48 protein-coding genes and 1 riboswitch (2 of these 49 running past the window's edge) are annotated in these 57,671 nt (G+C 48.5%); of the genes, 10 read left to right on the plus strand and 38 right to left on the minus strand.

From position 1 onward, the window contains the following. The 18 genes from ptsP to AB432_RS28995 all read right to left on the minus strand — a co-directional run. Window positions 1–929: the 5' portion of a phosphoenolpyruvate--protein phosphotransferase gene (gene ptsP, locus AB432_RS28910; RefSeq protein ID WP_048035234.1), read on the minus strand. The gene continues 793 nt to the left of window position 1, outside the view; 929 of the gene's 1,722 nt are visible here — the first part of the coding sequence; the start codon lies at window positions 927–929; its stop codon lies beyond the left edge, outside the window. Window positions 930–946: 17 nt separating this feature from the next. Then, window positions 947–2,107, minus strand: a complete 1,161-nt coding sequence (locus tag AB432_RS28915; protein WP_048035235.1) for a mannitol-1-phosphate 5-dehydrogenase — start codon at window positions 2,105–2,107, stop codon at window positions 947–949. A 6-nt stretch (window positions 2,108–2,113) separates the two neighbouring features. Further along, a complete protein-coding gene (locus tag AB432_RS28920; protein ID WP_048035236.1) occupies window positions 2,114–2,548 on the minus strand; it encodes a PTS mannitol transporter subunit IIA in 435 nt (144 codons plus the stop codon). Then, window positions 2,545–4,650 carry a BglG family transcription antiterminator gene (locus tag AB432_RS28925; protein ID WP_048035237.1) on the minus strand — a complete coding sequence of 702 codons (2,106 nt, stop codon included), beginning with the start codon at window positions 4,648–4,650 and terminating at the stop codon, window positions 2,545–2,547. The genes AB432_RS28920 and AB432_RS28925 overlap by 4 nt, the downstream gene beginning before the upstream one ends. 63 nt (window positions 4,651–4,713) lie before the next feature. Continuing rightward, the gene (locus AB432_RS28930) at window positions 4,714–6,144 is read right to left on the minus strand and encodes a PTS mannitol transporter subunit IIBC (protein ID WP_048035238.1); all 1,431 of its coding nucleotides are present in this window, start codon (window positions 6,142–6,144) and stop codon (window positions 4,714–4,716) included. Between the two features lie 333 nt (window positions 6,145–6,477). Further along, window positions 6,478–8,019 (minus strand): degradosome RNA helicase CshA, encoded by a 1,542-nt coding sequence (locus AB432_RS28935; protein ID WP_048035239.1) that lies wholly within the window; start codon window positions 8,017–8,019, stop codon window positions 6,478–6,480. A 253-nt stretch (window positions 8,020–8,272) separates the two neighbouring features. Then, window positions 8,273–9,130: a transporter substrate-binding domain-containing protein gene (locus tag AB432_RS28940; protein ID WP_048035240.1), complete on the minus strand. Its 858-nt coding sequence runs from the start codon at window positions 9,128–9,130 to the stop codon at window positions 8,273–8,275. A gap of 116 nt (window positions 9,131–9,246) precedes the next feature. Beyond that, window positions 9,247–11,220 (minus strand): methyl-accepting chemotaxis protein, encoded by a 1,974-nt coding sequence (locus tag AB432_RS28945; RefSeq protein ID WP_048035241.1) that lies wholly within the window; start codon window positions 11,218–11,220, stop codon window positions 9,247–9,249. Between the two features lie 71 nt (window positions 11,221–11,291). Next, a riboswitch (cyclic di-GMP riboswitch) is annotated at window positions 11,292–11,392 on the minus strand. A 139-nt stretch (window positions 11,393–11,531) separates the two neighbouring features. Next, window positions 11,532–13,160 carry a formate--tetrahydrofolate ligase gene (locus tag AB432_RS28950; protein ID WP_048035242.1) on the minus strand — a complete coding sequence of 543 codons (1,629 nt, stop codon included), beginning with the start codon at window positions 13,158–13,160 and terminating at the stop codon, window positions 11,532–11,534. 147 nt (window positions 13,161–13,307) lie between these two features. Then, window positions 13,308–14,672: an FAD-binding oxidoreductase gene (locus tag AB432_RS28955; protein ID WP_048035243.1), complete on the minus strand. Its 1,365-nt coding sequence runs from the start codon at window positions 14,670–14,672 to the stop codon at window positions 13,308–13,310. Between the two features lie 16 nt (window positions 14,673–14,688). Further along, entirely contained in the window at window positions 14,689–15,963 is a 1,275-nt protein-coding gene (locus AB432_RS28960) for a TRAP transporter large permease (RefSeq protein WP_048035244.1), read from the minus strand. A 7-nt stretch (window positions 15,964–15,970) separates the two neighbouring features. Continuing rightward, the gene (locus AB432_RS28965; protein WP_048035245.1) at window positions 15,971–16,438 is read right to left on the minus strand and encodes a TRAP transporter small permease; all 468 of its coding nucleotides are present in this window, start codon (window positions 16,436–16,438) and stop codon (window positions 15,971–15,973) included. Between the two features lie 64 nt (window positions 16,439–16,502). After that, window positions 16,503–17,552, minus strand: a complete 1,050-nt coding sequence (locus tag AB432_RS28970) for a TRAP transporter substrate-binding protein (protein ID WP_048035246.1) — start codon at window positions 17,550–17,552, stop codon at window positions 16,503–16,505. Between the two features lie 62 nt (window positions 17,553–17,614). Beyond that, window positions 17,615–18,385, minus strand: a complete 771-nt coding sequence (locus tag AB432_RS28975; RefSeq protein ID WP_048035247.1) for an SDR family oxidoreductase — start codon at window positions 18,383–18,385, stop codon at window positions 17,615–17,617. Continuing rightward, complete coding sequence (locus AB432_RS28980) at window positions 18,382–19,806, minus strand: aldehyde dehydrogenase family protein (protein WP_048035248.1); 1,425 nt, start codon at window positions 19,804–19,806, stop codon at window positions 18,382–18,384. The genes AB432_RS28975 and AB432_RS28980 overlap by 4 nt, the downstream gene beginning before the upstream one ends. Window positions 19,807–19,826: 20 nt before the next feature. Further along, window positions 19,827–20,903, minus strand: a complete 1,077-nt coding sequence (locus AB432_RS28985) for a tartrate dehydrogenase (RefSeq protein WP_048035249.1) — start codon at window positions 20,901–20,903, stop codon at window positions 19,827–19,829. A gap of 476 nt (window positions 20,904–21,379) precedes the next feature. Continuing rightward, a complete protein-coding gene (locus tag AB432_RS28990) occupies window positions 21,380–21,610 on the minus strand; it encodes a hypothetical protein (protein WP_048035250.1) in 231 nt (76 codons plus the stop codon). Between the two features lie 60 nt (window positions 21,611–21,670). After that, window positions 21,671–22,516 (minus strand): DUF6973 domain-containing protein, encoded by an 846-nt coding sequence (locus AB432_RS28995; protein WP_048035251.1) that lies wholly within the window; start codon window positions 22,514–22,516, stop codon window positions 21,671–21,673. A gap of 236 nt (window positions 22,517–22,752) precedes the next feature. On the opposite strand from AB432_RS28995, the gene AB432_RS29000 reads away from it, so the two are divergent. Then, on the plus strand, window positions 22,753–24,027 hold the full coding sequence (locus AB432_RS29000) for a helix-turn-helix domain-containing protein (protein WP_082196019.1): 1,275 nt from the start codon (window positions 22,753–22,755) through the stop codon (window positions 24,025–24,027). 503 nt (window positions 24,028–24,530) lie between these two features. Here AB432_RS29000 and AB432_RS29005 read toward each other — a convergent pair. The 3 genes from AB432_RS29005 to AB432_RS29015 form a co-directional block, all read right to left on the minus strand. Continuing rightward, on the minus strand, window positions 24,531–26,258 hold the full coding sequence (locus AB432_RS29005; RefSeq protein WP_048035995.1) for a sigma-54-dependent Fis family transcriptional regulator: 1,728 nt from the start codon (window positions 26,256–26,258) through the stop codon (window positions 24,531–24,533). A gap of 105 nt (window positions 26,259–26,363) precedes the next feature. Further along, window positions 26,364–26,753 (minus strand): hypothetical protein, encoded by a 390-nt coding sequence (locus AB432_RS29010; RefSeq protein WP_048035252.1) that lies wholly within the window; start codon window positions 26,751–26,753, stop codon window positions 26,364–26,366. Between the two features lie 8 nt (window positions 26,754–26,761). After that, window positions 26,762–26,962, minus strand: coding sequence for a helix-turn-helix transcriptional regulator (locus AB432_RS29015; RefSeq protein WP_048035253.1), 201 nt, complete (start codon window positions 26,960–26,962; stop codon window positions 26,762–26,764). Window positions 26,963–27,258: 296 nt separating this feature from the next. Between AB432_RS29015 and adh the strand changes: the two genes are divergently transcribed. Both adh and AB432_RS29025 read left to right on the plus strand, forming a co-directional pair. Next, window positions 27,259–28,779, plus strand: a complete 1,521-nt coding sequence (gene adh / locus AB432_RS29020; RefSeq protein ID WP_048035254.1) for an aldehyde dehydrogenase — start codon at window positions 27,259–27,261, stop codon at window positions 28,777–28,779. 3 nt (window positions 28,780–28,782) lie between these two features. Then, the gene (locus tag AB432_RS29025) at window positions 28,783–29,124 is read left to right on the plus strand and encodes a DUF779 domain-containing protein (RefSeq protein ID WP_048035255.1); all 342 of its coding nucleotides are present in this window, start codon (window positions 28,783–28,785) and stop codon (window positions 29,122–29,124) included. Between the two features lie 58 nt (window positions 29,125–29,182). Here the strand turns inward: AB432_RS29025 and AB432_RS29030 are convergent, their stop codons facing one another. Both AB432_RS29030 and AB432_RS29035 read right to left on the minus strand, forming a co-directional pair. Then, window positions 29,183–30,796, minus strand: coding sequence for a DEAD/DEAH box helicase (locus AB432_RS29030; protein WP_048035256.1), 1,614 nt, complete (start codon window positions 30,794–30,796; stop codon window positions 29,183–29,185). An 18-nt stretch (window positions 30,797–30,814) separates the two neighbouring features. Next, a complete protein-coding gene (locus AB432_RS29035) occupies window positions 30,815–31,435 on the minus strand; it encodes a class I SAM-dependent methyltransferase (protein WP_201265947.1) in 621 nt (206 codons plus the stop codon). A 174-nt stretch (window positions 31,436–31,609) separates the two neighbouring features. Here AB432_RS29035 and AB432_RS29040 point away from each other — a divergent pair, with 174 nt between their 5' ends. Together AB432_RS29040 and AB432_RS29045 are read left to right on the plus strand one after the other, a co-directional pair. Then, window positions 31,610–32,302, plus strand: coding sequence for a response regulator transcription factor (locus AB432_RS29040; protein WP_048035257.1), 693 nt, complete (start codon window positions 31,610–31,612; stop codon window positions 32,300–32,302). Then, the gene (locus AB432_RS29045; protein ID WP_048035258.1) at window positions 32,280–34,433 is read left to right on the plus strand and encodes a sensor histidine kinase; all 2,154 of its coding nucleotides are present in this window, start codon (window positions 32,280–32,282) and stop codon (window positions 34,431–34,433) included. Before AB432_RS29040 ends, AB432_RS29045 begins: the two co-directional genes overlap by 23 nt. 65 nt (window positions 34,434–34,498) lie before the next feature. On the opposite strand, the gene AB432_RS29050 is transcribed toward AB432_RS29045, so the two are convergent. The 8 genes from AB432_RS29050 to AB432_RS29085 form a co-directional block, all read right to left on the minus strand. Next, window positions 34,499–34,762, minus strand: coding sequence for an HPr family phosphocarrier protein (locus tag AB432_RS29050; protein WP_048035997.1), 264 nt, complete (start codon window positions 34,760–34,762; stop codon window positions 34,499–34,501). A 69-nt stretch (window positions 34,763–34,831) separates the two neighbouring features. Continuing rightward, window positions 34,832–35,671: a Cof-type HAD-IIB family hydrolase gene (locus AB432_RS29055; RefSeq protein ID WP_048035259.1), complete on the minus strand. Its 840-nt coding sequence runs from the start codon at window positions 35,669–35,671 to the stop codon at window positions 34,832–34,834. A gap of 13 nt (window positions 35,672–35,684) precedes the next feature. Beyond that, complete coding sequence (locus AB432_RS29060) at window positions 35,685–37,007, minus strand: 6-phospho-beta-glucosidase (RefSeq protein ID WP_048035260.1); 1,323 nt, start codon at window positions 37,005–37,007, stop codon at window positions 35,685–35,687. Next, window positions 37,004–37,330, minus strand: coding sequence for a PTS sugar transporter subunit IIA (locus tag AB432_RS29065; protein ID WP_048035261.1), 327 nt, complete (start codon window positions 37,328–37,330; stop codon window positions 37,004–37,006). The genes AB432_RS29060 and AB432_RS29065 overlap by 4 nt, the downstream gene beginning before the upstream one ends. 12 nt (window positions 37,331–37,342) lie before the next feature. After that, window positions 37,343–38,089 (minus strand): chitin disaccharide deacetylase, encoded by a 747-nt coding sequence (chbG, locus tag AB432_RS29070; RefSeq protein WP_048035262.1) that lies wholly within the window; start codon window positions 38,087–38,089, stop codon window positions 37,343–37,345. Between the two features lie 21 nt (window positions 38,090–38,110). After that, on the minus strand, window positions 38,111–39,460 hold the full coding sequence (gene celB, locus AB432_RS29075) for a PTS cellobiose transporter subunit IIC (protein WP_113732297.1): 1,350 nt from the start codon (window positions 39,458–39,460) through the stop codon (window positions 38,111–38,113). 7 nt (window positions 39,461–39,467) lie between these two features. Next, window positions 39,468–39,770 carry a PTS sugar transporter subunit IIB gene (locus tag AB432_RS29080; RefSeq protein ID WP_015893830.1) on the minus strand — a complete coding sequence of 101 codons (303 nt, stop codon included), beginning with the start codon at window positions 39,768–39,770 and terminating at the stop codon, window positions 39,468–39,470. 208 nt (window positions 39,771–39,978) lie between these two features. After that, window positions 39,979–42,657 (minus strand): sigma-54-dependent transcriptional regulator, encoded by a 2,679-nt coding sequence (locus AB432_RS29085; protein WP_048035264.1) that lies wholly within the window; start codon window positions 42,655–42,657, stop codon window positions 39,979–39,981. Between the two features lie 197 nt (window positions 42,658–42,854). Here AB432_RS29085 and AB432_RS29090 point away from each other — a divergent pair, with 197 nt between their 5' ends. The 4 genes from AB432_RS29090 to lplT all read left to right on the plus strand — a co-directional run bounded on the left by AB432_RS29090 (window position 42,855) and on the right by lplT (window position 48,304). Beyond that, window positions 42,855–44,234, plus strand: coding sequence for a sensor histidine kinase (locus AB432_RS29090; RefSeq protein ID WP_048035265.1), 1,380 nt, complete (start codon window positions 42,855–42,857; stop codon window positions 44,232–44,234). Between the two features lie 19 nt (window positions 44,235–44,253). Continuing rightward, entirely contained in the window at window positions 44,254–44,892 is a 639-nt protein-coding gene (locus AB432_RS29095; protein ID WP_007724579.1) for a response regulator, read from the plus strand. A gap of 111 nt (window positions 44,893–45,003) precedes the next feature. Beyond that, a complete protein-coding gene (locus AB432_RS29100; RefSeq protein ID WP_048035266.1) occupies window positions 45,004–47,112 on the plus strand; it encodes an AMP-binding protein in 2,109 nt (702 codons plus the stop codon). A gap of 1 nt (window position 47,113) precedes the next feature. Beyond that, entirely contained in the window at window positions 47,114–48,304 is a 1,191-nt protein-coding gene (lplT, locus tag AB432_RS29105) for a lysophospholipid transporter LplT (RefSeq protein WP_048035267.1), read from the plus strand. Between the two features lie 70 nt (window positions 48,305–48,374). Here lplT and AB432_RS29110 read toward each other — a convergent pair whose 3' ends face one another. From AB432_RS29110 to AB432_RS29135, 6 genes are all read right to left on the minus strand, one after another. Then, window positions 48,375–50,318: a bifunctional metallophosphatase/5'-nucleotidase gene (locus AB432_RS29110; RefSeq protein WP_419178490.1), complete on the minus strand. Its 1,944-nt coding sequence runs from the start codon at window positions 50,316–50,318 to the stop codon at window positions 48,375–48,377. A 199-nt stretch (window positions 50,319–50,517) separates the two neighbouring features. After that, window positions 50,518–52,293 (minus strand): DNA helicase RecQ, encoded by a 1,776-nt coding sequence (gene recQ, locus AB432_RS29115; RefSeq protein WP_048035269.1) that lies wholly within the window; start codon window positions 52,291–52,293, stop codon window positions 50,518–50,520. A 285-nt stretch (window positions 52,294–52,578) separates the two neighbouring features. Continuing rightward, a complete protein-coding gene (locus tag AB432_RS29120) occupies window positions 52,579–53,124 on the minus strand; it encodes a VanZ family protein (protein WP_048035270.1) in 546 nt (181 codons plus the stop codon). Then, the gene (locus AB432_RS29125) at window positions 53,117–54,010 is read right to left on the minus strand and encodes a D-alanyl-D-alanine carboxypeptidase family protein (RefSeq protein WP_048035271.1); all 894 of its coding nucleotides are present in this window, start codon (window positions 54,008–54,010) and stop codon (window positions 53,117–53,119) included. Before AB432_RS29125 ends, AB432_RS29120 begins: the two co-directional genes overlap by 8 nt. 114 nt (window positions 54,011–54,124) lie before the next feature. Beyond that, window positions 54,125–55,234 (minus strand): sensor histidine kinase, encoded by a 1,110-nt coding sequence (locus AB432_RS29130; RefSeq protein ID WP_048035272.1) that lies wholly within the window; start codon window positions 55,232–55,234, stop codon window positions 54,125–54,127. Further along, the gene (locus AB432_RS29135; protein ID WP_217366319.1) at window positions 55,224–55,913 is read right to left on the minus strand and encodes a response regulator transcription factor; all 690 of its coding nucleotides are present in this window, start codon (window positions 55,911–55,913) and stop codon (window positions 55,224–55,226) included. The genes AB432_RS29130 and AB432_RS29135 overlap by 11 nt, the downstream gene beginning before the upstream one ends. A 199-nt stretch (window positions 55,914–56,112) precedes the next feature. On the opposite strand from AB432_RS29135, the gene AB432_RS29140 reads away from it, so the two are divergent. Further along, complete coding sequence (locus AB432_RS29140) at window positions 56,113–56,880, plus strand: SDR family oxidoreductase (protein WP_048035274.1); 768 nt, start codon at window positions 56,113–56,115, stop codon at window positions 56,878–56,880. Between the two features lie 63 nt (window positions 56,881–56,943). Here AB432_RS29140 and fumC read toward each other — a convergent pair whose 3' ends face one another. Further along, window positions 56,944–57,671 carry the 3' portion of a class II fumarate hydratase gene (fumC, locus tag AB432_RS29145; protein ID WP_048035275.1) on the minus strand. Its footprint extends 661 nt past the window's final position, so the window shows 728 of its 1,389 coding nt (coding positions 662–1,389); the start codon falls outside the window, past its right edge; its stop codon occupies window positions 56,944–56,946.

Here is a 57,671-nt window from a genome sequence, read left to right on the forward strand (position 1 = left end):
GTCGGAAAATCATTGCGTCCCATGTATAGAAACTCCGTGCGGAACAGCCCGACACCTTCAGCACCATTGGCGATTGCCCCAGCAACATCTTCAGGACTTCCGATATTGGCGGCAAGCTCGACATGATGATTGTCCAACGTGACCGTTTTATCGTTCACAAGCTTCGCCAGTTCGGCTTTTTGCGCTTCGTAATCTGCCTGCTTGCGTTTGTAGACAGCGATTTCCTCTTCACTCGGGTCAATAATCGCGATCCCTTCATGCCCATCGAGAATGACGAGTGTCGCAGGCTGAACGGCACGAGTGATCCCTTGTGTTCCAACAACAGCAGGAATCTCCAGAGAACGTGCCATAATCGCAGAATGCGAGGTTCGTCCCCCAATGTCTGTAACGAAGCCTTTGACATAGCGGCGGTCTAATTGGGCCGTATCGGAAGGCGTCAAATCATCCGCTACAATGATCACTTCCTCTGTCAGCTCCCCGAGTCCTGCAAACGGTACCCCGAGCAAGTAAGAAAGTACACGTTTGGTAACGTCACGAATATCTGCTGCTCTCTCCCGCATGTATTCGTTGTCCATTTGCTCGAAAAGTCCGATGAATGCTTGTGCGACATCATTCAAGGCACTTTCAGCGTTTGTCTTTTCGTTTGAGATTTTATCTTTGACGGTATCGACCAGTTCCGGGTCTTCCAAGACGAGCAGGTGAGCTTTGAAAATGTCTGCATGATCCGTTCCCATCTCCCGCTCCACGCGCAGAACGATGTCCTCCAAATCATTTTTTGCTCGAGCCAACGCCTCTTGAAAGCGTTGGATTTCACTCGCCGGATCTTCAATCGCTACGGTATTGATCTGTAAGTCGGGCGTTGTCAGTAAAAACGCCTTGCCAATGGCTATACCTGTTGAAGCTTTTACACCTGTGATCTTTTGGGACATCGTAACACCAGCCTCTCTCAATGGCTACCTGACCATTCCTTCAATCTGCGTGCCTGTTCGCGCACGATCTCCTCAAGTGGATGACTTGCCGGAATGCCGGTACAATTGTGTAATGTATTTTCCCATCCAAACTCTTTCAGGCTTGCTTGTATCCGTGCGGACTCCGCATCCTCGGGATAGTCGAATGCCAGTGCCGCAGCAATTGCCAGACCTAAATGCTCTGGATTCATTCCTTTTTCCATGCATTGTAGTGCTGGTCCGACCAAACGATCTTGCTGCGATAGCTTGCGGATCGGCGAACGCGCCACCCTGACAATATCGTCAGACAACAATGGGTTGGTGTATCTGCCAAGGATTTTTTCTACATACTGCCCATGAACTTGCGGGTCAAATCCGTACTTGGCAGCAAGCAGTGCACCTGTCTCCTGAAGAGCCCCGCGTGTCGCCTGAACGATCCGGTCGTCTCGCATCGCTTCATCAATCGTTTTCATCCCCAGCTGATACCCCAGGTACGCGATGACCGCATGACCTGTGTTGACGGTAAACAGCTTTCTTTCGATGTACGGCGCGAGATCCTCCACATAGGTAACGCCCTCAATGGACGGGACTTCTCCAACCATCTGCGACGAATCTACCACCCATTCGAAAAACGGTTCCACCATAACCAGAAGCTTGTCATCATGCTGCTGCAAAGGAACAATCCGATCTACGGCTGCATTGGGGAATCCGATCCATTGTGCTGCCTCGGCTTGAACCGATTCCGTCAGATGCCCATACACATGCTCCTTCAGCTTCTCGCTGCCACCAATCATGTTTTCGCATGCAATCACATTGAGTGGCTTCGCATGAACAGAAAGTCTCCGGGTAATGCCGGCTGCGATGGCCCCTGCAATATGCGGAAGAATGTTGGGACCAACTGCCGTCGTAACCAAATCGGCAGTTGCGATCGCTTCAGCTACCGCCGCTACATCCTGACCATTTATCGCTCGAACTCCTTCCACGACCGACTCCGGTTTTCCTGTTGTTGCTAGTTGCACGCGATACATTTTTCGCTCATTCAGCTCATCGACCAAAGCCGCATTGACATCCACAAACGCAATTTCATAGCCAGCCTTTTGCAACAGTTGTCCAATAAAGCCTCGCCCAATATTACCTGCTCCAAAATGTACAGCTAGCATAGGGGATTACACCTCCTCGGAGAACATCGCAATGATTTCTTCCGCCGAAGCCGCGTTTACAATCCGTTTGACGTTTTCCTCCTCGGAGCAAAGAATCGCGATGTTCGAGAGCACCTCCAGATGTTCGTCTCCAACAGCAGCAATGCCCACCAGCAAATATGCTGTATTGCCTTCTCCGAAATCTACGCCCTCCGGAACCTGAATGATGGAGATCCCGGTGGATTGAATCTCTGCCTTGGATTCGTTCGTTCCATGAGGGATGGCTACGCCGCTTCCGATATATGTGGTCGCCAACTGCTCGCGCTCTTGCATTTTCTCTATATACGCCTCCGTTACGTGGCCTGCACGCACAAGCAATTGTCCAGCCAGTCTGATCGCCTCTTCTTTATTGGCTACCTTTACATTCAACATGATTTTTTCTGCTGTCAGTATGTTTTTCATTTCGTTCTCTCCATTCCTATCTTTTTGAGGCAAAACGCATACATTTTGCCCGCTATATAATCAGCCATTTGCTGTGTTTCTCCTGTTTTCAAAACCGCTTGCATTTCTTCTTCAATCAAAAGGGAGCTGATCTCGCTGAGTACTTCCAGCCCTTCCTTCGGCACTTCTTTTGGCCCTAACAAGAGCAGGAGCATATCAATGGATATCACTTCTTCATCCATCGAACGAAGAAGCACAGGCTCTCGTAATTGGTGAAACGTAAAAGACGCCCGATTCACTGCTTCATTTCTTCCGTGAAAAAGGGCCAAGGATGTTCCTGGAATCCCCAAACCACCGAGCTTTTCCCGCTCGATCAACTGCTTGACTACCGGTTCGACCTCCTCGATCGTTCCACGTTCTTTCAGCCTCTTGCTGATTTGTCTCAAAAGCTGGGCGATGTCTTGATCACGGTTATCCCATCTCATTCCCCACAGCCCGTCGTAAAGCTCATTGGCATACGCAGCGTAGTATTGCATGGCCCTTAGTTGTTCGATGGACTGCTGTCCTGCGGGAACTAACTGACTTTTCTCCTGATGGGATTGTTTCTGACTCGTCGTGTGTAATTGATATTTAATTTTTTGGATATCGTCTGGCGGAAGCAGCGGGCTGACCACGACATATTCCGCTGGATCGAGCGGCAATGGAAGGGTGGAAATGATTAAGTCATAATCCGTTGCCGGGACCTCTTCCAAATCAAACATGGACAGATTTTTCAGGCTGACGATCTCCGGTATTTCTTTTTTGATACGCGTTGCCAAAATCTTGGAGGAGCCGATCCCGCTGGAGCATACCACCAATGCCCGGTACCACTGCTGCTCATGGCGCGTTCTCTCCAATGCCGCACCAAGATGCATCACCAGGTACCCGATCTCTTCATCTGGAACCTGTAGCTCTGGCAAAACTATATGGACCGCTTCGCTTGTTACGGCAAACAGCTCTGGATAGTTTTGCTTGATCTGCTCGAGAATCGGATTGCGAATCTCCATCTTCCGCTGTAATCGGTACAACGCTGGCTCCAAATGCGTCAGCAGACCATGGAACAGCGAGGCGTCATTGCCAAGCGGAATGTCCAAGCGTTCTTCGCAGGCTTGAATGAAGCGTTTCGTAATAACTATGAGCTCCGTGTTTTCGGGCCATACCTGGTCATCCGGAGAATGCCGCAGCTTGGCTCCCCGCAAATGCATCGTAATATAGCCGATCTCATCCGCCGGGATTTCCATTTGGAAAATTTGCTTCAGCCGCTCCATGATATTGCTGGCTATTTCGTACTCGGGTGTTCCAATCAATTCATTGAGGGTATTCTCGTCAAAATGAATGCCTTCCCCTTTTTCAATCCGTTCCATGGCCAACGCCAAATGGGTGACTAATCCGAGATAGGCGCTGTCTGCCAAAGGATAGGGAAGCTCCTCGTCCAGATGGCTCAATGCATTCTCGACCTTGATCAGCTTTTCCCGGTCAATCAGGCCAAGCAGCCGTTCCGAAATCGAGTCGATGTCTCGCAATGCCTTGTTTTGAATATTTTCTTTGATAATCCCAATCAATTCATGATCATCCAGATGCTCGGCAATCAGTCTACTGATCGCCCGCCGCTTGGACGACTCTGTGCCTTGCAGCTCTACGCCGTACCCTCTTTTGCGCAAGAGTGACAGATCGTAACGAGCAAGCATCGTCTCCAAATCATCCAGATCATGACTGATGGTCGCCGTCGTCACTTTCAAATCGATCGCCAGCGAAATCAGCTTGACTGGCTCTGATGCCTCCAAGAGTGCGCACAGGATGATTGCCTTTCGTTCCTGCACGGTGTATTCCTTCGTCATGTGATGCAGGACAGACATTCTGAGTGCACGCTTTTGCTCGTCAGTCCCGACCACTTCAAGCCCTGAACCTGTTTTTCTGACTAACTCCAGATCAAATTCATCAAACAAGGAAGCCAGCGTATCCAATTCCCTGTGAACGGTACGACCGCTTACGCCAATCTGTTCGGCGATCGAACCAACGGTAACTCCTTTTTGTTCCTTCAATAAAATCTCGATAATAGATCGCTGTCGAGAGGATACATGCATGTCTTCGTTCCCTCCTCAACGCCAAAGAGGGAAGACGCTAGCTCTCACTAGCGTTGATTCCCCTTATCCCAGGCGTTTGACCAACTTGTCATACTCGGGACTATTCAAGAAATTTTCAATGGAGATATGCTCCGCAGAAGGCGCTTTGACCTGCGCTCTTTCTGTTAAAGACTTGTGCGTAATGACGATATCAGCGTCACCTGGAATGTCGTTGATCGCCGTATTGATGACTGTAATCTCGGTCAGGCCCGCATCCTTGAACTTTTTGCGCAAGGACGCCGCTCCCATCGCACTGGAGCCCATTCCCGCATCGCAAGAGAAGACGACTTTTTTCACGTCAGCAGCAGCTACCTCATGCTTCACTGGTGCTTCTACCGCTTCTTGTGCCTGTGCTTTTTTGCCTTTCATCTCTTGCATTTTTTCTGTCGCTTTTTCCAGTTCATCTTCGTCTGTCTTCGCGCTCATTTTCAAGAGAGCAGATGCGATGAGGAAGGACACGACAGTCGCTGCCAACACACCAGCCAATACCGGTAGCAATCCACCACGCGGAGCCATTGCAATCAAGGCGAAAATACTACCTGGAGACGGTGGCGCCACCAATCCTGCGCCAAGCAGCGTGAAGGTAAACACACCAGCCATCCCACCACCAATGGCCGCCAGAATCAGACGCGGATTCATCAGCACATACGGGAAGTAAATTTCGTGGATACCCCCGAAGAAGTGAATGATGACAGCACCCGGAGCCGATTGCTTGGCACTGCCTCTGCCAGCAAGCCAGTATGCCAACAAAATTCCCAGACCTGGTCCCGGATTGGATTCAAGCAGGAAGAAAATCGATTGCCCCATCTTCGCCGCTTCATCCAGACCGATCGGGCTCAAAATACCGTGGTTAATCGCATTGTTCAGGAACAGGATCTTCGCTGGCTCGATGAAAATGCTGGCAAGCGGCAGCAGTCCTGCACCTACAATGACTTCTACACCCGCTGCAAGCGCCTTGCTCAGGCCTACAACGACTGGCCCAATTGCTTGGAAAGCCAAAAGTGTCAGTAACCCGCCAACGATACCCGCGGAAAAGTTGTTCACCAGCATTTCAAAGCCGGAACGAATTTTTCCTTCGAACAACTGGTCCACTTTTTTGATGACCCAGCCGCCCAAAGGACCCATGATCATGGCTCCCAGGAACATCGGGATGTCTGCACCTACAACAACCCCCATCGTAGCAACGGCACCTACGACCCCGCCTCGAACATCATGGACCATTTTCCCGCCGGTATAACCGATCAGCAGTGGCAGTAAATACGTAATCATCGGTCCAACCAGTTTGGCCAAATTTTCGTTAGGCAGCCAACCTGTTGGGATAAATAAAGCGGTAATTAATCCCCAAGCGATGAAAGCACCGATGTTCGGCATGACCATCGCACTCAAGAACCGTCCAAACTTTTGTACCGAGACCCGTATTCCACCCGAAGCGTTTTTTGTTTCTACGCTCTCCATACTGAACCCTCCTTTACCCCTATTTATGAGATGTTGACATGATTGAAATGATAATGTGTACACCTCAAATATAAAGCGTTTTCATAGGGGGTAACAACAAAATCAAAGCGCGAATTTGTCTGACTCGTTGTTGCCAAAACTTAATTGCCCATAGAAAAAAGACCTCTGCTCAGTTGCAGAAGCCTTCTTACAAATTCTCCGATTCAACCTTGATCACTATGCACACTCCTAGTTTGTCACAGATCCCCCTAACTATTCGCAGGCAGGTCAACACAAAAAAAGACCGATGCGCACATGTGCACATCAGTCCTTGCTTGCATTACCGCTCGCTTCCTAGCTGCGTGGTGGACGAGATTCGCCACTGCGTGGACGGGAGTCACCGCTGCGTGGACGAGAGTCACCACTGCGCGGACGAGATTCGCCGCTACGTGGACGAGATTCACCGCCGCGAGGACGATATTCGCCATTGCGTGGGCGAGATGGACGCTTTCCACCAAAACCGGAACCAGAACCGAAGCCACCTTTTCCTTTTGGAGGCAGCTTTTTCTTCCCTACACGAAGAGGAGCCTCTTCTGTCAGGCGGACAGGTGTCGTATCCGGCTCTTTGGTCAACAGCTTGAGTGCTGCGGATACCAACGTTACGGAATCAACATCCTCCAGCAATTGTTCTGCCAATGTTTTGTAAGCAGACAGATCATCTCTTCCGGACGCTTCCAGGATTTTGTCTACCGTCATTTTTTGTTGACCTTCCAGAGCTTCTGCCATCGAAGGAACAGCATGACGCTCCATGCGACGCTTGGTCGTACGCTCAATCAGACGCAGATGGTCAATTTCACGGGAAGTAACAAATGTGATCGCGAGACCCGTTTTACCAGCACGTCCCGTTCTTCCGATACGGTGAACGTAGCTCTCGGAGTCTTGTGGAATGTCAAAGTTGAATACGTGCGTAACCCCGCTGATATCCAGACCGCGGGCTGCAACGTCAGTCGCTACCAATACTTCGATTGTACCTTCTTTGAACTTGCGCAGTACGCTGTCGCGTTTTGCCTGGTTCAGGTCTCCGTGGATACCTTCTGCTCCATAACCGCGCTTGGTCAGAGCTTCGGACAGCTCATCCACTCTGCGCTTGGTTCTACCGAATACGATAGCCAGCTCAGGCGAATGAATATCCAGCAAACGGCACAGAACATCGAATTTTTGTCTTTCTGCTACTTCCATATACTGCTGCTCGATGTTTGGTACGGTTACTTCTTTTGCTTTCACTTGAATAATGGTTGGTTCGCTCATGAACTGCTGAGCGATTTCCTGGATCGCTCTTGGCATCGTCGCCGAGAAGAGCAATGTTTGACGATTGGTAGGAACCTCTTTCAAGATTTCCTTGATATCGTCGATGAAGCCCATGTTCAGCATTTCATCCGCTTCGTCCAAGATCACCATCTCAATCGCATCGAGACGAATCGTTCTTCTTCTCATGTGATCCATGAAACGACCAGGTGTTGCTACGATGATTTGCGGGCGTTTTTTCAACGCCTTGATTTGACGCGTGATGTCTTGACCACCATAGATTGGCAGGGCAGAGATGTTTTTAAATTGGGCAATTTTATTAATCTCTTCCGCCACCTGAACAGCCAGCTCACGAGTAGGAGTCAGTACAACCCCTTGAATGTTGCCATTGGTTTCGTCCAAGCGCTCCACCAGTGGAATACCGAATGCAGCTGTTTTACCAGTACCTGTTTGTGCCTGACCGATCAGGTCACGACCTTGCAGTGCTACAGGAACTGTTTGATCCTGAATCGCTGTAGCCTCTTCGAAGCCCATGTTGCTCAACGCTCTAACAATGGAGTGGTGTAAGCCAAAATCATTAAAAGTCGCCAATGAATGTCAGTCTCCTTTATCAATACCTTCATCTATAAAATTCTCAAAAAAAAGGGCACTATTCCTTACGATCCGGAACATGCCCTTTTATCCCCGATTGTACGTAGCACCCTAAAGAACATAGCTGTAATCGTACCATGCAATGCCTGAAAAAGCAAACTGCTTATATACCTAAATTGCCTGATTTTGTGCTGCAACCGTTTGTAAAAAATAACAAAGCAGCCCAGAATCAGGCTGCTTGTCTGTTATTGAATTATTTTACCCATTTGTTGTACAGCTCATCAAACTTCCCTTGCAGTTTCATCTCGTCCATCCACAGATCCAGGTAGTTAGCGAAGATGCTGTCTCCACGGTGAATCATGTACGCTTTTTCACTCTTGGTGAACGGGTTGTCAGTCAGAGCGGCATACAGGCGGGAGTCTGCTTTGGAATATACAATCGCTTCCAGCGTATCCGTGATCATCACATCATACTTACCGCTTGCTACCAGACCAGGAATGTCGAGGTTGTTTTGTTCAACAGTCACAGTTGCTTTTGTCAGGTGCTCACGAACGAATTTTTCGTTGGTGCCTCCTGGATTCACACCAATGCGCACCTCTGGCTTGTTGATATCTGCTACACTCTTGTACTTGTCCTTGTCTTCTGCACGGATGAGCGGAGCTTTACCGAACATAATATAAGGATCGCTCATGTGTGCTTTTTTCTGGCGGTCTGTGTTGCGCGTTACGCCCCCGACAGCAATATCGAATTTATTTGCCAAAAGATCGTCCATCAACGTCGGCCATGATGTTTGGACAAAACGCGCCTCTACTCCCAAGCTTTTTGCGAATTCTTTCATCGCGTCGATATCGTAACCTTCGAATTGGTTCGTTTTTGGATTCAAATATGTAAACGGTTTGTAGTCACCTGGAGTACCTACGAGGATATAGCCTCTCGCAATGATTTCGTCCAATCGGGACTCAAACTTCTTCGCTTGCGGTTTTTTAGCAGCTTCAGCAGCTACAGTTTGGACAGGCTTAACCGCTGTTGCGGCAAAAGCACCTGTTCCTGATGTCATGAGCATAGTTGCAGCGAGTGTGCTCGCCAAGATTGTTTTTGTGAATTTTTTCATCTGGGTTCTCCTCCTGTTAAACGGTAATGAATTTAGTTATCAGACACAAACTCCATCATCCCCCAATGGCATCCCCCCTTTCAAAGAAGAGGACTTACAACCTGTTGAGCTGCCTCCTACACAGTAAACCTGCCGATTCCTTGCTGTAATTCTTCTGCCACTGCATTCAAACGCTCGACAGACTGGCCAATTTCCTGGATGGCTTGAAGCTGCTCTTCCGTTGCCTTTGCCACTGTTTGCGCGTCGAGTGAAGCATGTTTTGCAATGTTATGCATTTCATCTACAGAAGCACTCACCTGTTGGGAGCCTGCTGACATTTGTTCAGATGCTGCGGATACTTCCAAAATGTGCGCGGCAACGTTACGGGAAGACTCCAGAATATGCCCGAAGATTTCGCGAACCTCTTCGACCAGTTGAATACCATGCTGTGCGTTTTGGTTGCCCGCGGTCATGACCTCTACCGCGTGACGAGTATCCTGCTGGATTTCTCCGATCAGCATCGCGATTTTGGATGCGGATTCTTCGGATTGATTCGCCAGCTTTTTCACCTCTCCGGCAACGACAGCAAACCCACGTCCATGCTCGCCTGCACGGGCTGCCTCAATCGAAGCGTTCAAAGCAAGCAAATTGATTTGCGAGGTCAACTGACTGATCGTATCGAGAATACCTTCGATTTCTTTGGAGCGATTGTTGAGCTGCTCGATGGCTACTGTCGCCTTCGATGTTCCCTCGCCAATGCTTCCCATCTGGAGCACTGCTTGCTCTACCACAGCAGTACCTTGCTCTGCCTGCTCTGTTGCTACCTGGGCAGCCTCTGAAACATGTGCAGACGTCTCCGCGATTTTCACGATGCCTGCTGCCATGTCATTCATAGACAACGCGACATCCTGCGAGCTGGTGGCCTGCGCCTCTGCTCCCTCAGAAATCTGTGCGATAGACATGCCGATTTGGTTGATGTTTTCCGTCGCTTGTTTAATGCCTTCGGATACTTCCTGACTAAAACGCTGTACTTGATCAGACGACAGAGATACGTCTTCGATCAAATTTTTCAAGTGCGATACCGTCTGGTTAAAGTCACGTGACAGAATGGCAATCTCGTCTTTTCCGTCAACCGTTACGGTCTCTTTCAGGTTCCCCTGCGCCACTACATTTACTGCGTGATTCAGACGCTCAATTGGTTTCACCATGCGTACAGCCAAGAAATAAACGAGGACAACCCCAATTGCCAACACGATGAGGGAAATCACCAGCAATCGAACTGACAGTTGATCAACAGGCGCATGCAGCTCTGCTACAGGTGCAGTGATGTATATGCCCCAGTTCAAACTGGTAGGAGCATAGGAAGCAAATCGCTCTGTATTCTCGTCTATATATTGGGCGATTCCATGATTCCCTTGCTTGATTTCTTCAAAGGCAGTCTGAAGCTCAAGAATACCCGTGTCGAGAATCGATTCCTTCAGAATGTACTCGCTATTCGGATGATAAATAAATGTTCCTGTTTTGCTTACTAAAAAGGCGTAGCCAAATTCACCGAACTTCTCCTCGGACACCTTTTTCTGAATTTCATTGATAGGAATCGTAGAACCGATATAACCGTATTGACGATTGTCCTTCATCAATGGAACGACAAGGGTCACGATGTTATTCCCTGTCCGCTTCGAAATGACTGGCTCGGAGACAACAACCTTTCCTTCCCCTTTACTCGCTTCCTTAATATGCGGACGATCCGAGATGTCGGTCACTTCTCCCATGAAATTGATCACTTTCTTACCGCTTAAGTCATGCGAAAAGAAGAACGTCTCAAACTGGGGGTTTTTCTTTTGGGCTGCTTGAATGAGTTTCAGGTCGTATTCGACATTTTGATCTGCCGACATCAACCCTCCCACCGCTCTTACAATCTCAATTTTTTCTTGAAAGAAACCATCGATACGAATCGAGAGATTGCTAGCTGACAACTCAGCTTCTTTGTCCAGACTGTCTGCCAAAAGATTGGAAGCACTCCAATAACTGGCACCGCAAACCGTACCCAAACTAATAACCAACAGCAGGCACAAAACGATAATTAGCTTATTCTTCAAACTATTTTTCATACCGAATCCCTCTCCCTTCTCTTTTTTCAACAAAAAAAAGACTGCCCACCGACAGCCCATTATGACTACGGTATGGCAACCCGGCTGTCCTAGCTGCGAAAGTCATTTGACTTTCGTCCTTAGACCCGTGGCTTTGCGTCCCTGCCTTTCAGCAGGTTTGCCTTTGTCATTCCTTGTTGTTTTTTCAATTTAAGTCCACTTTTTTTTCAATCTCACCTTTCTTTTCCCATAACTTTCCGCCAATAAACCTCAAAAACACAAAAAAGCTGACAACCTTTTACAGTTGTCAGCTTTTTGTCAAACTTTTTTGATTAGCTTAATCCGATCACTTGCCCATCCTTGTCTACATATAACGATTCCGCGGCCGGCTTTTTCGGGAGGCCTGGCATCGTAACCAAGCTTCCGGTCAGTGCGACGATAAAACCAGCTCCTGCTGATATACGCACTTCACTCACTTGAATCGTGAAGTCAACAGGTGCTCCCAGCAGATCGGCGCGATCCGTAAAGGAGTAAGGTGTTTTCGCCATGCACACAGGCAGATGGGACATGCCCATTTCTTCTACCTTTTGCATCGTTTTCAATGCAAGGGGCGAAAAGACAACCCCTGATCCACGGTATACTTCTTTCACGACAGTCTCAATCTTGTCTTTAATGCTGAGGTCTTCTTCATACAAGAATCGGAAGGAGGAAGGCCGCTCTGCTGCACGGGTCACTTTTTCAGCCAGCTCGACACCGCCAGCTCCTCCTTCTGCCCACACTTTAGAAAGGGCTGCCTCAGCTCCAGCCGCTTGGCATAACGCAATTACGGCATCGACCTCTGCCTGGGTATCTGTCGCAAAATGATTGATCGCCACCACTGCTGGCACACCGAACTTTTGCAGGTTTTCCAGATGGCGCTTGACGTTTTCGAAGCCTTTTTCCAGAGCAGACAAGTTCTCCACTGCGAGGTCAGGTACTTTTACCCCGCCGTTGTATTTCAACGAACGGACCGTAATGACCACGACAGCAGCCGATGGAGTCAGGCCTGCTTTTCTGCACTTGATGTCAAAAAACTTCTCTGCTCCCAGATCCGCACCAAAGCCCGCCTCTGTTACGACGTAATCTGCCAGCTTCAAGGCCATCTTGGTTCCGATCACGCTGCTGCACCCATGCGCGATATTGGCAAAAGGTCCGCCGTGAATGATGACAGGAGTTCCTTCGATTGTCTGTACGAGATTAGGCTTGATAGCTTCCTTCAAGAGAACGCACATCGCATCGACCGCGTTGATTTCTTCTGCCCGTACAGGCTGATCATGGAAATCGTAGCCAATAATGATATGGTTCAACCGCTCGCGCAAGTCTGCCAGATTCTCACTCAAGCATAAAATCGCCATGATTTCCGACGCGGTCGTAATCATGAAGCCATCCTCACGCGTCATTCCATTGCCGTCACCCAGACCAACCACGATGTTACGCAGTGCGCGGTCGTTCATGTCCATAGCCCGTTTCCAGACGATTTTATTTGGATTGAGCCCGCGCGGATTGCCATGGAAAATATGATTGTCGATCATCGCCGCCAACAAGTTATGTGCAGCTGTAATCGCATGAATGTCCCCTGTAAAATGCAGGTTAATTTCATCAGCCGGGAGAATTTGTGCTTGGCCGCTTCCGGTTGCTCCTCCTTTGATCCCCATGCAAGGACCCAAGGACGGCTCGCGAAGCGCTGCAATTGTTTTCTTCCCGAGATAATTTAATGCTTGTGACAGACCAATTGTCGTGAGCGTCTTGCCTGCTCCCGCCGGGTTAGGGTTCATCGCTGTAACAAGAATCAGTTTGCCATCAGGGCGATTCTTCACTTGCTCCCATAGCTCATCTGATAGTTTGGCCTTATACTTTCCGTATAGCTCCAAATGCTGTTCTTCGATACCTGCACTCTTGGCAATTTCAACAATAGACTTCATACTTGCCTCCCTGCCACACCAGAATGTAATGCACCAGTTACCAATCTTCTACATTCTGCATCAGCATCCTTTCTCCTTTCCTCTTCGACACATTACGCAAAAGAAAAAGCCCACATTCCGACAAATGTTCAGAATGCAGGCTCTCTGTTACTTCCCGAAAATTTTTCCCGGATTCAAAATGCCATTCGGGTCCAGCACATGCTTCATGGCTTGCATGACGTCCAGTGCTTCTCCGTGCTCCTTGCGCTGATATTTGATTTTCCCTACACCCACACCGTGCTCTCCGGTGCAGGTTCCTCCCCGACACAATGCGTATTCCACCAGATGGGCATTTACTTCCTCGGCACGCGCCACTTCTTCGGGGTCATTCAGGTCGATCATCAGGATAGCGTGATAGTTCCCATCCCCGACATGCCCTGCAATCGCTCCATCCAGTCCAGCGCGGTCAATGGCTTGCCGCGCGTCCACAACAGCTCCTGCCAGCTCGGAAATTGGCAAGCAAACATCTGTCACCATCAGCTTTTTCCCGGGGGATTTGTGCAGGAAGGCATACGCCAGGTTATGACGAGCGTCCCAGAGCTGCGTCCGCGCCTTCGAATCGGTTTCAAAAAGGAACTGCGTGCAGCCATGTCCAGCGGCGATGTTCTGCGCAAAGTCGATATCATACGCAAGCCCTTGTTCACTGCCGTGGAACTCGATAAACAGCGTTGGTGCTTCCGGGTAGCTCGTTTCTTTGTACAGATTCACTTGTTGGATAGAGCGTTCATCAACCAGCTCGATTCGCGCTACTTGAATACCCGCTCCGAGAATATCCACGACGGTATCGACGGCATCCTGCACAGAAGGGAAGCTGGCACGTGCCGCCGTTGTCGCCTCAGGGATGCCGTAAACACGCAAGGTCAGCTCCGTGAATACACCAAGCGTTCCCTCCGACCCGACAAATAGCCCGGTAAGATGGTAGCCTGAGGAGGATTTGGCTGTCATACTCCCTGTACGGATGATACGTCCATCCGCCGTCACCACTTCCAGATCGCGAACCTGATCACGCATCACGCCATAGCGGACAGAGGTCGTTCCACTGGCATTTGTAGCGGCCATCCCACCCAAAGTCGCGTCCGATCCCGGATCGACGGAAAAAAACAATCCGTGCTTTTTCAATTCTTTATTGAGCTGGGTGCGCGTCACACCAGGCTGAACTCTCACGAGAAAATCCTTCGGTCGCACCTCCAGCACTTGGTTCATCTGGGAAAAATCCATGCTAATTCCGCCCGCATAAGGAATCGCGTGGCCTTCCAGACTGGTCCCCATGCCAAACGGCGTTACCGCAATGCGCTTTTCGTTGGCCAGCTTCATGATTTGACTGACTTCCTCTGCCGTCTGCGGAAACACCACCACATCCGGAAGATGCGGAGTATGATACGATTCATCATGACTGTGGTGCTCCAGTATAGTGGGGTTGGTCGATACTCGTTCTTCCCCCAGCAATCCCACTAACGCCTGCTTGTAATCCACGTTGGTTCCCCCTCCGTTACTTGCTCAAGTTGACAAGGAATAAGCTGATTTCAGGAATATAGGTGATGAGCAGCAAGTCGACGATCATGATGACCAAAAACGGGATCACCGCTCGCTCAATCTCCGTATTCTGGAGCTTCGCAATATTTCCTGCTACCAACAAATTGATCCCAACCGGTGGAGTCAGCATACCGATCGCGGAGTTGACGACCATGATCACCCCGAATAGCACCGGATCGATGCCCAGAGAATTCGTGATCGGCAACAGGATCGGCGTCAGGAGAATGATCGTAACCGCCGTTTCCATAAACGTCCCCAAAATGAGCAGCAAGATGTTAATAATGAGCAACGTAATGATCGTGCTGTCGGTAATCCCCAGCATGAATTGCGCGATTTCCTGCGGAATGTTTTCCCTCGTCATCAGGTAACCAAATGCATTGGCGGTCGCAATAATAAGCATAATGACTGCTGTCATGCTGGCAGAGCCCGCGAATATTTCCCCCAAGTCCTTCCACTTGATCTCCCGGTAGACGAAAAGCCCGACAACTAGGCCGTAAATTACGGCTACCACTGCCGCTTCTGTCGGAGTAAAGATGGCTCCGTATATACCACCAAGAATAATGATCGGCATGAGAATCGCCAAAATGGCGTCCTTGAATGCCTCCCATATCTCTTTGGGTGTATGCTTCTCTCCGCCACCCCAGCCGTTTTTCTTACTAATCCAATACGAGTACAGAATCAGTGAGATCGCTACGAGAATACCCGGTCCAATCCCGGCAATAAACAAGTCGCTAATCGAGGCACTCGCTGCTACCCCGTACAAAACCATCGGCACGCTCGGAGGAATCATGACACCGATCGTTCCCCCTGTTGCATGCAAGGCCGCTGAAAACCGGATATTATACCCTTTTTTGACCATGTGAGGGATCAAAATTCCCCCTACGGCTGCCGTTGTTGCAGCAGAAGAACCCGATATCGCTGCAAAAAAAGTACAACCCATAACCGCCACGATTGCCAATCCTCCAGGCAGGTTCCCGACAATCGTATTCGCAAAACGAATCAGCCTAGCCGAGATTCCGCCTGTTTCCATCAGCTTTCCTGCCAGAAGAAAGAACGGGATCGCCATCAACGGGAAGGAGTCTGTCCCGTTGAACATTTTCTGAATGACAACCAGTAGAGGGATGTTTCCCTCCAGCATAAACACGACAACGACAGATAACCCCAGTGCCACCCCAATCGGTACGTTTAAGATCAGGAGCACCAACAGTGTTACAAACAAAATCGTACCCACAATCTGGTCACTCCTTCCCGGTTATGTCTTTCCATGTCACATGGATCACGTTCATGATGAGTAAGGCACCGCTGATCGGAATCACCATGTATACATAGCCCATGGGAACGAGCAGAGTGGGTGAGGTTTGTGTCATACTTCTCGCAGATAACAAGTAGCCTTGCTGAACCATGACGAGAAAGAAAACCAGGCTACACAAAGCGGCAATAACCAGCACCACCTTGTTCATACGAGGGGACAAGTACTTTTGAATGTATTCCGTACCGATGTGTGCTTTGATCGACATCGCGTACGCTGATCCCAGAAATGTAATCCAGATTAGCAAATACCGAGCCAATTCCTCCGTCCATGCCAAGGGCTGGTCGAGCAAAAAACGGAAAAGCACCTGCAAGAAGACAGCGATCACCATAATAGCCAGAAGGGCAATGATGAAAAAACGAAGGATGCTGTTTATTTTGGAAACAAGGTTGCCCACACACAATCTCCTTTCGCAGGAAAAAGGGGAGAAAAGCCAGAGTGGCTCGTCTCCCTTCTGCCGTTTATTTTGTATTTACAATTTGATCCACCAGCTCTTTGCCAAACTGCCCGGAAAATTTGTCATAGACAGGCTTCATCGCATCCCGGAAAGCTTGCTTATCCACGTCCTCGGTAATGACTACACCTTTTGCTTTAATAGTGGAAATGGCCTCTTCTTCCATCTTGATCATCAACTCGCGCTCGTACTGACCCGCTTTCTTGGCTTCCTCGGCAAGAAGTTGCTGAACATCTGCCGGGAGCTTATCCCATACAGGTTTGCTGAACAAGATCATCGCCGCTGAATAAACATGCCCGGTCAAGGCCATTTGTGTTTGCTTGGATTCATACAGCTTGTAGGTCTGTGCGACAATCGCCGGATTTTCCTGGGCATCGACCACTCCTTGTTGCAGCGCCGTCAGGGCCTCAGTCCAAGCCATTGGGGTCGGCTTCGCTCCCAAAGCTTCGAATGCTGCCAGATGGATCGGGTTTTCCTGCGTGCGTATCTTCAACCCTGCCACATCCTCCGGCTTCTTGATTACCTTCGAGCCGTTCGTAATGTGGCGGAAGCCGTTTTCAGCCCAAGCCAGACCAACCAGATTGGCGTTTTCCAAATCCTTGAGGATGTCCTGCCCGACTTGTCCGTCGAGTACCTTGTATGCCTGCTCACGGCTGTCAAACAAGAACGGGAGATCCAGCACGCCCAGCTTTGGATGGAAGTTCATCACGGGCGCAGTCGAGGTAATCGACATATCCGCCGTTCCAAAGGTCAGCGCCTCTGTCAATTCACGTTCCGCTCCTAGCTGGCTCAGTGGATACACCTCGATTTTCACTTTTCCGTTCGAGCGCTTGTCGACATCCTCGGCCATTTTTTTCAATGCCAAATGGTATGGATGATCCTCCGTCAGTGAATGCCCTGCTTTGAATACATAGCTTTGTCCGTCACTTTTCGGTGCTTCAGTCCCCCCGGCTTGTCCCGCAGGCGGGGCAGTCTGTTGACCGCCTCCGCACCCAGCCAGAAATAAAGACACAGACATGATGCTCGCTAGCACGAAGCTCCCCTTCTTCCGAAACATGCGATAGTACCCCCTGTTGATTCTTTTGTTTTTTAAATAATATGAAAATTTAGTTCATTTTACTAGATCCCTCTTCCACCGTCTACATTCATGACCTCGCCCGTGACAATTTTGGATAGATCAGAAGCCAAATAAAGGGCCGCCTGCGCGATATCCTCCGGCTGAATCAACATGCCCAATGGTACACTGCTGATGAAAATATCTTTTTTCCCGGCCTCTACTTCCGCTTCATCTCCATTGATAAACTTACCCAGCATCGGTGTCTCTGCCGGCCCTGGATTGATGACATTGACCCTGATTTGAAAAGGAGCGAGCTCAATCGCCAGTGCCTTGCTCAACATGATAGCGGCCCCCTTGGACGCGCAGTACGCATTCAACCCCGGACGAGCGCGAATCCCGGCAATCGAAGCGATGTTGATGATGCTGCCTTTGCCCTTCTCCTTCATGTGAGGCACCGCATGCCTTGTCGTCAAAAAGATCGACTTCGTGTTCACAGACATGATCCGATCCCACTGCTCCAAGGTCAGCTCCTCAATAGGGGTAAACGCTTGGGGAACACCCGCGCAGTTGACCAGGACATCGATCGAGCCGTACACTTCGAGCGTTTCCTTTACGAGTGCAGCAACACTCGTATCGTCTGCCACATCTGTTTGTACTGCATGACCTTTTCCTTGTGGCAGCTCTTGAGCGACCGCTACTGCCGCCTCCTTGTTCAAATCAGCCAGGATGACGTTGGCTCCCTCGTCCGCAAAAAGCTTCGCAATAGCCTTGCCCATTCCTGACGCTGCCCCTGTTACCATCGCCGTTTTTCCTTGCAAAAGTTGCCCATTCATAGGTTGATCACCACCATTCGCTCTTCCGTCATCTCTTCGACTGCGTAACGCGGACCTTCCTTGCCCAGTCCGCTGTTTTTGATTCCGCCGTATGGCATGACGTCATTGCGATAGGTCGATACGTCGTTGATCACCACGCCACCGTACTCCAGCACGCGTGCTGCTTTCATCGCAACGTTCAAATCACGGGTAAAAATCCCCGCCTGCAAGCCGTACTCCGAATCGTTGGCTTGTGCAAACGCGTCATCAAGATCATTGTATGGAATAATCGTGACGACGGGCGCGAACACTTCCCGGCAAACCACCTTCATCTCTGGCCTTGTATCCACCAACACAGTGGGATAGAAGAGAGCTCCCTCCCGTTTGACAGGCAAGAGCGATCTGGCCCCTTGGCTAATTGCTTCCTGTACCCATTCCTCGGTACGACTCGCTTCTTTTTCACTGATCATCGGTCCGACATCCGTGTCCGGATCTTCCGGGTTCCCTACCTTCAACTGATTTACATGCCAGATATACAAGTCACTGAACGCTTGCATAACCGATTCATGCACGTAAATGCGCTGGACAGCAATGCACGCTTGACCTGCATTGTGAAAGCTGCGGGCGGCTGTTTGACGGGCTGCCAGCTCCAAATCTGCATCGAGGTGCACGATATTGGGAGAGTTGTTGCCCAGCTCCAGCGCAACAGGACGCATGCCACTTCGCTCCTTGATGCGGCGACCGACTTCTCCTGACCCGGTAAAGGTGTACATGGCGATGCGCTCTTCATCCAGCAGCCATTCCCCTACCTGACTGCCTGCCCCTGTCACGATATTTACATAGCCTTTTGGCAAGCCCGCTTCCTCCAGGATCTCCACCAGCAGAAAGGTTGCGATAGGCGTGACTGTAGCTGGTTTAACCACCAGCGTATTTCCTGCGGCTAGCGCTGGCGCGATCTTGTGCGTGCTGAGCAGCAAGGGATAGTTAAACGGCGTAATAGCACCGATTACTCCCTTTGGCACCCGAATGGTAAAGCCCAGACGGTTTTCCGAGCCTTCCGTTGCTTGCAGCGGAATCATTTCCCCGTGAATTTTCTTGGCTTCCTCTGCCGACAAGCGCAGTGTATTGATCGTCCGATCCAGCTCATTCATCGCGTCCTTGCGCGTTTTGCCCACTTCGCGAATCAAGGATCGCTCCATCTCGTCCCGGCGCTCCTCCATTAGCTCAGAGGCTTTTAGCAAGATTTTGTATCGTTGAAAAGGAGTTAATTTGTCCGCCTTAAACGTCTCCCACGAAGCTTCCACCGCTTCTGTTACATGCTGTTGCTCTGCCTTGGCAATACGCGCGATGCACGCGCCCGTATATTTGTGAAGGACGGGAATGTAGCTCTCGGTTTTCACCCATTCTCCACCGATGTACAAATCATACGCTCTCGCTTCCATGTCCTCTTCCTCCCTTATATTTATCTCGTTGTTTGATAGATGTGGCGAACGATTTCGTCTCCCAATTCTATTGTTGTCGCCGTCCCCCCAAGATCAGGAGTGAGCACCTTGCCATCTTGCAACACGTTTTCGATGGCGTTCATGATGACAGCACTGAGCTCTGGCAGATCGAGATGATCCATCATCATGGCGATGCTCCATACTTGTGCGATCGGATTGGCGATACCTTTCCCCGCGATATCTGGCGCAGAGCCGTGAATGGGCTCAAACATGGATGGATACTTGCGCTCCGGATTGATGTTCGCGGAAGGGGCCAAACCCAAACCACCGACGATCGCCGCTCCGAGATCGGTCAAAATGTCTCCAAACAGGTTGCTCGCGACAACGACGTCAAACGTTTCTGGTCGCGTGATGAAATAGGCAGCGAGTGCGTCGATATGATACAGATTGGTCTGGATACCTGGGTATTCCTGACTGACTTCCTTGACGATCTCATCCCAGAAAGGCATGGAATGGTTGATGCCGTTGGACTTCGTCGCTGCGGTCACGCTCTTTTTCGAACGCTTTTCCGCCAGTGCGTAAGCGTATTTGAGGATGCGCTCTGTGCCGTACCGGGTAAATACATTGTTTTGCACCGCCATTTCGTACGGTGTACCCTGGTGCATGCGCCCGCCCATATTGGAGTATTCACCCTCTGTATTCTCCCGCACCACGACGAAATCGAGATCGGCATGCCCCTTATAGCGAAGGGGACTTTCCAGACCTTTAAGCAGCTTGACCGGGCGAAGGTTCACATACTGCTGGAATGCACGGCGAATCGGCAAGATCAACTCCCACACAGAGACATGGTCCGGAACCTCGGGCGCACCAATTGCACCAAGCAGAATCAAATCATAGTTTTTTAAAATAGGGAGTCCATTCTCCGGCATCATTTTGCCGTGTTGGAGATAGTAGCTACAGTTCCAATCCATGACATCACGAGCAAACCGAATGCCGCCGTGACTCTCTTCTATGGCTCCCAACACTTTCAGGCCTTCTTCCATGACCTCGGGACCGATTCCGTCTCCTGGAATTACTGCAATGGAATAGTGAAGCAACAGTCTCCCTCCTAAAAATCTAAATTTTTCGACTTTATGAAACGTTATTCACTTGCATGATTAATGCCAAGCTCCGTATCATACCCCTGACCGGATAAAAGTCTGCCATCCGTTCCTCTCCATGCCTCACTCGTCTGGTGACATTGCAAAACAACGCAACAAAATGTTGCAACACGCATTGCAACATTTGTTCACGACAGCTATACCGTTTCATCCATTATCGGGTACAGCCGAGATACATGCAAAAATGGGTCATAGTCTTACTTTTATTTCCAAATGATGATTTTATCGAATTCTCCTGCCATGCCACAAACTGCATTCGAAAAATGACAATTGCTGTAAGCTTGCGACCCAAAATTACTCGTATCTCGGCTGTACCCCTAGATGTGCTACGGCTTTCCTTTGATGGAAAAGAAACAGCAACCATTCATAAATCCGGTTGCTGTTGTTTCTCTCATTTTGGTTACTCAACATAACTATGTACAACATTGTGCTACTTTCAATTCATCACTTCTTCTTATCCATAAAGATCCGTCTTCTTTGATCATATAATCTATTTTATTACTCTTTAAAGCTTCTATCTGTTCTGAGGATGCTCCATCAGAAAATCTGTAGTAATCATTTCCAGTCCCCACATATAAAAATCCAAATACTAGCACCACAACTATTGTTGTTACAGCCAAAGACACGATTAATTTATTCTTCATAAATATCACCTTCTTTCAAAAAGGAGAATCAGGAATGATTATTCCTGATTCTCTTTTTTCTTACGTAATAGGGGGAAGATCTTGATCTGCATAATCCTCTTCTTTACCTGTAAATCTCTCTAGTGTCCAGGTACTCTCTTTTTTGTTTGGTTTATTTATTTTTTTAAGCTTTCCGCTTTTGTATAACTCATCAATCGCAATTTTAACGTCTGAACGACTGCTATCACTGTCTATCCCCTCTTGTGCTGCTTTGTATCGTCCTTCTTCATTATTGTGCATATCCATTTTATATGTTAAAGATTTTTTGTTTTGATAGGAAGCACCATCTTCGTGTGCACTCGTCCACTTTTCTGCCCAACTATCATTCACTGCCCATACTATCCACATATTCCATAACGCATGTCGAAAAGCATCTGATTCTTCATCAGTACCATTTCTACCGAAAGCTAATTCTGTATAATTCCATGCCCCTTTCCCTGCCATAAGAGCTTTAAATCCTTTTGACGGCGATTGATCATACAATGCCTGCTCTTTTGGATTCAGTGTAACTACTCCATCAGCATAATCATAGAAATCATCCCAATCACCATCAGAGCTTGAAGCCAGGTTCTTTATATTTTTGTTATCCTTGTTGTATATTTCGCACAGTTCCAAAAAATGTTCATTAATTTCATCTTCAGTCGCTTTTGGGTGATCCTTTTCATATTGAGTCAACTCTTCTAAAATTATTTCTGAAAATCTAAAGTCAACTTTCTCATAAGATTTTTCGTATTTCTTTTTCTCCTCGGCAATACTTTCAGCGATTTTCTCTGTACTTTTAGCAGATGCTGGCGTCAAGACTGACACTGGAGCAACTAATAATGAGAACACGACAAAAGGCACTAATACTCTTTTAAATTTCTTCATAGCTTCTCTATCCCTCTTTTCATGTTTCTACATCTTTACGCTTCTGACTATAATGGGCATTGCCCGTTGTGAAAGCTCCTCCTTAATGGATTATCCAAATTGTAACATGATTTCTAGAAATTACCTTACTTCCTTTTTATAGAAAATATAGAAAAACTGGAAAAATTATTTTCTCGATAGAATTACGTGTTATATTAGTATCCATAAAAAGGAAATTGCATTGGGGGTTAATAGCTGTGGTTGTGGCGGAAATGAGATCGTCGTTTGGCTGCGTTTTGAAAAGGTATCGAGAAGAGGCGGGGCTGACTTTAGCGGAGTTATCTATAAAAACAGACATATCCTCTGGCACGATCAGTAAGATCGAAACAGACTCTCTCACTTTGCCAAATATGCGGAATGTAATTCGATTAGCTGAAACGCTAGATATATCTTTGTACGAGGCGGTTATGCCATATTTAGATAAGATTAAAAGGACTAAAACGTTTGAATTATTGCTGGAAACGGCGATCAATCAGGGGAATGCCGTTCTTACACAAAAAATCGCATCTAAGCTATTAGAATGCCCTAAGAGCAACACGTTTCTTTCGTTAGATTATCTTTATCAATTGGCGGGAAACATGGAAAATATAGAATTTCGATTTTTAATATATGGTGTGATTTCTCAGTATTCGCGCGAACATGGTATTCCTGTATTTTTAGCCAGGTCGTTATATCAGAAATATCTTATTCAACGTGATAGCTTTAAAAAATTGGACGAGTCGTATATAGAAGGTATGGAGTTATTGCACTATATTTCGTATCTACACGTGGATGAAAGGGTTATGACTTACTATAAGTTGGGTTCGCATGCGTTATTTCGGGGATGTCATGAAGAGTGCATTCATCTATGTAAGAAAGGTATTAATGAAGATCATAAGCGAGATGAGCTGACAGCAAAAGCGTACCTAGCTATTATCATCGCTTACATTGAGTTAAGGGACTATATTCTGGCTAAAGTATATTTGGATGCGTATGAACAATTAGATTGTTTAAATGTACAGAAAGAATCTCAATATCTTCGAGCTATATTATACGCAAAGACTACGGATGATATTGAAAAGGCAGTACCATTATTATTAGATTGCTTGCACATGCGCCCGCAAAACGAAAAGTTACCAGTGGTAAATGATCTGCTGGATATTTATATAAGATTAGGTGATGAGTTGGGGGTCGTAGATATTTTTCGGTCAGAATCGTCATTTTTGCCGACTAACGTTGGTACACCGAACCAATGTACTCATCTAGGTTTATATTTTCGCGCAAAAGGGAATTTTTACATTGAAAAAGGCGATTTAGATATGGGGTGTGCCAGTTTATTAGAAAGTGCTATGTATTATAAGAAAATGATGAAATTGGAAGAAGCGATTAAAAGCATTGGGTATATATTTGAGTACTATACAGCTAACAAGGAAAATTTACCTTTCGGCATACTCCAAAAAATGGAAATATTGTATACTGTACATAATACCTAAACCCGCAAGGGGGTGATACTCGTGAAAAAGTTGATGATGTCTTTATGTATTTTATCCGCGTTATTTGTCGTACCAGTTGGGGTAGATACGTTAAGTAAAGAACCTCCGATTGCAAAACACTATCCTGACCCATGGTAAGCCAATTTGCTCCCGACTCCGGTCGGGTTTTTTTGTGTTCAAAGGGGTAGCGCCAACAGTTTGACCGATTTATACGCTTAGCATTAGCGGACATGTATTTTCATCGTTCCTGATGACCTTAGCGGACGTAACTGGCCGTTTTCTGGCATGCTGATGAACGATAATGATGCTTAGCGGTCATTCGCTTAGAGTAAGAGAAATCGGCTTTTTATACGGCTTAACGTCTTTAGCTATATTTCCGTTAAAATGTTGGCGGTCGCCCTCAAAAAACATGCTTTTTAAAATTGCTCCAAATAGATGCAATCACCATTTTTTGTAAGTGTATGACCCAGAATTACTTGTATCTCGGATGTACCCCATTATGACTATTCCTGATTAATCGCTGCCCCAATCTGGTATTCTTCTATTTTGCGATACAAGGTATTGCGTCCGATTTGCAGCATTTTGGCCGCCCTGCTGACATTACCGCCACTTTTTTCGAGGGCCTTTTTGATCGCTTTTCTCTCTGTTTCACGCAACGAAGGAATGGCATGATCCGAAGACTCAGGCGTATCGGCTTCCATCAATCCCTCTAGCTGGATGTGATCGCAATCAATAGTGTCCCCCTCTGCCAAGAACACCGCTTGAATCAGCACGCCTTGCAGTTCCCGGATATTGCCCGGCCACGAATAAGCACACAGCTTGTCCTGTGCCTCAGTGGTTAGCATGTACGGTTGTTCTGTGTCGATCTGCTGCAATAGATGCTCCGCCACCTGGATGATATCACTGCGCTTTTTCAATGACGGCAAATGAATGGAGACCCCTTTGAGCCGGTAGTACAGGTCAGCCCGAAAACGTCCCGCTTTGATCTCCTCTGACAGGTTTCGATGCGTAGCAGCAATGATCCGCGCATAAATGGGGCGGGATTGATTGCTCCCCACCGGAGTGACGACCTTTTCCTGCAAAACGCGCAGAAGTGCCGCTTGCGCACGCAAAGACATATCCCCGATCTCATCCAAAAAGATCGTGCCTTTTTTCGCCGCTTCAAACTTTCCGATTCTTCCTTCCCGATGTGCCCCTGTGAATGACCCGCTTTCATATCCAAATAATTCGCTCTCGATCAAATTTTCTGGAATTGAACTGCAGTTCACTGCGATAAAAGGCTCATGCGCGCGCGGACCTGTCTCGTGGACCATTTGAGCAAACAGCTCTTTTCCCGTACCGCTTTCCCCCAAAATGATCACAGGAAAATCTACCTGCGCTGCCTTTTGTCCGAGCATTTTTGCCTGCAAGAAGAGCGGGCATGAACCAGCTAAACGCGGAAACGGCTTCAGCTTTTCTTTGGGTGCCGCAGACCAAAAACGCGGGCGATGATCTTTCACATGACGACCAGCACGCTCTTGCTCCGCACTGACTCTTGTTCCCAAGGCTTCCTTTCCAAGCTGCTGCTGCGCGACCTCATTTAGGCCCACGATACGCTCGTCCCGATCCAAGCCGACGAGTGCCAGCTTTCCTCGACTATCTCCTGGGCGTGATAAAGTTGGTAAGGCAATCACGCGCTCCGCATCTGCTAACAAAAAGCGGTTTTGCAGAGCCTCTGCGATCATGCAAGCAATGGTTAGGGCAAACGGATGGGAATATTCTTTACGCGTACTAATGTCAATGATGCCCAACAGCTCACCCGCAGGTGAAAAAATAGGTGCCGCTGAGCATGTAAGAAAGCGATTTTCCAAGAAGTAGTGTTGCTCTCCCTGTACCTGAATCGGCTGCTGTGCGATCAGTGCTGTCCCAATCGCATTGGTTCCTTTATAGTCTTCTGTCCAGTTCGCTCCGATTTGTAACTGTACTTTTTGTGCCTGGTTGGCGAAGACCGGGTCCCCGATCGTTTGAATAATATTTCCTTCCCGGTCAGACAAGAGTGCGATGTGCTCTGTCGATAACAAAAAGGGAGCAAGCTTGTTAAAAAGCGGGAGACTTTCACGAATCAGAGGGTGATTATCCTGAATGATTTCTTTGATTCGTCGGGCAGAAATGATTTGATCATTGGCCTTCTCCGTAACCTTGAGGTTCGATTCCTGACAGCGCTTCCAAGATTGCTGAACAATCGTCGACAACACGATTCCCTCCCCCAAAAATCATTCCTTCTCAGTATAGCATGAGAGTCTTTGCTATAGAAAAACCAGTCGAACCACGAGCACATTTGTCCGACTGGCTGCTATTTATCTGAACTTCCGCGAATAGAAAAATTCCGTAATCGGCGCCACAATGAACGTCAAACCGACGACGACTGCCAACGGAATATTTTGAATGTCATTGAGTGCAGTAACCCCTTCCGACAGAAACAGGACCGCAGCAGACAGCACCATAAGCGCATAGTACCCGATTCTCGCACTTTGCGTCTTGATATGCTTGTCTAATTCGTCATTTTCACTGTATTTCCCGCCCTCGTAGTCTCCCCATGTGATCGAGTTCAACAAGTATGACAGTGCAATGCAACCGAAAATGATCGTGCTTACATCCAGCAACTCATAACGAACCCACCGATAGCCTCCGTGCCCTGCGATCGCTAACAATAGGATGGATGAAACAATCACGTTGAACTTTTTCATAGCTTCTCTCACTCCTTACTGTATGGTTGAAACAGCTCGTCAATCGTTACCCCTAAATTCCTCGCCAAATCAAACGCCAATTGCAGGCTCGGATCGTATTTGTTGTTCTCTATCGCATTGATGGTCTGTCTGCTAACATTACACAGCTCAGCCAACCTGCCTTGCGAGATGTTCCCTATTTCTCGAAATTCCTTTATTCGATTTTTCATGGAGTTGTTCACCTTCCATTTATAGGTGGGTGTAAAAAACCTTTTACACCAAAACTATAGGGCACGACAACAAGATGTGTCAAACATATTTTACACCCCTAGCCGTCATCGGTCATTTTCCGACAGCTACCCACTCTTTTGTCCCAATACGGAACACAACATGATCCATTATGGAACAATTTCTCCACTCATCCACTCCAGAAAACGCTGTCATTTCGAGCTTTTTCACGTTGGTACGAGACTTGCTTTTAGAGAGGGCTGTAAAGAAATATGTGATAAATGAGGAGGCGCTCGCAATGATCTATGCTCAGCCCGGCCAAGTCGGTTCCAAGGTGACTTTCAAAAATCGTTATGAAAACTACATCGGGGGTAATTGGGTTCCGCCAGTGAAAGGTGAGTATTTCGAAAACGCATCACCTGTAACAGGCAAGGTCTTTTGCGAGGTAGCCCGTTCGACAGCCGAAGATATTGAACTAGCACTGGACGCTGCCCATGAGGCAAAAGACGCGTGGGGTCGTACCTCTGTTGCACAGCGCGCCAATATTTTGTTAAAAATCGCGGATCGGATGGAAGCAAATCTGGAGATGCTGGCAAACGCAGAGACGTGGGAGAACGGCAAGCCTGTTCGTGAAACACTCGCGGCCGACATCCCGCTGGCAATTGACCATTTCCGTTACTTCGCCGGAGCCATCCGCGCTCAAGAAAGTACACTCGCTGAAATCGATAACGATACGGTCGCTTACCATTTCCATGAGCCACTCGGTGTCGTTGGTCAAATTATTCCGTGGAACTTCCCGCTCCTCATGGCTACATGGAAGCTGGCTCCAGCCTTGGCTGCGGGAAACTGCGTCGTCCTCAAGCCAGCAGAGCAAACACCTGCATCCATCATGGTGCTGATGGAGCTGATCGGCGACCTGCTCCCGCCTGGCGTCGTCAACGTTGTAAACGGCTTCGGTCTGGAAGCGGGTAAACCTCTCGCTTCAAGCAACCGCATCGCGAAAATCGCTTTTACAGGTGAAACGACGACAGGACGCTTGATCATGCAATACGCTTCCCAAAATATCATTCCAGTGACGCTGGAGCTGGGCGGAAAATCGCCAAACATCTTCTTCCCGGATGTGGCTGCAAAAGACGATGCCTTCTTTAACAAAGCAATTGAAGGATTCGTACTGTTTGCGCTCAACCAAGGCGAGGTTTGCACATGCCCATCCCGTGCGCTCATTCACGAAAGCATTTACGATCAATTCATGGAGCGTGCCCTGCAACGGGTAGCCAATATCAAGCAAGGAAATCCGCTCGATACAGATACGATGATCGGCGCACAAGCTTCCTTGGAGCAGGTAGAAAAAATCCTCTCCTACCTGGATATCGGCAAACAAGAAGGAGCCGAATGCCTGATTGGCGGCGCTCGTGCACAGCTTGCAGGTGATCTCGAGGGCGGCTACTACATCCAGCCAACTGTCTTTAAAGGCCACAACAAGATGCGCATCTTCCAGGAAGAAATCTTCGGTCCGGTCGTTTCCGTAACGACCTTCCAGGATACAGAAGAAGCGCTCGCCATGGCAAATGATACGCTGTATGGCTTGGGTGCTGGAGTATGGACACGCGACACAAACACAGCTTACCGCATGGGCCGCGAAATCCAGGCTGGTCGCGTCTGGACCAACTGCTACCACGCTTACCCGGCTCACGCAGCATTTGGCGGCTACAAAATGTCCGGTATCGGCCGCGAGAATCACAAAATGATGCTGTCTCACTACCAACAAACGAAAAACCTGCTGGTCAGCTACAGCGACCAAGCTCTGGGCTTCTTTTGATCCATGAGCCAGCCAGAAAAAGTGCTCGCGACAGATGCTGCACTGGCATTAATTGAACGGCTTCGCGCCAAACACGGTGACCTGATGTTTCACCAGTCAGGGGGCTGCTGCGATGGCAGTTCCCCCATGTGTTACCCGCTCGGAGAATTTCTCGTGGGTGCGCAGGACGTCCTGTTGGGGGAGATCGGAGGCTGCCCGTTCTACATGGGCAAAGCGCAGTATGAGTATTGGAAGCATACGCAGCTCATCATTGACGTCGTGAATGGGCGTGGCGGAATGTTTTCGCTGGAAGGACCTGAGGGGGTACGCTTCCTCACACGTTCACGGGTATTTCCCGAATCATAAAAAAGGAAGACCGCTCCCGCCTTTCGTTGGCTGGAACGGTCTTTTTTTGCTTGGATTGCTATCTGGATTTTTTGCGAGAAGTACGATTTGCAGGAGCAGAGCTTGTCCTTTTGCCTGGTTTTGCATTCGGACGGGCTGAACTGCGTTGTGCAGGTACTGGCTTCTTGCTAGAGCCGCTAGACTTGCGATCAAAACCACTTGCTGCACGGTTTCCTTCCTTCGGCTTACGTCCAGTACCGCCTGCTGCTCGGTTACTGTCCTTCGGCTTGCGATCAAAACCGCCTGCTGCTCGGTCACGTTCCTTCGGCTTGCGATCGAAACCGCCTGCTGCTCGGTCACGTTCCTTCGGCTTGCGCTCAAAACCGCCGCTCTTTTGTTGACGCCCTTCCCCATCTCTTCGGCGTTCCCCAGAGCCTTGCTTGCTTCGCTCAGACGGCTTCCCTTTGCCTCTACCTTGCTTGTCCCCGCGACGCTCATCCTTCCCGGATCGATCAGCCTCAGACCTTTGCTGTCGTGTCTGTTTCTTTTGATCGCCCGGTTCCCCACGATCCATTTCACGCCGCTCCAGAGACAGATTGATCCCTTCTTCAATCTCCCTGAGTTGCCCCCAATCCTTCCCCGCCACCAGCGTGAACGCCGTTCCTTTTTCCTTGGCTCGTCCCGTTCGACCGATCCGGTGTATATAGCTGTCTACATCTTCTGGAATGTCGTAATTGAAAACGTGCGTAACTCCCTCTACATCAAGCCCGCGCGCTGCCACATCAGTTGCGACCAAGTACTGAATCCTGGCTTCGCGGAAACGCTTCATGACATCCTCGCGCTTCGCCTGTGACAAATCGCCGTGCAGCTCGTCAGACATATAGTCTAAACCTTGCAACGCAGCATTCAACTTACTCGCTCTGCGCTTCGTCCGGCAAAAGATCACCGCGAGAAACGGACGTTCTTCATCCAAGAGACTGCACAGCGTGGCTTGCTTCGCACGGTCTGTCGTTTCCACCACGATTTGGCGAATATCGTCTAGCGTGATGCGTTTGCCCTGAACTTTGATATTTTCTGGCTTTTGCATAAAGCGCTTTGCAAGTGATTGCACCTGTTCCGACATGGTGGCCGAAAACAGCATGATCTGCTTTTCGAAAGGTGTTTTGGCCATAATATCCTCTACCTCGGGCAAAAACCCCATGTGCAGCATTTGATCCGCCTCATCCAGGACAAACATCGATACCTGCGATAAATCGATCGTCCCTCTGCGCAGATGGTCCAACAAACGCCCCGGCGTAGCGATGACTACTTGTATTTTTCCAGCCAGCTTTCTCAGTTGCTGATTGACATCTTGTCCACCATAAACAGCAAGCACATGCACGTCATCCAGCATCGCTACAAGCTTCTTCACCTCTGCTGTAATTTGCAGGGCAAGCTCTCGCGTAGGCGTCAAAATCAATGCCTGAACATGCGCTGCTTCCGGATCAACCTTTTCCAAGATCGGCAAAATAAATGCAAGTGTCTTTCCCGTTCCCGTCTGCGCTTGCGAGATTACATCTTTTCCTTCGAGTACGACAGGGATTGCTTGTTCCTGAATCGGTGTCGGTTCCGTAATCCCGTTCTCTTGCAGGGCATGTATCAATTCCTTGCGAATTCCCAATCTCCAAAAATCAGCCAGTTTCGCCATCTCCATTCATCAATCGATCCGTTATTATTTCGTACATACTGCCATGCCGATAAAGTACCGTACGCCATCTCGGGGTGTTTTTTCAAACGTAACGCCTCTCTGATAGTACATATCCACGTCAGAATAGCGTACAAACAGCTCCGCGAACTCTTCCGGCGTTAGCTGATGAACATGGAAGGGCTCACTCGTCTGCATGCCCCGCCCTCTGCCAAATGGACTGGACAGCACAAGCGTACCACCTGGCTTCAGCATCCGGTACAAGTTATCCATAAACAGCAAATCGTCTGCGACATGCTCAATAGTCTCAAAGCTCAAAATCGTATCAAACAATCCCAATTGCTCGGGAAGCGCCGGATCAAGCGCGTCACCCTGCTGATACGTAATCTTTTGATGGTTGTATTCCCGATTGGCGTAAAATATCGTCGCCTCATCGTTGTCGACTCCGATCATTTCCGTCAGCTCTCGTTTTCGATCCTTTGCGATCATATGACATCCGTAGCCGGTACCGCAAGCGATATCCAGCACTCGACCTTTTACATAAGGAGCGGCAAAATAATATCTGGCTATATGCTCCATCAGCATGCCATTCGTAGGTTTTAACAGCTTGGGGATGATTCTCTCCCCTGTCCATTCCAGCAAAGCCATCACCAATTTTCTCGTATTCTTTCTCACATCTTACCTTATTTATCGGCTCGATCCTATCAGCTAGCATTTCCTGAACGCGGTTTATTAAGAAATTTGTAAGACATTTCATTACTGTTTTGTTAGAGCTGGGCGTTAAGATAGTACCATGAATGCATTCATAAGGTGGGACGAATCATGACCAAATATCAAGTCCTCGTAGTCGACGACGAGGCTGAAATCCGCGACGCAATCGAAATCTATCTCAAAAATGAATCCATGACCGTATTCAAGGCTAGCAATGGACTGGAAGCGTTGGAAGTACTGGAGAATGAAGAGATCCAACTCATCCTGATGGACATCATGATGCCCAAAATGGACGGGATGACCGCCACCTTTCAAATTCGCCAGAAAAAAAACATCCCGATCATCATGCTCTCTGCCAAATCAGAGGATACCGATAAAATCCTCGGGCTCAACATCGGTGCTGATGACTACGTGACGAAGCCTTTTAATCCCTTGGAGTTGATCGCCAGGGTCAAATCTCAGTTAAGACGTTTTACCAATCTGGGAAGCGCTCAAATGACAGAGGATGAGATTCAGGTACGCGGCTTGACCTTGAACAAAAGCACAAAAAATGTAGCGATTGACGGTAACGAGGTCAGGCTGACAGCTACCGAATATAAAATCCTGGAGCTGTTGATGGAAAACAAGGGCCGCGTTTTTTCAATCGAGGAAATTTATGAACGGGTCTGGAAAGAGCCTTATATGAACGCGGAAAACACGGTGGCTGTCCACGTGAGACGCATTCGGGAAAAAATAGAGATCAACCCGAAGGAACCTAAATACTTGAAGGTGGTATGGGGAATTGGATACAAAATCGAAAAATAAACGCTTTGCGGTGCCCGTGCTCATTGTTATGATCGTGAGTATTTCGCTCGCTCTCCTGACCATGGCCGATCTGTACCATAAGCGAGAGAATCTCCAAGAGGATAATTACTTTCAAAGCTCAGGCTTCAATCGTGAATTAGAGACATTTGCCGAGCTGGTGAAAAACGTTCATGTAGATTATGCAAGCTACACTCCAGGAAAGCTCGACGAGAAGACAGCGAATCAGCTCAAAAAAGAGCATGAGGAGACCCTCCGGTCGATGAAAGAAAATAACAAGCTGTCCGATATGATAGAAGAAGCAAAAAGAGATGGTGACAATGAGAGAGTCGCCAAGTTAACCGAAGAGCTTTCACAAAACTTACAAGAAGACATCAATAACGCAACGTCTCAATATCAAGACCAGGTGAACAACAGAATCGCCGAAAGAGATGCCGAGTACGAGGAACGAAAAAACAGCCTCACCCTTCGAAGTGGCTCCTTCAAATACTATGTCACCGATAAAAAGAACAACAAAGTTTACACCAATCTCCCACAAGAACCTACAGATTGGGAACTGGCCCGATATGCGCGCCATACAATCAACCTCCCAAATACGAACGGGGATTTAGAAAGCATCAATCGCACTTATCAACTGAATCAACTAAGTGGCATCTTTTATGTCCCAAAAGAACCAGACGGATATAGTCAGGTCCACACAGATGCACTTTACTACGATTCCATTCGGGAGCGACTGATTGGCGAGTTTGTCCTGCTCGGGGGCACTTTGCTCATCCTTGCACTCTGCTACTGGTATTTTCCAGTCAGCAAAGCGTTGGAAGTACCGATTGTAGCAAAAAGCATGGCACTGTTCCGCTTTATCCCGTTGGATATTCGGATGGCACTGTCGTTCGTACTTGGCATTACGTATTTCATTATGATCGCAAACATGCGCTTTTTCTTCTTGCCAATTGATGGTGATCATTTCTTCACCCTTGCGTTCGTTTCGTTGTTTACTGCTTACCTGCTTCTACAATTCATGGAGGCATGGCTTATGTACAACCAACCTGAGAGATTTACGCAGCAGTGGCAAAAGAGTATCCTCGCCAGACAACGTGTCCTTCTGCAAGAAAGCTACACCAATCGTGGCATGTTCTTCAAAGTATCCACGTTGTTCATCCTGACTGTCGTGTTCGGAATGAGTATCGGTTTCGGATTCGTCGGGCTCATCGAAGGAGCTGGCGGCTTACTGTTTTTCAGCTTTTTGTATGGCATGTTTTACATGATCGTGGTTTTCCCATACTCGCTTAGACGCTTGGGACTGATGAACCGCATCATGCAAGGTGCCTCCGAAATGGCTGGAGGCAATCTGAACACTACGATCCAGAAGGTAAAAAAAGGGAAGCTGTCTGATCTCGCGCACTCTCTCAATAACATCACAAAGGGTCTCAAGCACGCGATGGAAGAGCAGATGAAAAGCGAGCGTATGAAATCTGAATTGATCACCAATGTTTCCCATGATTTGAAAACACCGCTGACGTCGATTATCAACTATGTTACCCTGCTCAAACAAGAAAACTTGACACCTGAGGAACGCAAGAGCTACGTCGATGTCTTGGATCGCAAGGCAGATCGACTGCGCGTTCTCATCGATGACCTGTTTGACGCAGCCAAAATGTCCAGCGGTGCGGTGGAACTGAATATCGAGCAAGTGAATGTAGCCTCCCTGCTCAACCAATCCATTGCAGAATTCAGTGACAAAATCGAGCAATCGACGCTCACTTTCCGCGTAACGACGGAGCAGCCAAAGATCGTCGCTCCTCTGGATGGCAAGAAAACGTGGCGTGTATTCGAGAATCTGATTGGCAACGCCCTGAAGTATTCCATGCCGAATACACGCGTCCTGATTCATTTGGCAGAGACACAGGATGAGGTCATCCTGACGTTCAAAAATGTCTCCGCCTACGAAATCGACTTTGATGCACAGGAACTGTTTGAACGGTTCAAGCGCGCCGATCAATCCCGTCATACCGAAGGCTCCGGCCTCGGCTTGGCTATCGCAAAAAGCATCGTAGAATTGCAAGGTGGCAGGCTGTCGATCGATATTGATGGCGATTACTTCAAAGTCATCGTTGTATTCCGCAAACACGCTTAAAGATCACATAGAAAAGCCAGTGCCCGATCGTCAGGCGCTGGCTTTATTACGTGGTTTTCACCCTGTTAGATGGCAAAGTTCCTTTCAAATAGGGACTCAATACTGGCAGCCACCTCTTGCTCATCGGCCCCCTCCACCTCAAACATAATTTCATCTCCGGTCTTTACCCCCAGAGCCATTACACTGAGGATGCTTTTGCCATTAGCCTGCTTGTCATTGTAGATCATCTTGACCGACGAGCTGTATTGATTGAGCAGGTTCACCAAGACAGAAGCAGGGCGAGCATGGAGACCTCCACTCACGGCTACTTCCAGATTCATTCGGATCAATTTCACGCCTCCCTTCCTGTCTGAATGCTTATCATGCAAGTTCAAAAAGTCGTCTTTTTGACCAACCTCTTACAGAAAAAACTTCTCAATGACCTCTGCCACCCCATGCCGATCGTTCGTTTCCGTGACATGCCGAGCTAGCTGTTTCAGATCGTCAGGAGCATTGCCCATCGCCACACCCATTCCGGCGAATTGGAGCATCTCTGCATCATTGTAATTGTCGCCTACAGCAACGATCTCGTCAGGCTGAATCGCAAGTCTCTCACTCACTACCGCAAGACCGCTTGCCTTGGAGATACCCACAGGCAATATTTCCAAATTATTTGCGCCCGAAGCCGTCACGCGAATCCCCGAAAGCTCGGCTTTCTCCAGCTCTTGTCTTGCTGCCAACAGGCGCTTCTCGTCGCCCGTGACGAATATTTTCGGAGCACACACTTCATGTTTTCGAACGTATCCCGCTATCAACCGCGAAGCCTGGATTCTGATCGGGTATTGATTTTTCCAGAGCTGGCGCAGTGTCCAGGCATTCAACAACGGAAACAAGTCCGTCCATTTCCACGTGCGATTCGTGACAGCATAAGACTCATGCAGCAGCATGACATCCAAGCCATGCGATACAAGTATATCTGTAATCCTCGCCGCGATCTCATACGGAATACGCTGTACATACAGCACTTGATCCGTCTTGGGATCTGCAACGTATGCGCCATCATGGGAAACAAGTGGTGCGCTGATCTGGAACTGCTGTGCCAACGATTTGGCCGATGGGTATGCCCTGCCGGTTGCCAGTGTGACGTGGACACCTTGCTTCACTAACTGGCTAATGGCCTGCTCTGTTACTTTGGATAAGGTATGATTCGACATCAAAATCGTTCCGTCCACATCCAAGGCGAGGAGTTTGTATTTCACACGAGTACCATCCTTATGTGACGGGCTTGAAAAACTGGGGCAGATGCTCCTTGTGCGCCTCCAGCATCTCATCGAGTATTTTTTTGGCGATCACGTCAGACGATACCAGCGGGTTAATATTCATCGCCAGTAGCGCTTTATGGTAATCACCCGTTACAGCCGCCTCGGCTGCCACTCGCTCAAACGATTTGATTTGCTGTACGAGTCCACGCACGGGAACAGGCAAATCACCAACAGCCAAAGGAATCGGTCCTTCTCTTGTAATGACGCAGTTCACTTCGACTGCCGAATCATCCGGAATGCTGGCAATCGCTCCATTGTTGCGAACATTTACCGTCTGAATATCGCGCTTGTCGTTGTAAATGGAGTAAATCAGATTGCAGGCAGCCTCACTGTAATAGGCCCCGCCACGCTTCTCCAACTGCGGAGGCTTGATATCTAAGTCTGGGTCTTCATAGAGTGCAAATAGCTCTGCTTCCACCTGCTTGACCACTTCAGCTCGCGTACCCTTCTGCTCCGCTTCTTCCAGCTCATGCTCCAGCATCGTGCTGGTCTGGTAGTAGTAACGATGATACGGGCAAGGGAGAATCCCCAATGCTTTGCTGAAATCTTTATCCCAACCAAGGTCCAAAATGTTTTGCATCGTAATACCCGATTGGTCGCCCGTTATCTTATCGATTACCTGGGAAATGACGTTTTCCCCATCCAGGTACACACCCAGTCCGAAGATCATATGATTCAATCCGGCAAAATCAATATGAACCCGTGACTGCTCGACGCCCAAAACAGTAGCAACACCCATTTTCATCCCGATAGGTACATTACACAGTCCAATAACCTTTTTGCGGTTGGTATATCGTAGCACTGCCTCTGTGACCATACCCGCCGGATTCGTGAAGTTAATCAGCCAAGCATCCGGACATAGCTCTTCCATGTCACGACAAATGTCCATAATGACCGGAATGGTACGCAAGCCTTTGAACAATCCGCCGGGACCATTGGTTTCCTGACCGATTACTCCGTATTTCAAAGGAATACGCTCATCCTTGATCCGCGCATCCAACAGACCCACGCGCATTTGCGTCGTAACAAAATCTGCGCCCGCAAGTGCTTTTCGCCGATCCATCGTCAAATGGATCTCGATAGGCACCCCTGCTTTCTCTACCATCCTTTTTGCCAGGGCGCCTACTGTTTGCAGCTTTTTCTCGCCCTCCGGAATATCCACCAGCCACAACTCTCGGACGGGCAACTCATCGTAGCGCTTGATAAAGCCTTCCACCAGCTCAGGTGTATAGCTAGACCCTCCACCGATCGTTACAATTTTGATTCCGCTCATACTCCTGCCTCCTTGCCTTCATGGATTTGGCTGTAAAGCTCTACAAACTCCGTAGCCAAATCCTTGACTGTTATCGCGTTCATCAAATGATCCTGGGCGTGAATCAAGAGCATGCTGATCTCAGTCTTTTCGCCTGCTATCTCCTTTTGGATAAGTGCCGTTTGATTTTGGTGTGCACGACCGAGCTCTTCTCCTGCACGCTTCAACGCATCCTCTGCACCTGACATGTCTCTATTTTTAGCCAGAGCGATCGCTTCCATTGCCAGACTCCGCGCGTTTCCTCCGTGAAGTATTAGTTGAAAAATAACGTCTGTATGGTCCATATCTATCTCCACCTATCCAAGTTCGCTAAAAGTCACGAGCTGTATTTTTTGATCACGAATGTATTGCTTTAACTCTGCTGCCGTTAAAATTTTCAATTCTGTGGTTCGTTGCTTTGCGTACGAACTGCCTGTCAGTACCGCTTCGTCCAAATAAGCAGGGTGCGTCATGATCTCAACTACAGGATAATCTGCCATATCCTCTACGATCCTGACGAAGGATTGTACGGTTAGGTCATCTCCATAAAAATGATGAGAAAAGCCTTCTGTCGTCAAAACACTCGACTGGTCTCGCTGCTCCTGTGTCCCCGACATCCACGGATAGCGAACTGGCACTCTATATTCCTCTGCCAGCTTCAGAACAATCGGCAAAACGGCTGGATGTGCATGTACATGGTGGTGGCTGTCGATATGGGTCAGCTTGAGCCCCGACGCCACGAATCTCTCCAATTGCGTCCGCAGCTCCCGCTCGATCTCCTCCGGTGCAGCAGAAACCAAATGATCTTGCCCGCGCCGAAAACGCCCCTCTCCGTCCGTTAGCGATGGTACATCCTGACTAACTGGCGTTCCGCATGTGAGTACCAGATGAATGCCCACTCCGAGCGTTGGATGTTCTTTGGCCAGTCCTACAGCGTGCTCGAACCCCTCCATATTGACCATCAAGGTCGCAGAAGTAACGACTCCTTCCCGATGTGCTTCGACGATGCCCAGATTGACGCCTTTGGAATACCCAAAATCGTCTGCATTCACAATCAGTTTCATAGATAGCCTCTCCTCTAGCGATTACATAGTCACAGCTGTATTGGAAGCAGTACCAGCTTTTTCTTCACTGACCTTTTGTTTATCCCACAAGCGGAAGAACGGATAGTAGATCGCAAGCGAGATGATGAAGTTCACCGCTTGAAGAACCATCCCCGATACTTTTCCGCCTGTAGCCAAATATCCGCTCACAAATAATGGTGTCGTCCACGGAACAGATACCCCGCTTGGCTTTGCTACCCATCCGAGTGACATCGCAAAATAGCTGATAATAACCAATATGACAGGGGTAATCACAAACGGAATAATCAAGAGCGGGTTCATGACGATCGGCATTCCGAAGATGACCGGTTCATTGATGTTAAACAAACCAGGTCCGAGCGAGAGTCTACCGATGTTTTTCATCTGTTTGCTTCGCGCCATGAATACCATCAGGACAACGAGAGCCAAAGTGGCACCTGATCCCCCTGCATATATCCACATGTCAAAAAATTGCGTGGTGACGACGTTCGGCAATTCACCGTTCGGATTTGCCTGAAACGCTGCTCTGTTCTGGTCCATCAGTGTCAGCCAGATGGGACTCATAATGCCACCGACTATCGCGGCACCATGCAAACCAACAGCCCAGAGTATATGAATAAGCAACACGCAGATGATGGCGCCAATCAAGCTGCTGCCAACCACACTCAATGGTCCGACAAGCAGATCTTTTACAATATTATGAATACTCTCGAAAGAAGTGTTTTCCAGCAGAATCCGAATCAGCCAGACAACGATAAGCACAGCACCCGCAGGGATCAATGCCACAAAAGAGCGGGAAACAGCAGGGGGAACGCCGGGTGGCATGGAGATGACGATTTTCATTTGGATGATTTTGCGATAAATCTCGGTTCCTAATATCGCCAATATCATGGCAACGAACAATCCCTGACTACCCATCAATGTAACGGGAATGACTCCGCCTACCTCTTGGGCTGCACTCGCTCCCTCAGGGGTGAACATTACTTTATACGGAGTCGCGAGCAAGAAGGAAGCAACAGAAATCGCTCCAGCCGACAGCGGATCGACCTTGTATTTCTCTGCTAGTCGGTAGGCGACGCCAAAACTGACAATCAATCCCATGACGTCAAAAGTAGCGCCTACCGGATACAGCAGCTTCGTCCGCCATTTTTCGCCGAAAATACCGCCCATGAATTCATCATAACCAGGTATAGGTATGAAGCCAATGATGAGGAACAGTGAACCAATGATCAACAAAGGCAAAGTAAGGATAATTCCGTCACGAATGGCCTGCAGATGCTTTTGTTCCGCCATTTTCCCTGCTATCGGCATCATGCGGTTTTCCATAAATGAAACAAATCCGCCCATACGCATCCCCCTCCTACTGTTTTAGACGAAGTGCAAACTCAAGCACGTTTTTCCCGTTCAACGTTCCGTAATCGACCGTGCTGATTACGTCTACAGGAATTCCTCTGGATGCCCCTTCTTTTTTCATCTCTGTCAGCTTGTAACGTACTTGTGGCCCCAACAAGAGCACTGCTGCTTGATCAATATGATTTTTTACTTCATCTGCGGAAACTGCCCATATTTTAGCGTCCAACCCTTTTTCTCTGGCAGCCTCCTCCATTTTTTGAACCAGCAAGCTTGTCGACATACCCGCTGCGCAACACAATAAAATATTCATGGATTGTACCCCCTCCTCTCGACGAGTGATGCCTTACTGTAAGAGCAAGTTACGTGCCAAAACACCAAAAAATGTATGCGCTTACCGAAAGAACCGCATGGTTAGGCATATTTCGCGACCTCGTTGCCTGTCATTCTCATTAGTGTTTTTATGTAAGCGCTGTAGTGTTTGATTTTGAATATGGAAAAGGCAAAAAATAAAACACTGGTTACGCCAGTGTTTTATTGTGTATAAAGAAATTCATGATAAAGCAAACATCGTCTTCACTGATCACTACCTCATACTTGTCTTCCAGCGGCAATAATTCATGGCGGATTAAGCTGTACAGCTTGCGGTTCTCCAGCAAAAAACTGTCTTTTTGAATATACGCCACGGATTGCGTCCCTGCTTTCAAGCGATCTACCAGGCAGCAAATGTGCAAGTAAGCCCCAATTCGCGTGTCAAAAACCAAAGTATTGTTCAGTCGCTCCTCCATACGGCCGACACACATCCTCACGTCAGCGAGAATATCTTGTCCGTCTACCATTTGCAGATGCTCCCCCAGCGAATCTTGCATCTTCAGGTACGCCTCTTCCAGATCAATCACTTTCTGGATATCAGACATCGCCTCGCCGTTCAAAACATCGTCCATGCTATGGTGGCACAACTCGCGGTCGAGAATGTAATTGCTCACCACAAAGAGAATTTTTCTCTCCTCCTTGATTTTCCGAAGCTGACTGCGGGCTTGTGCCTTATCGATCAGTTGCAGCGGCACAAATTCCAGCAGGTTATCATCGTACCTGAGCCTTGATTCCAGCAGCTTTTTCAAAAACAAGGCACTTCCTTCCCCAGACAGGCAGGCTGCTACGATCGTCAGCGCCGGAACATGCTTTTGCACCTGCTCTTTCGGCTGCTCCTCCCGCTGATAGAGCGACATGCCCACGACATCTCGGTAAACATCCTCCAGCGAATGACCGAGCATGGCCTTTCGAGTGGCTTCAATCACATGCGGCGTACTGACCATCGGAATGACCTTGACCGGAATGCCCATCTCCCGCTCGATGATCTCGCCAAAGCCGAGCAAGGACCCCATATCAACGAGCAACAGCAATCCAGCCTTGCTCCCGATCTCTCTGGCTACTTTCAGTGCTTTTTCCAAAACACTCATGGAATCTTCTTCAAGCGGCAGATCGATGGCTCTGGCATATTGTGTGACCAGCAATCGGTTCGTCACATCGACCATCGCTGTCGCGCCGCCGCTGCCGTGCGTAATCACGAGCACCCCGATTGTTTCCCGCTCTTCCTCCATGCTGACATCGTCGAGCACGAAAAACATGGTCAAATATCCAGCCTCACCAATTGGCAGATCCATGAGTATCGCTTCTTCTATCATGCGAACGCACTCTAGCGCCACAGCAAACTCTTTCTTGTATTTGATTCGCACATGGTTGATTTGCGGATTTACAATCTGCTTGCCTTGTGCGAGGCGCTCTTTCGACGTCTGAATATGCAGCGCGAGACCAAAAATCACCTTCTGGCTCAAAATCTTCTCCAGCTTGGCCTCTGCGAAGCGAACGATCTCTTCCACGAGGTGTATGATGAACGGGTCGATAATCCGAGCCATGTCGCCCTTATTCACTCGTTGATGGACACCCTTGATAAAGGTCGTAAAATAATTCTCGATGTCAAACTCCAATTCTTCCTCACTCACACCGAGGTTTTGCAGTTCATATATTTTTTGCTCGATTTTTTCATAGACGCTGTCCGTCGTATCTCCTGTTTCTCGCCCGATCCAGATGCCCTCTTTTGATGGCTGCACGACAAAGCAATTGTGCTCCGTCCCAATGATTTCATCTAGCTCCTGCTTGTAATCCTTCACTAAAAGCAGCCCTTGCTTGACATGATGTGGCAGGTCCTGAACCGACACATGTAGCTGATTCTTTTTTAATGAAATGAATTCGGCATAGGCGCTGGCGCAGGTGAGCTGAATATCCGTTTTTAACTGTCCAATGTTATTCGGGCAGTGATAGCACAAAAATGCCTGCACAGCATTGGCCGATATCTGAATCTCTCTCCCCAACCGAAAAGCCTCTTCTTGAAAAATCTCCATCGTAATACTAAAACGTTCTTCCAAGCCACGCTCAACCAAAGAGGGCAGCTTGATGACCATGGGAATTCGCCTCATGAATGTTTTCAAGAGACTCGACTCCGGATTTTCTGTCGTGGCCATGACAATCTGGACGTGAGCCGTCCGCTCCATCTCTGTTTCCCCTACGCGGCGGAATATCCCCTTATCCATAAAGGTAAAAAAGATTTCCTGTCCTTCCGCAGGCAGCCGATGCACTTCATCGAGAAATAGAATGCCACCGTCTGCCTTTTCCACGAGTCCTTTGCGGTCCATCTCCGCTCCGGTGTACGCCCCTTTTTTGACCCCGAACAATTGACTGAATAAGAGCTGCGGGTTGTTGGCATAATCGGCACAGTTAAAAATCACGAAAGGAGCATGCTTATCCAGGCGTCCAATATCAACGGCAAACTCATGAATCATCCCAGCAAACCACGACTTGCCTACACCCGTTTCCCCCAAAATCAAACAATGCATTCCTCGCGGCGGATACAAAACGGCCGCCTTTGCCTGCTCAATACGCGTGATCAGGCTCTTGTTGGTTTTCGCCAGCCTGTCCAGCGACGTCTCCGCCAAATAGAGCGAATCGTTTCCTTGCTTGGCAAAAAACAGCGTCGGACGCCCTTCTTCCTTCTCGATTCGGCCTTCCTTCCACAACCGGTTCAAATCGCTACTCACATTCGCTCGACTCAAACCAAGCCGCTCAGCCAACTCTGAAGCGCTTACTTTTTTATCAGGACCAGCGTCTACTAACGTCTGGAATATGAAATCTAATCGCTTCACTCTATCACCCACCGTTGAATAGATAGAAAGTCACGAAATGCACAACCAATCCTTTTCATTTCCACGAATATTTGGAAAAACCTGCTTGCTGCTTTTTCGCCCTTTCCCCGTTTTGTCCCGTTGATTTATTTTTCCGTCTCCTTTCCCTGGTGTACGATATAATAGATAAATAATGATTGACAGGAGATAGCAAATCCATGATGGTTTTCATCTTGTTTACCATATGGGCATTAGGTCTGTTCGTGTTGTTCACAGACCCGAAACGAACGTCGATCCGCTGGGCTTGTGCGACTGCCTTTGTTGGGGCTGGGGGCTTTATCTCAGGCGTGATTGACGAGACGATCATGCCCCATTTTGCAGATTACCTGGCCGCAAAGCCCGGGACCACGAACACCCTGATATTGGTGAGCCGCGTCTCTTCTTTTGTTTGCCAAGTAGGTTTGCCCTACACGTTTCTCATGTTTGCCGTACACTCAGCTGAATTTTTGTCTCGCAGAGTAAAGCTGACGATACAATACGCTGCTCTCATCCTGCCGCTTGGGATGCTTTGGATTACACCCGTTTATCCCGAGCTGCTTTTTAACTACTGGATTATGGTGGCATGGGTGATTCCGTTTTTTCTGTTCTCCTGTACGCTGCTTGTCGTGCAGTACATGCGAGAAAAAGATCCGCTCGTGAAAAAAAACAGCTTTTTCACGAACGTAATCATCATCGTTCCGTTATTTTTCGTCTTTATTTTCATCTATATCATGCGTATCCAGAACGATTACGAGGCTTGGCGCTACAACATAGGCGTGGTCACGATCCAGTTTATCCTGATCGTTGCTATCAGTTTGAAATACGGCTTCCTTGGCGTCCGTCTCCGCGTAGAAAAAAGACGTCTGGACAGTACCTTGCGCGCCTTGACTTCCGGTGCGCAAATCATTAACCATACGATCAAAAATGAAGCAGGCAAAATCTCGCTATATGCCGACCGTATCGAGACATATGCAGATGAAACCAACCAGCCGTCGCTAAAAGAAGACGCGCTTGTCCTGATGCAATCCTCGCAACATATGCTGGACATGATGAATCGGATTCAAAACCAGTTGCGGGACGTCGAGCTGCGCGAAGAACCATGTGACCCCGGCCAAATTATCGGGCAAGTCACACAAAATTTGACGCCCTACACCCTGAAACAACAGGTAGAAGTCGTTAGTGAATTAGACGAAACCCTCCGCTTATATGGCGATGGCGTACAACTGCGCGAAGTCATCACCAACTTGTGCATGAATGCGCTGGAAGCCATGAAGTCGGGCGGCAAGCTCCATCTTCAATTATTTTTGTCCTACAAGCATCTCATCATCACTGTCGCGGACACAGGCACAGGCATTACCAAAGAGAACCTGCCTCATGTACTCGATCCTTTTTTCTCGACAAAAAGGACAGGACAAAACTTTGGTCTTGGGCTCTCCTACTGCTACAATGTCATGCAAAAGCATCAGGGCCAACTTGAAATCTACAGTGAGCAAGGCAAAGGAACCACCGTTTTCCTGTTCTTCCCGAAAAAGCGCGTCATTATAAACGACTCTGAATAGCGAAAGGACGCTCACAAACATGAATCCAATCAGGGTATTTTTAGTAGAGGATGATCCCGTCTGGCGCAAAGGTCTCATTGACTTCCTGAACAAAGAACCGGATCTCACCGTAGTAGGGGAAGCCGGGTTCAAAGCAGAAGCAATCGAGCGCTTTTTGCCTGCCAAAGCGGATGTCGTCCTGATGGACATTAACTTGACCGAGAACAATCTGGACGGGATCGAGACGGCAATTGAATTCATGGCACTCCAAGCTGACAGTAAAATCATCATGCTCACCTCTCTGACAGACGAGGCAGTGATCGTGGAATCCTTCTCAGCGGGTGCCGTCAATTACATCAGCAAATCGAGCTTCAAGGAAATTCCCGACGCTATCCGTGCTGCTCACAACAGCCAATCTGCCATTCACCCTACGGCAGCTGCGGCACTGCGCAACGAATTTTTGCGTTTGAAAAACGATGAAAATCAAAAGCTGTTATCTCCCGCAGAAAGGGACATCCTACAACTAATCCACCAAGGTCATACGCAAACGCAGATTGAACAATCTCTCCACATCACGAAGCGTACGATCAAAAATCACATCAATCGAATCCTCAAAAAAATGGGCGTCAAAACAAGCAAGGAAGCGGCCGCAAAAGCCAGCCAAAAAAAGCTATTCTAGGTCTTATTACCAGGTACCAATGAATGTTGGTACTTTTTTTACATGCTCCACTCCTTACAATAAAAGCTATAAGCGAAAAGTAATTACATCATTTGTAAAGGTGTGGTCCACATGGCCCTTATTTATTCTTTCTTAAAAACGATACTGATGCTGTGGTTTCGCCCTCGTGTGCTTGGGCTCTCCAAAATCGACTTGTCGAAGCCATCTCTTATCACTCCCAATCACGTCTCCTTGCTAGATGCGGTACTCCTATCCTTTTGCTTGCCAAAAGAAGCGACCTTTGTCGTTAACACGGAGATCGCCAAGCGGTTTGCGTTTTTCCTCCGCTTCCGCAAGCATATTGCGATCGATCCGCTCAACCCGTACTCCATCCGCCACATGCTCCGCGTCCTTCGCAACGGACAGACGCTGGTAATTTTCCCAGAAGGTCGGATCACGACGACGGGCGGCATTATGAAAATCTACAGCGGTGTCGGCTATCTCGCTCTACGAACTGGTGTAACGGTTTACCCGATCATCATTAAAGGCCTGGAACGCTCGATCTTCTCGTATTTGAAAGGAAAGCTGAAGCTCTCCTGGTTCCCGGATGTGACCATGACAGTAGGCACTCCGTTCACCATCGAGCGCGATCAGAACCTGTCGATGCGCGAACAAAAAGCCACGGCCAATGATCGTATCCTGCGTATTCTCCAAGAAGGCTTGTTCGAGAGTCGAATGAAGCAAAACGTGAATCTGTTTGATGAAGTTCTCGAAGCAGCTCGCCTGAATGGTGCAAAAATGGAAATCGCCAAGGACCTGACGTCCGCGATCGACTACAAGACCTTGTTAATCGGCAGCTACTTACTCGGCAACAAATTGCAGCCGATGCTCTTGGGAAAACCGGTTGTCGGTGTATTCCTTCCCAATTCAGTAGGTCATCTCGTAACGTTGCTATCGTTGTTTCGCATCGGAGCCACCCCAGCCATCCTGAACTTTTCGCTCGGCATTCGTTCCTTGCTGGATTGCTGTGAGACTGCCCAGATCGATACGATCCTGACGTCGCGTGTATTCATTGAAAAAGGGAAGCTGGAGCACATCATCGCAGGTCTTTCACCGAGCATGAACATTATCTACCTCGAGGATTTGAAAGCATCCGCGACTGCTTTTGACAAAGTGTCCGCACTCTTTTCTTATTTGAGGAAGAAAAAAGCTTCAGCGTCTAACAACGAGCTGATACTCTTCACCTCTGGCAGTGAGAGCAAGCCAAAAGGTGTCATCCTGACGCATACGAACCTGTACGCGAATATTCAACAAGTGACTAGTGTGATTGACATTACGAGTCGCGACAAGTTTTTCAATGCCCTGCCTATGTTCCACAGCTTCGGCCTCACTGCGGGAACGCTTTTACCGGTAGTGAAAGGCATCCCGGTTTATCTGTATCCAAGTCCGTTGCATTACAAAGCGATTTCGGAATTGGTCTATGATCAAAACGCAACGATTCTCTTCGGAACCTCGACCTTTATGGCTGGTTACGGACGTATGGCCCACCCTTACAACTTCTACTCCTTGCGCTATGTATTTGCAGGTGCAGAAAAGCTAAAGGACGATGTGCGCAAGTTATGGATGGAAAAGTTCGGTGTACGGATTTTTGAAGGCTATGGGGCAACGGAAACAGCTCCGATCCTGTCGCTCAACACCCCGCTGGCAAACAAACCGGGAACCGTCGGGCGTTTGATGCCAGGAATGTCCGCCAAGCTGGAACCAGTCGAAGGAATCGATGCTGGCGGAGAGCTTTTGGTGAAGGGTCCGAACGTCATGAAGGGTTATATGATTCACGGAAAAGGCTTTGTTCCCGCTGAGGAATGGTACCACACAGGTGACTTGGTTACAGCTGACAAGGACGGCTTTCTCAGCATCCAATCTCGCCTGAAGCGCTTCGCCAAAATCGGTGGCGAGATGGTCTCGCTCAATCTGGTTGAAGAATTGGCTATGCAATGCTTCGGACACTCCGGCTTTGCTGCAATCACAGTGAATGATGCGCGAAAAGGTGAGCGTGTCCTGCTATTTACCACAGATGAATCGGTTTCGCTGAGCCAATTGCGCGCGTATTTGACGGAAAAACAATACTCGCCATTGCTCATACCAGGTACGATGCAAGTCATCAAGGCTCTACCACTTCTCGGCAGCGGCAAAACGGATTACGTCAGTCTGAAACAGCTGGCCGAAACGGGAGGAAAATGATGTGAACATACGATTAAAACCACTACAAGCCCTGTACTTCACTCAATTTCTATCGGCCTTTGCCGACAACATGATTTTGTTTGTCATCGCGAATCTGCTGCGGGAGAACGGTTTTTCTCCCGCGATGCTTGCACTCGTATCGATTTCATTCTTTCTTCCTTACGTTTTTCTCGCTCCACTGGTTGGACCTTTTGCCGACAAGCATGCCAAGTCAATCGTGCTGGTGATTGGCAACCTGATTAAAGCGCTTGGTGTCGTCCTGCTGTTTTTCATTGACCAGTCGAGCATCATGATGTTGATGTTGTGTTACTTCACAGTCGGAGTCGGAGCGGTTGTGTATTCTCCCGCCAAGTACGGAATTTTGCCGGAGCTGACTCGAAATGAAGATGAACTGTTTCATGCGAATGCACGAATCGAAGCTTATACGATCTTTGCCATTTTGACAGGAATCGGTGGTGGTGGAGCCATCGCAAACATGACAGCACCGCTTATCTCGTCAGGAATTTGTCTGCTGATCTATCTGCTGTCGCTTGGGATGACTTTCTTCATTCCGCGCATGAAAGGGAATGCATCGATTCGCTATGGGGCAGAAGCACGACGCTTTTTCATCGACTTCCAGCACTTGATGAATCGCCCGGAAACAAGCTTTGCCCTGATTGGAACCGGAGCATTCTGGATGTCCTCTGCTGTCCTGCGCGTGGCTGTTCTGGCCTGGATTCCCCTCGCGCTGGGGATTAACCCGGAGAGCTTCTCTGTATCGCTGATTCTCGCAACGACATCCATCGGAATTATCGCCGGAGCTTTTCTCGCTCCGAAGCTCATTCCTTTGTCTCATTTCACTCGATCGCTGACATACGGATTCGGAATGTTTCTCATCATCGTGCTATTTCCTTGGACGAATATCACCTTTGTTGCCATCTGTCTGTTGCTTCTCGTCGGGTTCATGGGCGGCGTGTTCATTATCCCGATGAATACTGTCTTGCAGGACGAAGGTAAACGGATGGTCGGTTCAGGAAAAACGATTGCGATTCAAAACTTCATTGAGAATCTGCTGATGGCCGTAGGCTCCGGGATTTACTACCTGATCACCTATATCGGCATTTCCATCTCCGGTGCGATTGTTGGTCAAGGACTGCTGCTGCTCGGGTTCCTGTTGTACTTGGTAAAGTACCGCAGAAGAATCGTTCGTTGACAGGGTAGCGTCATAGAAAAAGAAAAAGCCGTGACTATTAGCGTCACGGCTTTCTTGCGCTCATCTCTGTTTATTTCTTTTGCTGCGTTTTGGTTGGCGGTGTGACCGATTTTTCCGCAGCCTTTCTTGCTTCGTTCAGTTGATGATAAAATTCGCCTTTTGTTTTGAGGGACGTGAACTTCGCTGCATCGACTTTTGCTTTTGCAGACAGCTCGGTGATTTCTTCTTTGGTTACCGCGTCCTTGATGTTGATGGAAGCGATATTGGTGTATTTGCCATCTGCCGTTTTTGGAACGCTCAAAATGCCTGCATTGATCAGCTCTACTACGTCCTTGCGTTCAGGTGCAGTGGTGTCCACACCTGTAATCTTCCAGTTGTTTTGTACTTTTGGCTCGTAAACGCCTTTTTTCACTTCTTTCAGGTACGCAATCGCACGGTTGCGAATTGTTCCACCCGTTTCACCAAACGCACTGTTGTCTTTGGAAGACCAGAGCTGTTCAAACTTGCGTCCTTCCAACGCGCCACCTTTTGCCTGCAAAGCTTCCATCCGGTATGAGTTCATTCCGAGCTTCAAGGTATCTGTAGCCTTGATCGGTGTCTCATCGAGCTTGCGCAGGTTCGTGATGCGGCTGCCGTATGGCTTGGTCAGGTCGATTTCGTATTTCACGCCACCGAAGAAATCGTTGGTACTGTATTTGGAAGCGCGGCGTTTCGGATCAAAGCTAACTGTCACATCACCAGGGCGCGTGGAATTGAAGTAGCCCACAGCCCATTCCATATAGTCCTTCAGGTCTTTTCCGGTTACTTTGTATACGGTAATCTCGCCACCCGCGTATTGGTAGTTGTAGGCGATATCCTTTTTCTTGATCGGACCGACATCCAGCTTGGCTTTGTCGTTGTCGATCTGGTGAGCAACCACGTCTGCTTTGCTGTAGTAGAGCATCACTTCATGGAAAAAGTCAGATAGTGGCGTCTCCTGAATTTGGACCGTCGGGATGCCCTCGATCTCATTTTTCGGTACCAAGTTCATGCCTTTGAGCTCTGCTACAACGATGTTGGCATCTGCACGCGCGAACTCATGGAAAGGCTGGAGCTTGGTCTCCAGCGCTGCATCGGATACCGCTGGTGTGCCATCTGCGCCTTTTACAGGGAGCGCAGTCGCTTCCTTGTCAGTCAACACGACTTTGCCGTCTTTCTTTTCGAAAGTCAGGTCAATGCGAGAGAGATGCGTACCGTATTTGTCCGGCTCTGTGATCAGGACGCCGTTGATCTCTTCCTTTTTCACAAGCTTGTGCATGTGACCTGCAAAAATCGCAGTCAGTTCTGGAACGGCGTTCGCGATATCTGCTACGCCCGTACCCGGAATACCGTTTTCATTCTCGATGCCCATGTGCATGAGACCGATCATGACGTCTACTTTGCCTTCCAACTCTTTTACGGCTTTCTTGGTTTCTTCTACCGGATTTTTGATTACGAGGCCATCCAGATGATCGGTTCCTTTTTCGAAATCGGTAATCATCGGTGTGTTCATCCCAATGACACCGATTTTTACACCGCCACGCTCAATGATCGTGTACGCAGGCAAGAAACGCTCGCCATTTTCTTTGTAAATGTTCCCTGCCAAAACAGAGCCTTTGTATTGGCTGCTGACCTTGTCCAATACATCGAGTCCAAAATTAAATTCATGATTGCCAAAAGCCCATGCGTCATAGTTCATTTCGTTCATTGCGACCATGATTGGAGACTGCGGTTGATCGTTAAAAAGCTCTGCCGAGTTGTCCTGGATCGAATCGCCTGCATCCAGCAACACAGTGTTCGGATTTTCTTTGCGAATCTCTTTAATCATCGTGAACAACTGCGTCATGCTGCCATTTGGATTCGGGCCATCCAGCGCATAATCCCACGGCATGAATCGTCCGTGAATGTCAGATGTACCCAGCAACGTAATTTTGGTAGGTGCTTCTGCGGCCTTTACCGGTGCGGCGATCCCCATCATCGCACTGCCTAGCACCATGGATGTAAGTGCTACACTTAATAAGCCCTTCGCTAGTTTTTTCATGTTTTCCCCTCTGTCTCTCTTAATCTGTCAATGCCCCTCGATGGTCTTGCTCTAATTGTCCTCCTGTTCTATTTTGTATGAAAATTCTGGGTTGCTATCTAACTATAGCAGGCATATGCAAGGAAAAATAGCAAAAAAAGCCGTGACGTACATGTCACGACTTGATCGCTGCATAGTTCTGCAAACACTCCAGAAAGAGTTCTCCGTACTTCTCAAATTTCGCCTCGCCTACTCCTTTGATCTGGAGCATGGCCGCTTTGTCAGTCGGGCAAACACTGCTCATTTCCTTCAAGGTACTGTCTGGGAAAATCACGTACGGCGGTACTTTTTGTCGCGTTGAGATCTCCTTGCGCAAGGCTCGTAGATGCTCGAACAACTCGTCATCCTCTGTCAGTTGCACAGGACGAATCGAGATTTTTTGCACGACTCGCTCTTCGCCCCTCAAAACTGGCAATGCCCGCTCTCCCAGCTTTACGATTGGATATTGGCTCTCCGTTACTTGCAAATAGCCTTCGGCAATGAGGAGCTGGATCAAGTCTGCAATCTCTTTTTCCTTGTATTCCTTCATCAGACCGTACGTAGGCAACTGGTCGAAAGAAAACTGGGTGACCTTTTTGTTCTTGGAGCCTTTGAGTACCTGCGCGACGAGTGCGGCACCGAAGCGCTCTCTCATACGTTTGACGCAGGAGAAAATCTTCTGCGCTTCGAGCGTAATATCGGACAGCTCAGTCTCATCGGTGCAGTTCCCGCAGCGTCCGCACGTGGCAGCATCTGTTTCGCCGAAATATTGCACGATGTTTTGCTGCAAGCAGCGCGGCGTCCGGCAATAGTCGATCATCGCGTAGAGCTTTTTGTACTCCAGCTCCTTGCGCTCGTCCATCACTTGATTCTGCTCGATGAAAAACGTTTGCGTCTGGATATCCTGTGGCTGAAACAGTAGGATACACTCACTTGGCTCTCCATCGCGTCCCGCACGCCCTGCTTCCTGGTAATACGCCTCCAGGTTTTTCGGCATGTTGTAATGAATGACGTAGCGCACATTGGACTTGTCGATGCCCATACCAAATGCATTGGTCGCGATCATCGTCCGGACATCATCGTACAGGAATGCTTCCTGGTTGGCCGCACGCTCCTCCTCCGTCAGTCCTGCATGGTATTTGGTCACAGCAAAGCCACGCTTGTCCAAATCTGCATGCAAGGCGTCCACGTCTTTTCTCGTTGCCGCATAAATAATGCCCGCCTGCTGCTTATTCGCCCGCAAGTACGCCTGGATGAACTCTCGACGGTTCTCCCCTTTGCGTACAGACAAAATGAGATTGTCTCTGCCAAACCCTGTGATAAAAAGGCGCTCGTCCTGTAACTCTAGCTGTCGCTTGATGTCTTCGGTTACCTCCGGTGTCGCTGTGGCGGTCAAGGCCGCGACGAGCGGACGCTGTGGCAAGGATTGAAGAAAACGGGCAATCGCCAAATAGCTCGGCCGGAAATCGTGCCCCCACTGTGAGACGCAATGGGCTTCGTCCACTGCCACAAACGAAATTGGAACATCCTGAATCAGGTTTTGGAACGCTTCGGATTCCAAACGCTCTGGAGCGATATACAACAGCTTGTACTCTCCCCGCGCTGCCATACGCAGTCGATCGCGAACCTCGCTATAATCCAGTGAGCTGTTAATTTGAGTGGCGGGAATGCCCATGCTGACCAGTACGTCTACCTGATCCTTCATCAGCGAGATGAGTGGGGAGATCACGATGGTTACTCCTTCTTGGAGCATCGCTGGGACTTGATAACAGATGGATTTCCCGCCGCCGGTTGGCATAATGCCTACGGTGTCATGTCCGGCTAACAGGCTCGTGATGATTTTCTTCTGGCCTTCTCGAAATGCTTCGTAGCCAAAGTACTTTCGTAGAATCTCTTGCGCTTTATCTAACAAAGAGAATCACCTTCTCTTTCGACGGATTTTCAATGGGTTTCTACTAGTGTAAACATAGGCATTGGGACAAAACAAGGGGGACTTCTTTGGTTGGGTCAACATGGGGGAGGAGAAGAAAAAGCACAGTTCTCTTCGACTCTGACACGCCTGCATGGGGGATTGACTGGGTAGGCGTTGTCAAGGTCTGCGAGCCCTGTGCTTTTTCTTCTCGCCAGCTTTGTTGGTTCATCAATGCATTTTTTATAAATAAATAAAAAAGCACCACGTGGGTGCCTCATAAGTAGCCTAGGAAGAGACGGACAAGATGAATCGTTTTTTCTGTAGAAGCCAAATGAACAAGTATACGATATATCCGATCATCCCGCCTGCTGTATTCAGGAGCAAATCATCGACATCAAACGTTCCGACGTTCATTATGAGTTGTGTCAGTTCCACACCGAGGCTTAGCATTAGAGATAGCTGGATGACTCTGAACAGGGAGCCTGCTTTTTTCGGGAACAAAAGCGGCAGCAGGAAGCCTAACGGCATGAAGGCGATCACGTTGCCTACGAAGTTCACTGCACTGTGCCAGCTTTGGTTATTTCGTATCGCTATGATATAGTTCTCGATTTCATGAAAGGGCACCAAATTACTTCGGTAGCGCAACCGCTCCACAATCACAGACGGATCGCTCCAAATGATTTTCCACTGATCCAATAGCAAGCTGGTATCCAAACTGCCGAATTTAAACAGCAGTACCTTCACGACGAGAAACAAGTAAAGGGCAAACACTGCATAACCAGCAATAGCAAGCAGCTCTGTCGGTCTCTCCACTTTTTGCACGTTATCCATTGTCAAACCCTCTCTCCAGCAGTTTTTTTGTCTCTGTAAAACGAGTGGCATCTTCTTCAGCGCCCATCACGACGGAAATGAGCCGCTTGTCCCCCCGCTTCGCTGTAGCCGTGAAGCAGTATCCCGCAGCATTGGTATAACCCGTTTTGAGCCCATCTAGCCCTGCGACACTCCACTCAGCGTTTTCCCCGTTGAGCATGAGGTTTGTATTGGCGACGTTCTCTTTAGTGGAAGCTAGCTCCACGGATGGCTCGACCGTCAATTTGACAATATCGGGGAAATCGTTGAGCAAGTGGTACGCAAGCATTCCTGCATCGCGAGCTGTCATTTCATTTTGTCCATTTTCAGTATCCAATCCGGTCGCATTCACAAACGAGGATGATCTCAGATTCAGCTCGGCCGCCTTCAAATTCATTTGTTCCGCAAAGGCTGATGTGCTGCCCGCTAAATATTCACCGATTGCTACCGCTGCATTGTTTGCAGAGCCGATCGCCATTGCTTCATACAAGTCTTTTATCGGATAGGCCTCTCCTGCGACAAGATGGACCCGTGATCCCCCAGTCGCAGCCGCATTCTCAGATACGACGATCTCGTCATCCCAATCTACACGCTCTTCCTTAATGGCTTCGAGGAGCATATATTCGGTCAGCATTTTTGACATGCTTGCTACCGGGTAAGGCCTATCCGCATTTTGTGCGTACATGATTTCTCCTGTCTGGCTGTCCAACAGAATCGCTGCTTGTGCATCGACCTTCTCGTATGTTTTTTCCGTTAGCGTAATGGGTCCTTGGAATTTCCAATCTGCTTCTACTGAGTCTGAATCCCGCCAAAGCATCAGTCCGACGAATATGGTCAGCATGAGCACAGCCCATGTTGTTTTCCTCATAAAAAAAGCCCTCCTATATCTGCAAAAACAAAAACGGTAACCTTCATGCAGTCAGGATAGACTTTTCGATTAAAATTAACGGAAACGAAAGGTAAAGAAAAAGTAAAGCTTTTCTCAAATGCTTGAAATTGTACGTGGTAGCCAGACAGTAAAGGTCGTCCATTCGTTTGTGCTTTCGACCGAAATGTTGCCTTGGTGCAGATCGATGATGCTTTTGGCGATAGCGAGACCGAGACCCGAGCCTCCTGTCTCTTTCGAACGTGAGCCCTCCACCCGAAAAAAGCGTTCAAACAGGCTCGGCACATATTCAGCCGGGATCGGCGCTCCGTTATTGGCGACAGAAATCGCGATACCTTCTCCTTTCTGAAAGACGCGAATGACAATTTCCGTACCATCGTGTCCGTATTTCACAGCGTTGGAAATGAGGTTTTCCAGAACGCGAACGAGCTTGTCAGTATCTCCTGCCATTTCGATTTTTTGATCAGGCGTATCTACGATTAAGCGCAGCCCAGCCTCATTCGCCACGAGTCGAAAGCCAACCGATACTTGTTCAACCAGCTCTACCAGGTCAAACTGCGTTCGCTTCAAATACGCCCCGCGATTGCGAACCTTTGTGTACTCAAACAAATCATTGACGAGCACATTCATCTGTTTGGCCTTCTCATAAGCGATATGAGCGTAATGCTTGAGCTTCTCCTCGTCCTTGTTCTTGTTCTGCTCAATCAGTCCAAGGTAGCCAATAATGGAGGTCAACGGCGTTCGCAGGTCATGGGAAACGTTAGTAATCAATTCATCCTTCGATTGTTCCAGCCGCCGCTCCTCCTCCATCGCATCCAAGGCGCTTTTGACCAGAGCATGGATGCTATCGACGACTTGACCCAAGCTGCCGTTCGGACGAATAGAAATCTGGTGATGATAATTGCCTTTCGCAATGAAATGCAGCTCGTTTATGATTTGCTCCATCTGCTTTTGTTCCAGGTACTTGCGGATACGAACGACCGACCATGCCGCAAACATACCGGTTGCCAGCAAAATGATTGGGATTTTAAAGGAGTTGATATCGAAATTGAGCCGCAACTTCCAGATGAACTCTCTGATTTCCGGGATGGTATACAAATAGTTGTTGGCAAAAAAATCAGCCATTTGAAAAACAGCGTAGATGATCATGAGGCCAAGCAGCAAATCGAAAAGGATACGGATAAAATCCTTGGCTCTAAGCTTCAATTTTGTAGCCGACCCCCCAGACCGTCTGTATCACCTTTTCGCCATTTGTCGCCTTCTCAAGCTTTTCCCGCAGGTTACTGATGTGAACCATCACCGTCTTGTAGGAAACGAAATTCTCCATTTTCCAGCAACGGTCAAAAATTTCTTCTGAGCTGAATACTCGATTCGGATGACTTGCCAGTAGATGCAGGACGGAAAATTCCAATGCTGTCAGCTTGATCGGGGTGCCTTCTTTTGTCTGAACGAAGTGGCTTTGCTTGTCGATGATCAATGGGCCCGCCTCAATCACATGATCCTGTTTGCTTGCCTGCGTGTAGTTCGACCGTCGCAGGAGAGACTTGACCCGCGCAATCACTTCCAGCGGATTAAACGGCTTCGCCACGTAATCGTCTGCACCCGTCATCAAGCCCAAAATTTTGTCCATATCATTCGTTTTGGCACTCGCCATAAGAATGGGGATGGTCGAGTTTTTTCGTATTCGCTTGGTAACTTCCAGCCCATCCAGATTGGGCATCATGACATCCAGAATAACGAGATCAATGGGCTTCTGCTCCAGCCTCTCCATCGCTTCCAGACCGTCAAATGCCTTTTCGATCTCATACCCTTCGTTGCTCAAATATATCGCCATTAGCTCTACAATCTCTTTGTCGTCATCTACAATCAAAATCCTCACGGACAAACACCTCCGACCTCGTTCATGGTAGATATAGATAGCATCACTATAACAAGAATTGTTAAAGAAAAGGTAAAGCAAGTGATTGTTCTCTAACATTATCGCCATTCTGTTCACGAGACCAACCGAGTGAATGAGAGAGCAATATTTCAAATATCCCCTTGTGTTATAACTAACTTGAATTTCAATCAAGGGAGATGAAACCATGAGTAATTTGAAAGGGAAAATGGCATTGGTAACCGGAGCAAGCCGTGGGATTGGTCGTGGCATCGCATTACGTCTGGCACAGGATGGCGCATTGGTTGTCGTACACTATGGAAGACGACAAGAAGAAGCAGAAGCAGTCGTACGTGAAATTGAACGAACGGGAGGCCAAGCTTTCGCAATCGGTGCGGACTTGCGCACCCTTGACGGCATTCGCGATTTATATGCAACATTGGACGAAGCATTGCAGAAACGTACAGGAGATCATCGTTTTGACATCCTCGTCAATAACGCTGGAATCGGACAAATCTTAACGTTGGAAGAGGCTACCGAGGAATCGTTTGACGAGGTCATGAACATCAATGTCAAAGCACCGTTTTTTATGATCCAACAAGCTTTGCCCCGTTTAAGAGAGGAAGGCCGTATCATCAATCTCTCATCCTTTGTTACTCGTGCAGCTTCCCCAAGTGTGTTCACTTACAGTATATCGAAGGGGGCTGTTAACACACTGACGCTAGCTCTGGCTAAACAACTGGGGAGCCGTCATATTACGGTAAATGCGATCTTGCCGGGCATTATTAACACGGAGATGAATGCTGGCACGCTGCAAAATAATCCGGATGGGCAGAAGTACGCTGCTGGACTTTCCACCTTTAACAGATGGGGAGAGCCTGATGATGTAGCGGATATTGCCGCCTTTCTCGCTTCCTCGGACAGCCGTTGGGTAACCGGTCAATTAATTGATGCAAGTGGCGGTTCGCATCTGTAATCGTTCTCAAAAAAATAACCGATGGCCACAATCACGGGACCATCGGTTTTGTTTATGAAGATCCTATTCTTTTGGATGAATCATTTGTTCAGGACGTACGACTTGATCGAATTGCTCTTCGGTCAGCAAATTGCTCTTGATCGCCGCTTCCTTGAGTGTGATGCCTTCTTTGTGAGCCAGCTTCGCTACGGCAGCCGCATTTTCATAGCCGATATGCGGGTTCAGTGCCGTCACCAGCATCAACGAGTTGTTCAGGTTTTCTTTGATCACTGTCAGATCAGGCTCGATGCCTACTGCACAATTGTCGTTGAAGGACTTCATCGCGTCTGCCAACAATCTTGCAGATTGCAGGAAATTGTAGATGATCACTGGCTTAAACACGTTCAGCTCGAAGTTCCCCTGGCTAGCAGCAAAGCCAATGGCAGCATCGTTGCCCATCACTTGGCATACAACCATCGTCATCGCTTCGCTTTGGGTCGGATTCACCTTGCCTGGCATGATGGAGCTGCCTGGCTCGTTCGCCGGAATGATAAGTTCACCGATTCCGCAACGTGGGCCGCTCGCCAGCCATCTTACGTCATTGGCGATTTTCATCAGATCCGCAGCCAGTGCTTTCAGGGCACCATGTACATGAACGAGCTCGTCATGGCTGGTCAGCGCGTGGAACTTGTTTTCTGCGGTCACGAATTGGTGGTTGGTTTCCTTGCTGATTTCTGCTGCGACCATTTCACCGAAGCGCGGGTGCGCATTGATGCCTGTTCCTACTGCTGTACCGCCAATCGCCAGCTCAC

The organism is Brevibacillus brevis, assembly GCF_001039275.2.
Lineage (GTDB): Bacteria > Bacillota > Bacilli > Brevibacillales > Brevibacillaceae > Brevibacillus > Brevibacillus brevis_C.

Coding starts and splice junctions, on each gene's coding strand:
- AB432_RS28915 (WP_048035235.1), bottom strand. CDS start 2,107: ATGCTAGCTGTACATTTTGGAGCAGGTAATATTGGGCGAGGCTTTATT.
- AB432_RS28920 (WP_048035236.1), bottom strand. CDS start 2,548: ATGAAAAACATACTGACAGCAGAAAAAATCATGTTGAATGTAAAGGTA.
- AB432_RS28925 (WP_048035237.1), bottom strand. CDS start 4,650: ATGCATGTATCCTCTCGACAGCGATCTATTATCGAGATTTTATTGAAG.
- AB432_RS28930 (WP_048035238.1), bottom strand. CDS start 6,144: ATGGAGAGCGTAGAAACAAAAAACGCTTCGGGTGGAATACGGGTCTCG.
- AB432_RS28940 (WP_048035240.1), bottom strand. CDS start 9,130: ATGAAAAAATTCACAAAAACAATCTTGGCGAGCACACTCGCTGCAACT.
- AB432_RS28945 (WP_048035241.1), bottom strand. CDS start 11,220: ATGAAAAATAGTTTGAAGAATAAGCTAATTATCGTTTTGTGCCTGCTG.
- AB432_RS28950 (WP_048035242.1), bottom strand. CDS start 13,160: ATGAAGTCTATTGTTGAAATTGCCAAGAGTGCAGGTATCGAAGAACAG.
- AB432_RS28970 (WP_048035246.1), bottom strand. CDS start 17,552: ATGTTTCGGAAGAAGGGGAGCTTCGTGCTAGCGAGCATCATGTCTGTG.
- AB432_RS28975 (WP_048035247.1), bottom strand. CDS start 18,385: ATGAATGGGCAACTTTTGCAAGGAAAAACGGCGATGGTAACAGGGGCA.
- AB432_RS28980 (WP_048035248.1), bottom strand. CDS start 19,806: ATGGAAGCGAGAGCGTATGATTTGTACATCGGTGGAGAATGGGTGAAA.
- AB432_RS28990 (WP_048035250.1), bottom strand. CDS start 21,610: ATGAAGAATAAATTAATCGTGTCTTTGGCTGTAACAACAATAGTTGTG.
- AB432_RS28995 (WP_048035251.1), bottom strand. CDS start 22,516: ATGAAGAAATTTAAAAGAGTATTAGTGCCTTTTGTCGTGTTCTCATTA.
- AB432_RS29010 (WP_048035252.1), bottom strand. CDS start 26,753: ATGAAAAAGTTCAACGTGATTGTTTCATCCATCCTATTGTTAGCGATC.
- AB432_RS29015 (WP_048035253.1), bottom strand. CDS start 26,962: ATGAAAAATCGAATAAAGGAATTTCGAGAAATAGGGAACATCTCGCAA.
- adh (WP_048035254.1), top strand. CDS start 27,259: ATGATCTATGCTCAGCCCGGCCAAGTCGGTTCCAAGGTGACTTTCAAA.
- AB432_RS29025 (WP_048035255.1), top strand. CDS start 28,783: ATGAGCCAGCCAGAAAAAGTGCTCGCGACAGATGCTGCACTGGCATTA.
- AB432_RS29030 (WP_048035256.1), bottom strand. CDS start 30,796: ATGGAGATGGCGAAACTGGCTGATTTTTGGAGATTGGGAATTCGCAAG.
- AB432_RS29035 (WP_201265947.1), bottom strand. CDS start 31,435: ATGGCTTTGCTGGAATGGACAGGGGAGAGAATCATCCCCAAGCTGTTA.
- AB432_RS29040 (WP_048035257.1), top strand. CDS start 31,610: ATGACCAAATATCAAGTCCTCGTAGTCGACGACGAGGCTGAAATCCGC.
- AB432_RS29060 (WP_048035260.1), bottom strand. CDS start 37,007: ATGAGCGGAATCAAAATTGTAACGATCGGTGGAGGGTCTAGCTATACA.
- AB432_RS29065 (WP_048035261.1), bottom strand. CDS start 37,330: ATGGACCATACAGACGTTATTTTTCAACTAATACTTCACGGAGGAAAC.
- chbG (WP_048035262.1), bottom strand. CDS start 38,089: ATGAAACTGATTGTGAATGCAGACGATTTTGGGTATTCCAAAGGCGTC.
- celB (WP_113732297.1), bottom strand. CDS start 39,460: ATGCGTATGGGCGGATTTGTTTCATTTATGGAAAACCGCATGATGCCG.
- AB432_RS29080 (WP_015893830.1), bottom strand. CDS start 39,770: ATGAATATTTTATTGTGTTGCGCAGCGGGTATGTCGACAAGCTTGCTG.
- AB432_RS29090 (WP_048035265.1), top strand. CDS start 42,855: ATGATGGTTTTCATCTTGTTTACCATATGGGCATTAGGTCTGTTCGTG.
- AB432_RS29095 (WP_007724579.1), top strand. CDS start 44,254: ATGAATCCAATCAGGGTATTTTTAGTAGAGGATGATCCCGTCTGGCGC.
- AB432_RS29100 (WP_048035266.1), top strand. CDS start 45,004: ATGGCCCTTATTTATTCTTTCTTAAAAACGATACTGATGCTGTGGTTT.
- AB432_RS29110 (WP_419178490.1), bottom strand. CDS start 50,318: ATGGTGCTAGGCAGTGCGATGATGGGGATCGCCGCACCGGTAAAGGCC.
- AB432_RS29120 (WP_048035270.1), bottom strand. CDS start 53,124: ATGGATAACGTGCAAAAAGTGGAGAGACCGACAGAGCTGCTTGCTATT.
- AB432_RS29125 (WP_048035271.1), bottom strand. CDS start 54,010: ATGAGGAAAACAACATGGGCTGTGCTCATGCTGACCATATTCGTCGGA.
- AB432_RS29140 (WP_048035274.1), top strand. CDS start 56,113: ATGAGTAATTTGAAAGGGAAAATGGCATTGGTAACCGGAGCAAGCCGT.